This is a genomic window from Okeania hirsuta (assembly GCF_003838195.1).
GTDB classification, from domain to species: Bacteria; Cyanobacteriota; Cyanobacteriia; order Cyanobacteriales; family Microcoleaceae; genus Okeania; species Okeania hirsuta.
In genome coordinates, this window is record NZ_RCBY01000022.1 from 1 (window position 1) to 57,671 (window position 57,671).

Consider the following 57,671-nt stretch of genomic DNA (forward strand, 5'->3'; position numbering starts at 1 on the left):
AAACCAGGCGCTCCTCATTTTCTGATTAGTGAAGCTGTGCGGGGGGAAGGAGCGCCTGCTTTAACTAAACCAGGCGCTCCTCATTTTCTGATTAGTGAAGCTGTGCGGGGGGAAGGAGCGCATCTAATTGACGATCGTGGAAACCGCTTTGCCTTTGAATATCATCCTGCTGGAGAGTTGGCACCAAGAGATGTTGTCAGTAGAGCTATTTTTCATCACTTGCAAAAAACTGCAGATGATCCCACCCAAGCTCATGTTTATTTAGATTTGCGACCTATTGCTCCCGACCGCATTCGTTATCGCTTCCCCAATATTATCAATGTCTGCAAACAATGGGGTATTGATGTTTTTCAAGAACCTATTCCGGTTGCTCCTGCTGCTCATTATTGGATGGGTGGAATTGCTTGTAACTTAATGAGTAAAACCTCAATTCGTGGACTCTATGCCATCGGAGAAACGGCAAGTACGGGAGTTCATGGAGCAAATCTAAATAAACATGAGCTTGGGTGGGATCATCTGCAGTTTTTTGCAAGTGATGAAAAATAGCTCTACTGACAACATCTCTTGGTGCCAACTCTCCAGCAGGATGATATTCAAAGGCAAAGCGGTTTCCACGATCGTCAATTAGATGCGCTCCTTCCCCCCGCACAGCTTCACTAATCAGAAAATGAGGAGCGCCTGGTTTAGTTAAAGCAGTAGGATGAAATTGGAAAAATTCCAAATCTCGTAACACAGCTCCCGCACGCCAAGCTATTGCTACTCCATCCCCTGTACTCACTTCCGGGTTAGTTGTTTGAGCAAATATTTGACCCCCTCCACCCGTTGCCAGCACAACTACAGAAGATTTTAACCACTGAATTTTACTTTGATGGAGAAGACTAATACCTTGGACGCGATTTTTTTGTGGTGTTAGCCATAAATTTAATGCTACTGCCTGAGAAATAACTTGAATGTTTTGACGTTCCAACACTTTTGCTGTCAGTGTATCAATAATAGCTCGACCTGTAGTATCTGCGGAATGAAGTACACGAGGATGTGAGTGGGCAGCTTCTAAAGTCATTGCCAGTTTTTCTCCTTTGCGGTCAAAAGCAACACCCATTTCTACTAGATGAGCGATCGCTTCACCTGCATTCTCAACCATGAATTTTACCGCTTCTTTTTCTAGATGAGCGATCGCTTCACCTGCATTCTCAACCATGAATTTTACCGCTTCTTTTTCACATAAACCCACACCTGCTTTGAGGGTATCTTCTAAGTGTAAGAATGGATGATCTGATGGATCTACAGCAGCAGCAATACCTCCCTGAGCGCAGTTACTCGATCCCATATTTATGACATCCTTAGTAACTAAACCAACTCTAAGATGAGTAGGTAAACAAAGTGCAGCATAAAGTCCTGCTGCACCCGAACCTACTACTATAACATCAAAGTAGGGAGAAATGTTTAGAGATTTTAATCTTGGCATTCGTATAAAGTTATTTATTTGATCTAGAATAAATCAGTGTACAATTTTGTTGAGCAAAGCTTTTCTATAAGGAATTTCAGATACATATTTATAGATAGCAATAGACTATCCCTTGCAATTAAGAGGGGACAAGAAGAATGCTTGCTCATTGTCTGCTCATTGTCTACAGATTAGAAAGATTATAATTGCTTTCTTAAAATTCAGCTACTTTTTTACAATTTCTTCGGTTATGAATCAAAAATTATTTAGAGGAACTTATATTTATATTCAGAAGTTATTATGTTTCGGTTTTACTTTTAATATCAAATCCGGTTAAATAACCTCACAATCATTAGACATCTCCATAAAAGATGGAGTAGGGAGTAGGGGGAAAGAATTGATGAATAAGAGTACGATAATTGATTTGATTTTTGATAATTGGAGGTGTCTATTAGGCTAAAACTGATCGTAAGGTAATTGGAAGCATATGCAATTAGACGGATTTGATATGAGCTTTTAACTTTGAACTCTAACAGTAATTAAATAAATACAGCAAATTTCAGGGTAGTAAGGTATAATTTAAAGTTTATCTTTAATTCTTATTCCCTATTCCCTGTGTTTTAAAAGCATAATTTTTTCTACCTCCAAGACTCGAAAACTTCTGTATTTGCTACAAATATTTGTGATTTTTTACCGAATAATTACGGTATAGTTTATGAATAATCTATAATTTTTATTCATTCCTTGATCCCTGCTACCTATTCCCTAAAAGTATCAAACTTTGTAACTGATCAACTCGAAAACTGCTGTAATTTTTGAAGCTTATCATCAACACAGTATAGGTGTCTAACTTATTTTCAATACCGGAAAATTCTACTTTTAACAGTCGGTCGGCCTCTAAATTTCAATAGTAGAAGCAATAAATGCACCGCGTTCGGCCATTTTATATAATCCGACATGGTGTGATACTTTCTGTGGATGAATAGCAGTTTTTGGTAAACCTTGCTCTGCTGCCATTTCTGCTGTGAGGTCAAAGGTAGCACAACCTTTTTCATATACAGCCACATCTTTTAAAGTAGGCACTAAACCATGATTACGAACCGACAGAATAGTTACAACAAAATCCATCACACAGATATCGGTGCAAATTCCTACCACAACTAAGACTTCCAGTTTGTATTCATTTATCCAGTTTAACAATACATTACGCTGAGTATTAACATCAATAGAACCGATAAATCCATTAATACAATCCTTGGGAACTAATGTTGCGAGGGGATTATCGTGTAACCATTTCAGTTCTGGGACAAGTTCTTCTTCTCCTGTTCCCTTTTCGCAATGAGGTGGATAAGGAGGTTCTGGTTTCCCTGGTTCGTGGGTATCTAAAAATGCTAAAACTGGCCAACCTCGTTCAACAAAAGTTCTCGCTAGGCGATCGCTTTCTGAAATCATTGTAGCAATTTGTTCGTTAGGTTCTTGGGGTGCTAAGGGACCAAACCCAACAGTGCAAAAACCATTAAGTACATCTACTACAATTAATCCGGCAGAGCGATCGGCTATAATATAAGGTCGTGGATCAACAGGTAAAGCAGCTTGAATAGTTGCTAAGGTAGTATCAGGAGTCCCTAGAGTTGTTGTCATTATAATTTACTCAATGAAACAATAGTATAAATAATTTTAGCTAAATTTTATTTATTCAGGACTTACGCAAAGACACTATATATAGCGTATACTAAATATAGTGATCGCCTACAAAATTATAGCTATCGCCCAGCTTTGCTGATTCTATTCCTATTCATAAAAACTTAAACCACCGTCATTTTAATTGTAGGATATTTGAGTTCAGATACTAAATATTTAGATAACAATTGATGTTTCAGTTGATAAATAGTTTTCCCCATTTTTCCAGCTAACTCTTTTAAATGGTTCCAAACCAACATACCACAAGCAATATGGTTTTTCTGAATTCTCGCCCTACGACATTGGCACTGCTCAAGTCCTGTTAATTGCTTAATTTCTCTATGGAACTCTTTTATTTTCCATCTGGTTTGTGACTCAAATTCTACATCATCGCTCTTAAGATTGGCTCAAATCATTAGTAACAATATATTCTGTTCTGTTGGCGGTAACAGTAGCCCAAAATAATTTCACTGTCTTGAGTGCGTCTTACATTCTGAGGAAACCTCAGAATTACGCACTCGCTTTTTTGTCTCGTGGAAAACCTTTTATTTTAATAACTTTTTTTCTGTAAAATAATTGCCCTAGCCTAACATTGTTATTGATATTAGTACCATTTCCGAGAAAAGTCATCATTCAACAATGAATAATGAATAATGAATAATTACCTCTCCATGAATTGAAGAGGATTGACAAATTCATGAAAATTTTTTCTTCACAGGAGTCCATTGGATATGGCGAGGAGACCTCGCCATCCCATCCTAGGTCATGCTGCGCAAACGACCGCTTATTATCCCCTGAAAAGGGGAGGCGCATACCCACAATTTTTCGGTAAAGCAGTTTTCACTCTTTGTGGGGCAATCTTCTTAGAAATATACCTTTCCTTTTATTACCGTCAGTTTCCTTTCCGTGAAATATTTGATCATCAAAAGCTGAACAATTAGCATCTTTTAGTGCAGAGTCTGGTAATTTAGTTAGTGGTTTATATAAGTGATGTTGTTGTCGTTCACGAAAAATAGGCTCATTAGATCGTGCATTAAAAGTTGAATGTATTAAAGAACGAACTTCATGACTATTGTTGCCATCAGAACCATGAAGCGTTTTAGCATGAAAAAATAAAACATCACCAGCGTCCATTTCACAATACACCAATTCATGGTTTTCAAAAGCTTTTTCCATACGAACCGGATCACCAGCCACAGAATTACCTCTAGTCACATCATCTAGCCTAGCCATAACGTGGGAACCACGAAGTATCTGCAAACAACCATTAGAAATATCATTCTTGTCTAGTGCAATAGAACAAGTAATCATATTAGGGTAAAGGCATCCATCCTGATACCATGCAGAGAAATCAGCGTGCCAATCAACTTTACCATCACCAGGTTGCTTGATCACAATTTTTGAGTGCCAGTGGTAACATTCTTCTTCTAATAGTAACTCAATAGCATCAACAATTCTTGCTGTACGAGACATAATGCCCAAAAAAGTTTCCCCTAAGTCTGTCCAAGCTGAAACTTTCCAACTCTTGCCGTCCTCATATATTACGGCTGTTTGTGAATTTCCCATAGTAGGATCTTTTTTCAGGGCTTCTTGAAGAGGTTTAAGCTCTTGTGCAGAGAACATATTTCTGATGATGATAAAACCATCTTTATGAAAACGAGTAACTTCCTCATCAGTGAGAGGACGAATACTTTTAATTTCTTGATTTGTTTTTACTGTTGTTTGAGCCATTGTTTAAAAAGTTAAATTATATTTACCCATAGAACTTTAGGCGTTGCTGATGCGTTGGTATGATTTGTATTTTTTGGCGATTGCTAAACTATATTAATGACAAATATTTGAGATTCTTCAGTTTTGATTTTCATACCTTGATTCAGCAATACCAATTATAAAGTATAACTTTACTGCTTTGCAACATTCCGGCCAGCTATACGACCAAATACAAGGCAGTCTGTTATGGCTAAGGTACTTAATCTACAAGCACCATGAACACCACCTGTTACTTCTCCAGCCGCATATAAACCCTTAATTGGTTTCTCCTTTGAATTAAGCACCTGTGCATCTGCATTAATTTTGAGTCCACCCATTGTATGATGAACCTTTGGGTATAAACGTACGCCATAAAATGGAGGTTTTAATGGTTTGCTACCTTCAAGAATAGGTTTGCCCAATGCCACATCACACTGAGTCTCAACATAAGTATTGTATTCAAGTAGTGTTTCACATAAAGTCTTAACAGGGATGTTATATGCCTCAGCTAAAGTCTCTAAAGTCTCAAATTTTTTCACAACACCACGCCTCAAAGCACTTTTAATACTTTTTCCAGCTAATTCGACTCCTTGGGCATCTGCAATACCAACACTTGGCTGTGAGAGTTCAAACATGGCATCTGTACAGGTTTTTCTATCTGCTAATTCATTAACAAATCGTTTACCTGTGGCTACATCAACCATAAATCCATATTGGAATACAGCGTAACTCGCAAAAATTGGAGCTGTACCATAAGATTTCTCGTCAGGCGAAGTCCAAGGGGCAAGTTGAATATAGTTTAAATTGACTGTTTGAGCATCTAGTGCTACGGCTTGTAACATTCCTTGGGCAGTAGTGTTAGGTATATTCGTATGATCAACTTCAGCATTGAGACGCTGATCATATTTGATTCTGAATGAAATATCCCCCGAAAAACCACCAGTAGCTAAGACAACTCCTTTTCGGGGGATATTTCATTCAGAATCAAATATGATCAACTTCAGCATTGAGACGCTGATCATATTTGATTCTGAATGAAATATCCCCCGAAAAACCACCAGTAGCTAAGACAACTCCTTTTCGGACTTTAATATATTCTAGAGGAAGTGTTGAATTTTTTTGAACAGACTGAATAACCACACCAATGATTTCATTCTTTTCATTGGTAAGGAATTCTCTAAAACTTGTATTAGGCTTAATCTTACCATCTAAGCTTTTGAATTTAGCCAACATGGGTTTAATAATTCCCTTGCCAGAGTCATCACAAGGTGTATAACTACGAGGCATTGAATGCCCACCAAACTGATCTACACGATCTTGAAAACAACATCCAATCTCTTCAACGAGCCATTGAAAAACCTCATTTGCTTGATTAGCCAAGATATTTACTAGCTTTTCATCGCAATAACCACGTCCTGCATTTAACATATCTTGCCTGAGTAAATCAGGAGAATCAATTAATCCATTTTCACCTTGCAAATTTTGATTAACTATTGCTAAAACTCCATCACTAAATAAAGAATTACCACCGCAATGATTTTGCTTTTCTAAAACCATTACGGATGCTCCTACTTCTCTAGCAGAAATGGCGGTGGCTAAACCGGCAAAACCACTACCGATCACAATGACATCTATCTCATTATTCCATCTGTCTCTTTTTAAATTCGTCTGCAACTCTCTTTATTTCAATATACTCACAAACATTTGACGTGGTCCTTCAAAAGACATCCTTCCATGTTGGACTAAGAGATTATCTAAGATTAATACATCTCCTTTTTGCCATTGAATTGAAACAGCACTTAGCCATATTTTTTGGCGGATATGAGCTATTAAATATAGCTCCATACTTATGCAAAACCTCTTCAATCCAAAATTCTGTTTCTTTTACCCATTCTTTTATAGAAATATTTTTAGCAGAAGAATTAGATATTGGTTGTAAAACTAAAGGAAATGTTTCTGTCGGATTTTTGGAAATATGAGATGGCATGGATGGATGATCTGAACCCGGAAGAAAGGAACGATTTGACAATTTTACGGGGACTTGAGAGGATTTAAGTGCGGTAGATGAAACTAAATTTTTCATGTTTATTTTGATTTCCTTTATTAAAGATAATTCTAGATTATTCTTGTCTCAAGAAGGTTGATTCATCAATTCAAGCAGACTGCTTACATTTGATAAACTTATGCAATTCCAAACCATTTCCTCCAAATCAGTTGCTCGTTTTTCTGACAACTCACCTTTGGTTAAAGCTCGAAACTTTTCTTTTAATTCTTCATCCGTGGGTGGCTCAGTTGATGCCCATTTTTCCTCAATATCACCAGAATCATAAGTCATTCCACTGTATGTTTTGATAATTACCCTTGCAAATCGCTGATTGGGATAAATACTGGTAAATTTTTCTTCTTCAATAGTCTCTATACAATCATACAAATGAGCAACAATATCACTTTTAAATGCGGCTTCAAATGTTGTTGCTCTGCCTAATTCACCATAAACGAGTATAGCCGCCACTGCAAATTTGAGGTTAAACTGAGCTTCCTCGGTATTTTTGGGCATAGGCATATTTCTTTCCTTGGTTGCCACAGCAAAAGAATGAACTTTGATAGACGTAATACTTTTAAAATCTTCTTTCAGATTATCTCTAAGTACTAATGCCGCATCCATACCTGCTTGCATCCACCGACAAACGGTATAAGGTTTGTAATAAGATTTAGATAATTGCCAATGTTGTCCTAAATCATCCCAAATATCGGCTACTTCTTTTTCCTCGATATTGAAAGTGGGCGCTCCTGTAAAACCTTGTCTAGCTAACAATGCAGAGGTAACCCCTTCCATTGCTGCCCAACCAGCACCAGTTCTCACCATAGTGGGATAACCAACGGTTTTGGGAATGGGTGCAACAGGGGCTACATATTCAGCTATACCAAGAGCGTGTTCCGTTTCAGAGGGACTCAATGATAACAGACGAGATGCGATCGCCGCACTACCTATAATATTCCAAGTACAAGCGGTATGAGCTTTACTACTATCTCTCTTATTTAAAGCTATTCCTGCTCTGAAAGCTATTTCAAAGCCCATAATCCATGATTTCAAAAGTTCCTTTCCTGTAGCATTGGGGGTAACTGTAGTTAATAAAGTAGCTAATAAAGTAGCCCCAGCTGTACCCCTAGCGAGGGGATGTCCTCCATAAATACCCATAGCATCGGTAGTCATCCCATTAGCAAATACTGCCGCAGGTAGAGATACTTCCCTACCATCAAGCCATAAAAACCCGCCTTTACCACCATAAGTCGCCACTACATATTCATTCACAATGTGGGAAAGTTTGGTGTTGTGACCAATTATTGCCGCTCCCAAAGTATCAATTAAGCTACGAATTCCTTCTCGTTGGATTGCTTCTGGAATATCTTCTAACTTAAGTTGATGAATAAAATTGATTACTTGCATTTTTAATGTCAGAGATTTAAACAGTAACTTCTTGTGGTTGTAAAATTTCTTCTATTGTCTTGTAACGTTTCCAAGGCAATTGTTGTAAAAAATCGATTGTTGTATTCCCATAACGTTCTAACAGAGGGGCTACCCATAATCCTGAAAGATTTTTACTACCTGCGAGGTATTGTAAATATCTTTGTTCAGGTAAAACAGGAACTTGGAGTATATGGAAAAGAGATTTGAGATGTTCATATTGATATAACTTCTCATTGTGAAAATGTTCCACGATAGCTAAAGCTTGATCAATTTTAGTATTACCTGCACCTAAACCATAGCCATTAATAGAACCATCAATTATAGTACATCCTGCTGCCATCGCTGCATGAGAGTTAGCAGAAGCCAAACCTAACATATCATGAGCATGAAAACCTAATACCCCATCCCATTCTTGACGTGCAGATTTGATAAAAGAAAAAACTTCATCGGGTTGTGCTGCACCCCTAGAATCAGCAAAATAAAATATATCAAATACCTCTTTTGCTGTGGCTGCTAATTTAACTGCGGATAATAATTCATCAGGGGTATAGACTGTAAAATTAGCAAAATTCAAGCTAGATGATATACCTAATTTTTTTATTTTTTCAGCTATCTTTATTGCCAAAGGAATTTCTTCTTTTACACTTACTACAATACGAATCAGATCAAGAAATTCACCCCTTGAATCTAATATTTCATCTACTTTTTCTTCGTAACATCTCAACATTCCACCAACAGAGGCGGAGTTAACTTTTTCTTTTAAACTAGCTAATAAGGATGATGGACAAGTAGCAGTAAGCATACTTTCAGGATCTTCACTCAGATAACCAACTTCAATCACATCTACACCAACTTTATCCATTCCAGTAACGACTTGGAAAACCTCACTTTCAGAAAAGTCCCAATTGTTAAGGAAACCTGCATCTCTTAAGGTTACATCTATAGCACTATGTTTTTGTAAAAAATTCATTTTTGATAACAAATAATTATATTGATCGCTTTAGTCAACTGAAGCAACTAATTTTTTCTTGGTAATTTCAACTCTGGATTGATAAAAATCATTCCTTTGAGGATTCAAGTTTTTAAGACTTTCATAATATGCTATTTCTGTATTTAACATCAATCTTACACCTTCAGATAAGTCTTGACACTTATCAATATTCAGTAAAAAATTAATAGTATTCAAATGATCCGCTTGGAACTCATTCTTGATAGAAAGAGCAGTACGAGGATTTACAAAACCTCCCACAGAAACACTTTTCCCTTTTTTATGTACTGCATCAATGATTTTTTTGCATATTTCTTGTACTTCTGGAGCGTCAACATTTTGTATTCCCATTGAATTTGATAAATCCAAGCGTCCTAACACTAGCATTTCTAGTTCATCAAAATAGGGACTATTAAGAATGATGTCAAGATTATTATAAGTCTGAATTGATTCTATCATCATAGCTAGTCTGGGCTTTTTATGATGTTTCTGACAAATTCCTTTAGTAATTGTAACAAACTTTTCCAAGGCAAACTCAGACTCTACCATTGGAGCTAAAAAAGATTCTACTCCAATCTCTAGCAAATTTCTAATTTCTGTTCTTGCTTCAACTCCACCAACTTTCATTAATACGGGTATATCATGGCTTCCTAATTGCTTGAGGTAAGCAATTTCTTCTAAGTCCATATTTTCCCATTCTGAACCAGCTTTAAACATTCTTAAACCGTAAGAGTTATAAAGCTCATCAACCATTATATTTAAAGTTTTAGTCTCTAAATCTAGTGATTTTTTCAGATCCAGTTCAGTTTTTTTCATCGCTTTCATAATTTTAAAAATTTCTCAAATAATTCGTAAGAGTCTCTACAACCATTTTAATTCTTCGTGTAAAGGATTCTTTAGTATACCAACCACGACGAGGTGTAATGATTAGATTAGGAAGTTGAAAATATTTTTCATCTTCACTCAGTAAATCTACTCCAGCATAGGATAATTTGCCATCTTCCAAAGCCCACTTCAAAGCATTAAATTCGATCAATTTATCAGGAGAAATATTAATCAATATAGCTCCTTTTTTGATTTGGGAAATATTCTGAAAATTTATGATATTCTTAGTATCTTGGTTTAAAGGTAGTGTCAGAAAAATCACATCACTTTCTGATAGTAAGGTATTCAAATCTGTCTGTATCCCTAAACTGGTAGTCAGCTGACTTCTATTACTATACTTAACTTTCATTTCAAAACCTTGAAGTATTTTAGCAATTCTTTTCCCAATATCACCCATTCCTATAATGCCTACTTTTTTGCCAGATAATTCCATACCTTGATGTTCAAACAATTGAAAGTCACCCGATCTGACTTTAGTATTAAAATCAACAATTCTTTTAGCTGCCGAAAGCATTAAAGCTACAGCATGTTCAGCAACTGATGCACCTGTATATTTGGGAGTGTTTACAACTTTTATGTTGTTTTGGTGACAATATTCCCGATCTATATAACTGGTTTCCGTTGTTGTTGCCAGTATAAATTCCAGTTGAGGAAGTTTTGATAAATTACTTGCATCTAAATTCATGAAAGTTGTTATCAAAATTTCTGTATCATTATGGGTCTCTAATATTTTTTCTAGGGAAAATGAACCAGAATTATCCTGATACCAAACTACATTCGCATGAGAAAGATGATTGAATATATCTTCTGGATAAGGCTCTCTATTATTTAAAAATAAGCATTTTTTCATTATTTTTTACTTTCAGGAATAGCAAATACCCAGTAATGTGCGTTTGATTCCTCTCCTAAATAAGGTTTATTCATTCTGCAATCTATTAATTTTAATTCTCCAAGTTGCTCTAATTCTTTATAATAACCTTCAAAATTATAAGTCTCACAAAAAACCAATCTTGTACTCATTAAAATTATGCCTCCTGGTTTTGTTACTTCCATCAGCCATCTTAATGCAGTCGGCTTTACTAAGTCAAATGAAAATACGCCACAACAAATAGTTAAATCATATTGATGATGGAAAAAAAAGGGTGGTTTTTTATTCAAATCACACCAACCCATCAAGTATTGATATGCGCCTGTTTCATAGGCTAACTTTACCATCTCATGAGAAAAATCTACCCCATCAATATAAGAAAATCCCTCTTTGCGTAATTTAACTCCAAGCAAACCTGTACCACATCCGGCATCTAAAACCTTAAGCTCAGATTTGTTACTGTAATCTATTACTTGCTGATTTACAACTTCCATGAGATATTCTACGATGTAGCTTGGAGCATAATAATTTCTATTTTTAACATCTACATTGTATGTGGAAGCCCACTTATCATATCGTTCTTGGTGATTGATCATCTATATTATATGTTGTTTAGAAAATACTTTTAGAAAAAATTACTATGATTTAGTATAAACGGCAATGGGTTCACCTAATATTTCCATAATCGGTTCTATGCCTAAACCTGGTGTTTCTGGTGGAATACCTGTACCCTTTTTGTAAGTATAGCCACCTTTGGCAGGAATGACGGTATGTAATCTAGTAGAATCTGAAGTCGCTAAACGATATCTGAGGGGGGTAGCAACGGCTAAATGTATCGCACCTGTGCCTCCTATGACGCTACCGCCTGTTTCTTCTATATTCATACGAAGTCCAGTGGCCAGACAAAAATCTCGCATTTGACGGGCTTTAGTTAACCCTCCAACTCTTCCAATTTTAATATTGATAGCTTGTGCCACACCTTCTCGTTGAGCCCATAATAAATCTTGAAAAGTGTGAATGCACTCATCTAAAATAATGGGGTGTTGAGTTAGGCGACGCACGGTTAAACATTCTTCCAATGTTTCACAGGGTTGCTCAAAATATACTGTTTTATCATTGATAGAATTCATAATTTGAATAGCATGATCTGGCAACCAAGCACGATTAGCATCTATGGTAATCTTTTCCTGTGGCTGTAATTCTGCCATGATTGCTTGAATACGGGCAATATCAAGGGAAACCTCCCCACCAATTTTAGGAGAAAAAATATGATATCCTTGATCTCTTCGTTGTTTGAGATCGGCAACCATTTCTTCTGGTGTACCATTGGCAAAAGCCCCTATTAAATCAGCGTGTTCGCTAAAACGTCCTCCCAACAGTGTATAGAGGGGCAAATTAGCATATTTACCTAATATATCCCAACAAGCTACATCAATAGCAGACTTGACATATAAATGTCCTTTGAGAGTTAAGTCCATAAGATGATTTATGTTCTCTAACTCAAGGGGATTAGCTCCTATAAGTATAGGAGCTAATTGAGCCATTCCTGCCTTTATTCCTCCAGCAAAAGCAGGTAAGTAAGATTGTCCAAAAGGACAGGACTCACCCCAACCTACGATACCATCACTGGTTGTAATAGCGACAATAATGCTGTCCATTTTGTCCACAAATAAACGTCCACCTGAAATTCGATATGGCTTAATTAATGGTAATTCTACTTCGTAAATATTGATCTCACAAATTTTAATTGTCATGTTTGAATTTTGTTGTTAACTCAAAAATAATAGCTTAAATCATTGACTAAAACTTAAGTAAGAAAGTGTTCAACAATTAATAATTAATTATTATTGAAGAAGGAGACAGGAGACAGCTATACTGGAGACAGGAGGAAAATTACATGGGGATTCTAACCCCAAGTAATTTTGAACACCGTGTAGACGGTGGGGTATTAAACCCACAAAGAAAATGATAATTAATTATAATATCATGTCCGGATAATTAGTGATCAAAAAAACTTTCTCCTTTTCCTCCTCTTTATTCTTTCTTCTTCTTTCTTCTTCTTTGTTGACTTCTGACTCCTGACTCCTCTGTCATTTATTTATAACTGGTAAATTCTGTTGAGGTCAATTTGACCACTTCATTGAACCCTTGTCTGTACTTCTTCCCCAAAACGTCGATAATGAATTGGTACATTTTGAGAAAGATCAATAAAATGTAGTTCCTCAAAACCAAACTCTTTTACTGTTTGACTGTAAAACAGATAAGACCCAATATCACTAATTCCCAGACGGTCAAAAGCAGGTTGCAATGCTCCTGGGGGCAAATTTCGCTTTGCATGGGGTCAGTAAAAATTAATTCGCCTCCCGGTTTTAATATTTTTTTAATTTCTGGGAAAACTAGACAGCGATCGCCACTATGCACAATGGCATCCTGAGACCAAACTATATCAAAGGAGTTATCTGCATAGGGGATATCCTCAAAACTTCCTTGAGTAACTTCTACCAAGTGGCTTAAGTTTTGTTCTTGATTAAGTTGACTGTTGCGTTGATTTTGCAACTGGCTTAAATTGAGACAACACACGGAACAGCCATAAGTTTTAGCCAAATACCTAGCTGCCCCTCCATATCCAGCTCCCAGGTCGATGACCCGTGAATTTTGGTCTATTTTTTCTAGAGTTTGGGCAATGGTTTCTAGGGTACGCAGGGACGCATAGTGAATTGCTTCGTCTGGTTGGGTGTAGATGCCATCATGAATATGTTCCCCTCCCCAGATAGCTGCATACATTCTGTCGGTTTCGGTGTCATCATAATATTGTTGGGCAATTTTTACTGCTTCTGTCATTTATCCTCTATCTATAACTTTTGCCTAATTAAATGAAAGTTCTAACATCTTTTGAATAGGTTTTAGTGCTTCTACTCGCGTCTCTTCAGGAATCTCAATTTCTGGTGTTTTATTTTTCATTGCCAGATAAAGTTTTTCCAAAGTATTCAACCTCATGTGAGGACATTCGTTACAAGCACAATTATTCATCGCTGGTGCAGGAATAAAGTTTTTGCTCGGTGCTTTCTTTTGCATTTGATGAATTATTCCTGGTTCCGTTGCCACAATAAATGTTTGGTTTTGGTTTTCCTGACAATACTTCAATAAAGCAGTGGTTGAACCAATATAATTAGCATGACGCAACACACTCGGTTCGCATTCTGGATGAGCGATAATTTCAGCTTCGGGATGCTCTATTTTTAATTGCACCATCTTTTTTTCAGAAAATGTCTCGTGAACAATGCAACTTCCTTCCCACAAAATTAAATCTCGTCCGGTTTGCTCCATGACATAACGACCCAGGTTCCGGTCTGGGGCAAAAATTATCGGTTGGTCTGCTGGTATTTGCTTAACTATTTTGACTGAGTTGGAACTGGTGCAGATAATATCGCTCATTGCTTTAATAGCAGCAGTGCAATTAATATAAGAAACTACTATTGCATCAGGATGGACTGCTTTAAATTTGGCAAATTCTTCCGCTGGGCAACTATCGGCGAGAGAGCAACCTGCATCTAAGTCTGGGAGGAGTACCAGTTTATTTGGGTTGAGAATTTTTGCTGTTTCTGCCATGAAATGAACTCCGGCAAAAATGATGACATCAGCATCTGTTTCTGCTGCTTGTTGAGAAAGACCGAGGGAGTCACCTATATAGTCAGCAATATCTTGAATATCCGGTTCTTGATAATAGTGAGCTAAGATAACAGCATTTAATTCTTGCTTGAGGTAAGCGATCGCTTCAAATATATCGTTAGGTATATTATCTAAAGTTTGGTTAGTTTTAAGTTGAGTAGCAAACATTATTAAATCTTTCTGTAATTTACTTATTGACCAGTGGTAAGTTTAAGACACTTTAATCAGTCTATTTTATGATAGATTTATTAATTATAGTAGAATTCATCAAAAATTGAATTTAGAGTTAGTTATGGGAGAAAAAGTTAACCTTGTTGAGTAAACGAATATAGATTCAAAAAATGGACGAGTTGATATTTGCTGTGTTAAATATTTTATATCAAATACGGTTAATTGCACATAGAATCTAGTTATATGATAGACATCTCCAATAATAAAAAATCAAATCAATTATCGCACTCTTATTTCTTTCCCTTTACTCTCTACTCCCTATGCGTGGAGTAGATGTTTAATATCTGTTTATAATTTCTTAAATTACTTGAATATTTCTTCTCCACTACTCTCCCACTCTCCCACTCCCCTACTCCCAACTATATAATAAGTATTCAACCGGATTTGATATTAGGTGGGAGCTACTCTGCCAGTAATTTTGAATAAAATTTCAGTAACAATATGCAATCTGTTATACCTCCAAACATAATATTAGACAACTTATTAAAAAATTGGCTGCTAGAAGATATTGGCAGGGGTGATCGCACTACTGCAGGGTTATTTTCAACAGACCAAGTAATTACAGGTGCCGGTTATTGGTTGGTCAAGGAATCAGGAGTTATTGCGGGGTTACCAATTGCAGCTAGAGTATTTCAACTTTTGGATGAAAAGGTCAACTTTTTACCTACTGTTACAGAAGGAGAATGGTGCGAGTCGGGTACTGTAATCGCTAAATTAGATGGGCCTTTAGATAGTTTATTGACTGGGGAAAGGGTGGCCTTAAATCTAGGGATGCGTTTGAGTGGGATAGCGACTATGACTCGTAAATATGCAGATAAAATTGCCGATCTGTCGGTGCAACTGGTTGATACTCGCAAAACAACTCCAGGACTGAGAATTTTAGAAAAATATGCGACTCAAGTTGGTGGGGCAAAAAATCATCGCATGGGTTTGGATGATGCGGTGATGATTAAGGATAATCATATTGCTGCTGCTGGAGGTATTGGGAAAGCGATCGCTAAGGTCAGAGAAACAATACCTTATCCTTTAACTATTGAAGTGGAGACAGAAACATTGGCAGAAGTAGAAACTGCTTTGGAGTATCAGGCAGATATTATTATGCTGGATAATATGTCTGTTGAAGTAATGCAGCAAGCAGTTAAAATGATTAGGCAAAACAATAATCGTATCAAAATTGAAGCTTCTGGAAATATTACTTTAGATACTATTAGAAATGTGGCTGAAACAGGTGTCGATTATGTTTCTACTAGCGCTCCTATTACTCGGTCAACTTGGTTAGATTTAAGTATGAAGATAGAAAAAAATATTACCAATATCGCAGGAGGAGGAAGAGGTTTGGAATAGGGAAGAGGATTTTGAGGCAGCTTGGTACTGCTAGAAATATCAGAATCATTTCCATAAGAATCTGTAGTGTTAGCCCAAAAGTCAAAGAAGGCAACACCGATACTATTACTATTAAATAGAGAAATAGAGAAAAATTCGGTTGAACTTAACAATCAGACTTAAAGCTAACCAAAACCTTTAGGTTTATTTTCCTCTGGCTCTGTATCTAGGAAAGATTTGCGAATTATTTGAATATCAGGGTCTACCTCAATCCACAGGCGAGCACCACCAGCTTGACTCTTGTTAGGTTTATGAGGACGATACACGATTTTGCAGTTTCCCAGAATCTCTACTTCGTGACAACGATAATTTCTGTTTCCCTGTTTTACAGATATCGCTGGTAAAGATGTGCCATTGTCTCGGTTATAGTCAATTTCTCTTCGTAGCACATGGATAAAAGTATTGCCTGTACGAAATCCTTTATTCCAAGTTCCTTGAGGACCTCGACGACCTGGAGTAATTTCTGGCATTCCCCGACTATTCAAAGGAATTATCCAGAATCGTTTGACCTTTTTGGCTCCTTTGAGGCGACCTTGCCTGAGAAGTAACCTGAGTCTGGCGGTAGAAATATTGAGAAGAAAAGCTGCTTCTGTTGTACCTACTGTATCTGTCATAAACTATTCCGGAATATATATTTTATCAAGTGAATAACCCTTGATGATTAAACCACAAAAAACTTAGTTTGGCAAAAATTTTTGATTTTCCAGTATTTATCAGTATTCATTCATACTTTAATTTCTGAATTTTCAGTCAATTTTTACTTATTTCTAAAGGCATAACATCATGGAAATGTGAGTAATCAACATAGTTTTGACCACCCGCAGAAGTAAACATTATATCAACAAAACGCTGATGCCACATTATCTGGTCTAATGTATAAATATGACGAGCATGAATAGTCTGAGAAACAGTTTCATCTAATCCCGTAAGCATTATAAAAAATCGCATATCCTGATTATTTAAATTCTTAAAATCATCTTCAGACCAATTATATAAAGGACTATTTTCATCAATTTGGTGCATTACTAACCAGGTAAGAGCAAGCATTGGTGTTTGAGAACGAACCAATTTTAAATCGCATAATCTTCGTAAAGAATGTCCTTCAGCAGAAACCTCTTTATCCATTAATAAAGTTACTCTCACTTGAGTTTCTACTATCCAATTTTGGCGTTGATTGGCAATACGAAACATAAGAGTCGGAATACCATTGTAAGGAGAAATAACTGCTACCTTACTGAAAAGTACCCGCGCAGTTGGCAAAGAAAAACGGGCAAACATTAGTCCTGTAATCATTGCCATGGCAATTAGACCAATAAAAACTTCTATAGTTACTAAAATATGGGTATAAGTATTTGTCGGGTACATCGCGCCATAACCAATAGTGGCCATGGTTTGTACGCTGAAAGAAAAAGCATCACTAAAAGAACCAGGTTGAGCATTAGCAATTCCATTACTACTGGCCAAATATAAAAATGTAAATATAATATTAATTATTAAATAAAAACTAATGATTATTCCCCATAGCTTTTGCCAAGAAATTTGTATTAACCAATGGTAAAAATCACTCCACTCAAAGCGAGTCATTCCTGAAATTATAAAGTCTACAGGACCGATTTTTCTTACAAAAGTTTTTTGAGGTTTTCGTTTAAAATTTTTCATTTTAATTACCGAATAATAGTGCTGATGAAAATTATCAAATTCTCTGACAAATAACCATGGCAAAAAAATTTGAAATGAGTCAAACTAAGTTATGAGCATAAAATAAAGATGACCGATCTGCTAGTCAAAATTTTCAACCGATATAAGCTTTAAAAATTGTAAGTTAACTGATACAGAGCATGGCTAATAGTAACAATAAAGAGTGTAATAATCGCCCTAATATGTCTCATACTGACCCGGATTTAGAAAAACTAACAAAACGCCTTGCTCAAAATGTAGCTCGAAACACTTTTATCCAAGAAACTCTTGATAATATTAGAGGCTATATTCGATCAGAAAGAGTAGTATTATATTATTTTTATCGTGAGTGGAAAGGACAAGTAACATTTGAGTCTTTGAGTGATGAGGAACTATCAATTTATGGTTCAACAGGAGCTGATGAATGTTTTAATGATGAATATGCTGCTATGTATCAAGAGGGAAGAGTCCGAGTGATCGAAGATATTGAATTAGAAGCAATACATCCTTGCCATCGAGATTTTCTCCGTAGTATAAGGGTTAAAGCTAATTTAGTAGTGCCGATTCTTAATTCTAGGAGGTTATGGGGGTTGCTAGTTGCTCATCAATGTCAGGATGCACGCTCCTGGTCAAAGTCAGATATAGAAATTATGCAAAAGGCAGCAGTCAGTTTGGCAACTGCACCAGCTATTAGAGATAGCTAATATTAAGGGAATAGGGAATAGGGAACAGAAAGAAATATTTGAATATTTATGGATAAGAATTGATTTTATTTTTGATTTTTACCAGATGTCTATTATACCAATTTGAACAAAGAATATTACGAATAATAAGCTTAATTAAAATATTTTACAGGAGATGTCCCTTTGACAAAGTGGTGCGACCCCGCGACGACATTCAGTTAAAAGCTACTACTATTTGCCAATAATTTATCTAAATCTGGCACATTGACCCAATTACCTGTCATATTAGATTCATGGGTTAAATCCATTAATAACTGAGAATAAACACCTTCTCTCAGAGATGGAACTACAGATTTTCTGACCTCTATTGCTTTTACCCAATTATCAACTACTCGAATAAAAGGTGCAATTCTACCATCAGGATAAATTTGAGGAAATTCTAATCTGTCAGGAACTTTTATTTCTACTAAAGTCTCCCCATTTTGAGAACCCCAAACTTTGAACCCATGTACATAATCTTTTTGATTATCGCTACCTATAATTAGTGTACCTTTACTACCATAAACTTCTACCCAATGACCACGCCCTTGATAGGTAACAGAACTAATACAAATTTGACAGGGAGTACCGTCCGCCAAATCTAGCATAATATTACAAGTATCATCTGCATCTACTGGTTTTAACTTGTTATCCTCTGTGGGGTCAGGACGAGTTTTAATTGAAGTATTCAGTTGTCCCCAAAGTTTTTTCGTAGGTCCAAATAACCAGTTAATATAATCAAAAGAATGAGAAGCGATCGCTCCTAATGCACCACCTCCTTTATCCTTTTGAGAATACCAATTCCAAGGACGACTTGGGTTAGCGCGACTTGATGCTAACCAATCAATTTTTATTAGGCGTTTATCTCCTACATATCCATCGGCTAAAATTTCTGCAAATAGTTGCCAAGCAGGAACATAACGAAATTCAAAATCCATAGTTGCTACACATCTATTAGTAGCAGCAATTTGATATAATTCTTGGGCTTCTTCTACTTTTAAAGTTGTGGGTTTTTCTAACAATAAATGTTTGCCTGCGGATAAGACTTTTTTTGCCATTTCATAGTGTAAAAATGGTGGAGTAGAAATTGTTACTGCTGCAACTTCAGGTATAGAAATAATTTCCTCTATAGTATTACAACCATGAGGTATATTATGGCTTAATGCAATTGATTTAGCTTTTTCTAAATCAGGGTTATAGACAGCTAATACTTGAGTTTTGTGATGTGCTTGTAAACCTGGTATATGTACTTTTTGACCAAATCCTGTACCGATAACTGCTACGCCAATAGTTTGATTGTTCATTGTTTATAAGAAGTAAGAAGGAAGAAGTAAGAAGGAAGAAGGTAAATTTTTAGTAAGTAGGTAGGTTTCATTAATGGATAATGGATAATGGATAATTACCTCTCCCTTTTAGGGAGAGGATTGACCAAGAAGGAAAAAATTTATTTTTTTCCCCTTTTAAGGGGAAGCTTTTAACCTGAATTATTTAATTATTAATTGTAATTATTAATTATTAGGTAAAAAAAAATAAAATCAATAGGCAAATGCCACGTGAGCTGAGAGAAATTGTTTAATCACTATCCACAGTTCTTATTTTCCGGTTTTCCGTCTCAACAATCATTTTCTATTTAATTTTACCTACCTACTTAGCTAAGTTATAATACCGTAGGTTTGCAAGTGAGACCAAACCCAACAGGTATCTATTATTGTTGGGTTTCCTGCGTCAACCCAATCTACAAAGTTATAAAAATCATCAATTGTTTATTATAAGCATTCAAGGAAACACAATATAAGTTAGGAAAGAATACTTATAGCAGTTCTATTTTATTAACTCCTGTAAAAAAATATTTGTTTTTTTTAGGCAAGAGCTAACAGAGGAATATTTGATAATTTTTATCAAGTTTGGAATTTATAAAAATCATTTAGGATAGTGATACCTTAATTTTTTATAACTATAACTAATCTGAAATTATATTTAAGTATCTAAGCAAAATTAATTAAACATCCTGCCAACCCACTGTTGAATATTGCCAGATGAGCTGTTTACTTTCTCAAAATTGTACTTTATTTTCAAGGTTTGGAGACCAAAACCCTACTAAATTTAATAAGAAATAATTACTTAATTGTGATATTACTTCTTAACTATTATATTTAGACTCTAGGATATTAATTAATAGCTCTGGCAAAATACAAATCCAGATAAATTCAAATACAGGAATTACAAATTATTACTTTTGACTGTCTTGAGTGTGTAATTCTGAGGTACCCTCAGAATTACACACTCGCTTTTGACTTTTGACTTTTAACTCGATCAATTACCCATTCTATTACTTGTTTCCCCAGATTAACATTATCAAATAAATCAATTTCTCTAATTCCTGTTGGACTTGTAACATTAACCTCTGTCAGATAACCACCAATTACATCTATACCAACAAAATATAAACCATCTGCTATTAATTTAGGTGCTAAATACTCACAAATTTCAGATTCTCGTTCCGTAATTTCTGTCTGAGCAACTCGCCCACCTACTGCCATATTTCCTCTAAATTCTTTACCAGTAGGAATCCGATTTACTGCTCCAATAGACTTACCATTAAGCATAATAATTCGCTTATCTCCTTCTTTTGCTGCTGGTAAATAACTCTGAATCATCACAGGTTCTCTACCTTGTTTTGTACTAATTTCTATTAGGGAATTAAAATTTTTATCTGTGGGTTCTAAAAATAAAATTCCTTCCCCAGCTTTTCCTCCCAAAGGTTTCAAAACTGCTGCTCCTTGTGACTCTAAAAATTCTCTAATTACCTCTTTTTCTTGACTAACAATTGTCTCTGGAATTACCTTTTTAAATTGCAAAGCATACATTTTTTCATTAGCAGCGCGTAACCCTTGAGGAGAATTTATGACTAAAGTTTTTTCTGGATTAATATAGTCTAAAATATAAGTAGCATAGAGATAAGGAATTGTTACAGGTGGGTCTTTGCGCATAAATACAGCATCCATTGACTCCAATGGTTGTAGCATCGCTTTTCCCAAATCATACCAAGGGTTACTAGCAACCCAATGATTTTCTACCCTTTCAACTGGCATTAAATGTGCCCGCTTGAGGGTTGCCCAAGCTTTACTTTCAATAGTACTTAATTGGTTAATTTCCGTTATCCAAACTTCGTGACCAAGTTCTTGAGCAGCTTCCATCAGTGCAACGGTACTATCGTGAACTTGGTTGAGTCGTTCTATAGGGTCTATGATGAATGCAAATTTCATCTTTATTTGGTTTATTATTTCAAAATATTTTTAATAGTAGTGCTTTGACACAGCTAAAATGTTGCAATAGTAGGGGCGAATGCCATTCGCCCTCACTACATTTAGTTTCCGTGGGTAAGTCCTGGTTAAATTAATAAGTCTTAACCAATTAGATGAACCAGCCACAAAATAATCAATAACTACAGAAATAGAAAACTATACTAAACTTCTAGTAATTGGTCTAGTTTACCTTGGTCCTCTAGTTCATATAGATCGTCACAACCACCGATATGTTGGTCTTTGATAAAGATTTGAGGCAAAGAGCGACGGCCATTAGCTCTTTTAGCCATTTTTTCTCGTTCTACATCATCACCATCTATAGTATATTCTTGATATTCTGCTTGCTTTTTATCTAACAGAGCTTTAGCGCGGATGCAAAATGGACAAGTTGACCAAGTGTAAATTTCTATGTTAGCTGCCATATTTATAGATTAGATTTTCTATATAAAATATTTCTTTAACAATTTTAATATTAATTTGCTCTGAAAAAAATTATATTTTAGATTTTAAGCCTACTGAAAAATTCTAAATGTTGAGGTTAAGGAATAGGGAAAAGTTTTCGTGCTATTTTAACCTCATTATCTTACCTAAATAACACGGGAGCATGAAAGCCATCGTCTTTTAAGCGATGGATGAAAGGCGAGGAGTCGGATTTTAATCCGATGTATTTTATTTGACCGAAAAGCCACGTTGAAGGCCCCGTGTTTGAACCGTGGGGATGAAAACAAGGGAGTTATTTAGACTAGACAACTAAAGTAGCCCTCTGTTACTATGATCAACAATAAGTTTTCGGTCCGCCTGTTTCAAATGTACTCTTGTCAGCAAGTTTTAGCAGGTAAAAATCCTGAATTAATTGCTATCTTAAAATTCTTGTGCGAACAGTCTCACAAGCTAACTAACATGGGAATATATTATGCCAGGCAACTATATTTTAAGTCTCAAAAAGGCATTGGCAAGTATGACTTAGAAAAGGTATACAAAAAGAACAATCACTATAAAGTTTTACATTCTCAAGCAGCACAACAAATATTGAGAACTGTAGCGGAATCATTTCGCTCTTATTATGGTCTAATAAAAGCCTATAATGAAGGTACAATCGAACACAGACCAAGGATTCCTAACTATAGAAAAAAAGGGGGAATGGCTACAGTTAGCTATCCCAAACAAGCATTAAAACTTAAAGATAATCAAATTAGAATACCACTAGGTAATACCTGTAAGCGCTGGTTTGGTCTAGATTGCTTTTATATTCCTATGCCAAGTAATCTTGAATTTTTATCTCTTAAAGAACTGAGAATATTACCGAGAAACAGATGTTTTTATTGGGAATTTGTTTATGAAAGAGAAGTAATAGTTAAACCTCAATTAAATCAAGAAAATGTATTAGGAATTGACCATGGTTTAAATAATTGGTTGACCTGTGTATCCAATGTAAATACTAGCTTAATTGTAGATGGGAAACAGATTAAATCAATGAATCGTTGGTACAACAAACAAGTATCAACTATTAAAGAAAATCAACCGACTGGATTTTGGTCAAATAAACTAGCTGCCATTACAGAAAAGCGTAACCGCCAAATCCGTGATGGAATTAATAAAGCAGCCAGGATAGTGATTAATCATTGTTTAGAAAATTCTATTGGTACAATTGTTTTTGGTTGGAATAAAGGTCAGAAAAATCAAATAGAATTAGGAAAAAAAAGTAATTCAGAATTTGTACCAATTCCCACAGCTAGACTGAAAGAAAGAATAGCTCAGTTATGCTCTGAATATGGAATAATATTTATAGAAACAGAAGAGAGTTATACAAGTGTCGCTTCATTTTTAGATGGTGACGATCTGCCTATTTATGGTGAGAAACCCAATGATTGGAAACCGTCAGGAAAAAGAATAAAGCGTGGTTTGTATAAAAGTAGTAATAATTGGTTAATTAATGCAGACTGTAATGGGGCTGCAAATATAATCACAAAAGTAAGCAGAAAGCTAAGGTTAAACTTAAGCCAACTGTGTAGGGGCACTTTGACTTGTCCCCAGAGAGTTTATCTTTGGTCAGCTAAGAATAGACGGAGCAACACGGATTTATCCTGTTGCGTAGTATCTGCTTAGAATCCCCTCGACTTTAGCCAGGGGAGTAGTCAATGCTTTATCTTAATTTCTACTTGTTCAAGAAGCAATAACATAATCAATAAGTTGTGCAAGTCGTTGACGCAAAGTTTCCAAACCTAGAGCTTTAGCAGCAGAAATAAATACTGCCATCGGATATTCTTCGTGAGCAAATCTTAAAGTATCTCCATCTACTTCATCGATCTTGTTAAAAGCAACTAAAGCAGGTCCTGGAGTTTCTGGCATTTCCGCCAAAATAGTCATCACAGAACGTATTTGACTTTGCCAAGCAGGATGAGACAGATCGACAACATGAAGTAAAGCATCTGCTTCTGTCACCTCTTCGAGGGTTGCCCGAAAAGCATCAATTAGGGTAGGTGGGAGTTCGTGAATAAATCCCACTGTGTCGGTAATCACAATCGGAATTCGCTTACCCGTAATTGCATCAGGAATAATCAGACGACGAGAAGTAGGGTCTAGAGTTGCAAACAATTGGTCTGCAGCATAAACCTCTGATTTAGTAAGTGTATTCAGTAATGTAGACTTACCAGCATTAGTGTATCCAACTATTGCCACCGTTGGTACTTCTTGACTTTGACGATGTTGACGTAGACGGGAACGATGTGCTTGTAACTGATTTACCTCTTTCTGCAACCGAGATATTCGAGCATTAATTGCCCGACGTTCCGTTTCTAACTTAGTTTCACCAGGTCCTCTAGTACCAATACCACCACCAAGACGAGACATTGCCTCACCTCGACCTGTAAGACGCGGGATAGTATATTCTAGTTGAGCAAGTTCGACCTGTAATTTTCCGGCGCGAGACTGAGCGCGTTGAGCAAAAATATCGAGAATAACTTCAGTACGGTCTACAACTCTCACACCAACCTTAGTTTCTAGGTTACGAACTTGAGCAGGAGAAAGGTCGCGGTCAAATACAACTAAATTAGCTCCCACAGTTTGAACAGTCAGAGCAATTTCTTGGACTTTACCCTCTCCCACCACAGTTTGAGGATGGGGTTGCGATCGCTTCTGTTGCATTGTCTTTAATACCAAACCTCCAGCAGTATTAACAAGTCTAGCTAATTCTGCTAACCCATCTTCAAATTCCCTATCCTTCATTTTGTCTGTTTTTAGTCCCACCAACAGAACCTTATCTTGGTCAGAATCAACTTCTTGAGCAATAAATTCTCTTTCAAATTCTGCTTCTAATCCATCAATCAAGTCAATAAAGTCTTGTTTAGCAAGCATATCCAGACTCAGAGGGGGTGATACCGTCCAAAACGGTAATTCTTGGATATTGGTATCTGTCCGATCTGTTTGAGTAGGTAACAAGTGAGCTAAATAAGCTTGTTTAATGTAACCAGTAGCTCCACCCCCCTTGCGTTTAAATCCTTCACCTGTGAGGGTAAGCACCACCAGAGCATCAAGTCGTTGAATCACCATTGCAGTCAGAGCCGCTTCTGAAGGCACTTCTGGTTTCAGGTTAGTAGCGATGCAACGAATACCACTAAGGCGACTTGCACCGTAACGGGGTAATTCTAGAGGAGGAATTTGGGTTTGGCGGGGTGTGCCAATTCCTACCCGGATAATTTTTCCTCTACGATTGACATAAACACAGACTGGTTGGCCAACTTCTTTGCTGATTGAGGCGACTCTTTGGGCAAATTCTGAGGTAGTTAGGCAATCGCTTGGTAATCGCTGATGGTACAACCTTTGCAGTTGTTTAAGTTGGCTAGATTTTAGACCTTGAAGATTTCCGTAGATGGTTTCGATAGGCATTCCTAGCCACGAAAATGTGGCCCCTCTCTAATACTACTTTAGAATTATAAATATTCTATTATAATCCTAATTTTTGAGTTCAACACAGTCCACTTGATATATTACCTTTGTACAATTTTTGTGGAAATATAAATAATATCATGTCCGTTGGTATCGTTTGTGTAAAAGTTAGCGTGGATATCTACAGGAAATTTAAGTTTTTTTCTTGCTCAATTGCCTTCCTGTTTGTTGCCTGTTGCCTTCCTTTGCTATACAATACCGATGCTACCGGACATAATATAAGTCTTAAGTGGTGGCTTCAAATCAATGGAGTTTTAACTTAATTTATTCCTTGCGATCTACCTTAAAGATAATTTGATAAGACCGATCATTTCAGTTATCAGTTATCAGTTATCAGTACCTCTGCAATAAGGAGGTTTGACATCAGGAATAGTCTCTTTTTTTATCCCTTTAAAAAGGGAGGCGCATACCCACAATTTTTCGGTAATTATGTTGAATTTTTTAATGCCAGACTCTCCTCCACCAAGCATTCAGGAAATTGCTTTTGCGTTTCGTCGTTGGGGACGAATTGGTTTTTGGTTACCGAAAAATTAAAGTATAAAGCCTCTCCATTCATGGAGAAAAAGCGGTCGATCTTTGGAGATTCCCGAAGGGTGGGATGGCATTAGCGTTAGCGTTTGCGCAGCATGACCATAGGAAAGCTCCTCTGTAAGAGGTAGCGGCTCTGTCACTCTTCGGGTCTCCTCGCTGGCCAACCATCGGCCAAGATAAGGAAAAAAAATACTTTTAGCCAATCCTTCTATTACAGAAGAGGTAATAATTAATAATTAATTATTAATTGTTAATTGTTGAACTCACCTTGGACGAATTCTATTTAACTGTTCTAAAGCCCATTTTGCTGTTTTTTCAACTTCAGGGTCTGGGTCATATTCTGCTTGTTGCAATAAGCTAGTTGTTTGAATGATTAACTCATAAATTCGAGTTAAATCTCGGATAGCATTTTTTCTGACTTCTGCATTGTCATTTTGCATTGACATTGCTAAAGCTCTATTCATTGGTTTTAACGTTTTAGTTCCTATTTCTGAGAGAGTCGCTAAAATTAAACTTTGCTGTTTAGAATCAGAATCTATCAGTAAATTAACTAATGGTTGAACAGCTCTAGAATCTCCTCTTTGACCTAATTCCCAGATAGCATTATGCCGTTTTTTCGGGTCAAAATTTTGTAGACCACTAATTAATTCTTCAACAACATTAACTTCTGGTAAAGGATAGTTATTTGGCAGAGTAATATCTCTAGAGTCTTCAACTGTAGAATGTTGATTATTTGCTTGTGATAAATTCACTTTATTTTCTGGTCGCTCATAGTGGTTATTTTCTTCACTCTCAATTGTAGAAAAATTTTCAGCTTTAATATCTAAATTATGGGATTTTAAACTATGTTTTGAAATTTCTACAGAAGTATTTTCTCCAGACTTCTGTAATGGGGGGACAAAAGAATCTAAAGAATTGTTTTTATTGGCCAAATAAGAGGTTTCTGGGAATCTAGGCCATTTAGAGGGGGACTGTTCGGAATCGTTAGCCTTTAAATTTAAATCAGTTGAAGTTGTTTTTGGTATTTGATCTTGAGATTGTAAGTCTTCTGGATCTAAGTCTTTAGGTTGATGATCGTCAAAAAGCTTAAGTAAGATAAATACTGCTGTACCAGTGACAAGAACTGATGTTATGCTTAAAATAAATAGTGCTTTTCGTCCTCCTAGAGCCTTGAGTATGACACGAATAGCTTTCGGAACTTTTGAGTCCGAGGATTTCGATTCTTTTTGATTGTTATTTTGAGATTTATTGGCCTCTGAATCAGTATCTTGAGCAATATACAGAGGAAATGAAGATTTGGTTAATGATACTGGATAATTAATCTGATTGGTTGATTGTAAATTTTCTGCCTCTGTAAAGCTACGATTATTTAATTCTCCTGTACTGTAATCATCTACGATAGCTCTACTCGGGGTCGCAGAAGAGTACAGGAAAGTCAAGGACGTAATGATAGAAAAGATGGATTTGTAATAGGCCATGATGTTCTCTTAGGAGTTTTCAGAGGCAACTTTTACAGAATAGGTAAAACAGAATAGGTAAATAATTGACATACTCCCGGCATCAAATCAGAGATTATGATGCGGGATTCTCATCATTGATGATTCTACGCTCACAGAGATGACTTAGATGGACAATATCACTATTACCAAACCAGAGGTCGGACTCTCCCGTAGCTTTTGGGTCTCCCCCAGATTCCGAGTGCCCCTCGGTACTGTTGACTATTGCTCCTAGCATTTCTAAACCTTTAGCTAAAATGTTCCTTGCTGCATTGTGGTCTCTATCAGCAATATAACTACAATGCGGACATTTGTGAGTCCTAACAGACAAAGATTTTTTAACAGTCTGACCACAATTGGAACAATTTTGAGATGTGAAATGTGGAGGTACTGCTATGCAAGCAATTCCATGCAACTTAGCATAATATTCCAGCCATTCGGTGAACTGATACCAGCTTGCATCAGATATAGATTTAGCTAAGTGATGATTTTTAGCTAGGTTAGCAATGTTCAAATCCTCGTATACTACCAAATCGTGACATTGGATTAACGCCCGTGCAGTCTTTACTGCATGGTCTTTACGCTGTCTACTGATTTTGAGATGCTGCCTGGCTAATTTCTTTCTGGCTTTGTGGTAGTTATTTGATTGTGCCTTTTTTCCTTTCTCGTGGCGGCGCGATACTTTCCGTTGTAGCTTTTTTAGTCGTTTTTCCGACTTCCTTAAATACTTAGGATTATCTACAACATTACCATTACTATCAGTATAAAAAGTATTTAAACCTAAATCTATTCCTACGACATTGCCTTGAAAATTATGAGTTTCTTTTCTCTCTACATTTACTAGAAATTGACAATAATAACCATCAGCTCGTCTCACAACTCTTACACGACTTATTTGTTGCTCTGAATACCAGACTAAATCGCGACTTGTCCACAATTCAAATACACCAGCTTGAAAACCATCTTTAAATTCAATTTTCTTTCTGTCTGGAGATAGCTTATAACCTGTTGATTTGTACTCTATTGAACGAGTGAATTTATTGAATTTTGGATCGCCCTTTTTACCTGGTAATTTCAGTCTACAATTTTTGTAGAATCGTTGTATTGATTGCCATGTTCTATGGGCTGATGCTTGTCTTGCTTGAGAGTTTAACTTTTTCACCCAAGGAAAATTACTATCCTTTGCTAGTACAGAACAAAGCTTTTGTAAGTCATTGCGTTTAACATCTTTATTATCCATCCAGTAGCGCAAACAACTGTTTCTGATGAATTGACCTGTGAGAATCATTTCATCTAAAACTTTGTACTGATTTTGACTGCCTTTTAATTTGGCCTCAATTACTAGCAAAGTTATTGTTAATTCCTTGACTACATTGACTATTATAACTAAATTTACCTAAAATTTATACTGGATAAACTATTAATATTTGTGTCTAATTATGACATCGAATCATAATTATACACGCATCATTCATCCAGACACGCTCATCATAGATTATAGTGCTGGCCTTCTGATGCGTTTAGGTAACTATAGTTTAATTCAATCATATCTGGTGTTAGTTAAGGATGGTCAAATTATTTAAACTTTAGCTATAAAACTACTATTTTACAAATATTATGTTACGCGTAGCATAATGTAGAATGCGCTGAAATGAAACTAACGATTCAATAAAGACTATACTACGATACTATAATAATTTTGAGTTATATCATGTCCGGTTAAACAGTTATAAATAGAGGAGTCAGGAGTCAGGAGTCAGTAGTAGAAGGAGGGAAGAGGAGAAGGAGAAGAAAGTTTTTTTTGATCACTAATTATCTGGACATGATATTAATGCCTAAAGTGGCTGATTGCTTAGGTTAGGTATGATTTTAATTAGAAGTTAGACTATAAGTTGACTATTTAGTTTCTGAGTTGCCACTGAATATGTGACAAAAAATTGATGTAACTCGGCAAAACATTTTGATTACCTGATAAATATTTTATATACATACGAAATATAACGTAGACAAATATTATAGTTAGATAAGTTTAAAGTCTAATCGGCTATTTAGGCTTTAAAAAATTTATCTCTTTATTTTGGTCATTCCCTAAATTATTGTACATTTAAATTGTGAATTATATAGCAATAGACAGGTAGGTGAGGACATAGACTCATAATGCTCCGAATCAGGGGAAATATTTTTCCCACTGTTCTTTCACAGGAGTGCGCGTTCCCTCTCTTGGTCAGCGTTCCCATGGCGAGAATACCTTGCCTCTTACAGAGGACTTAAAGCTTTTTCCTACGGAATTCTGCGCAGCATTTTTGCGCAGCAAAACGCCGACGCGGGGTCGCACCACTGTTCCCTGCTATAGATATTAACTTTAAAAATAGTAATAGTAGCTGGAAATATCTTATTTGTTATTTTTACTATTTTCAAAATAAGTGTATATTAGCTTAACAGAGAATATAAAATCTAAATGCGTCTTAGCTTAATCATTAAGCTTCACTCGATTTTCAAACACCAAAAAAAGCTCTACTGAATTAGACAGCTATTATGAGCTACTGTATTAATCCTAATTGCTTCTACCCAGAAAATCAGAATAATCCTTTATATTGTACAGCTTGTGGCTCCAAATTATTAATTGAAGGACAATATCAAGCTGTCAAAAAACTTAGGGTTCTTGACTGGGGAACTATTTATGAAGTTAAAAGAGAAGAAACCACAGAAATTCTCAAAGTATTACATATAAATAGTCCTGAATCTGTCTCTCAATTTCAACAACAAGCCAAAATATTAGCGCAACTGAATCATCCTGGAATTCCTCAAGTCAAACCTGGTAGTTATTTTACATTTATACCGAGAAACAGTAATCAAAAATTACACTGTTTAGTTAGAGAAAAAGTTCCTGGAGAAAATCTACAAACTTGGTTGGGAAAAAACAATTTACCCATTAATCAAGAATTAGCTGTTGAATGGTTAAATCAACTCATAGAAATCTTAGACTTATTACACGAAAAACAATTTTTCTATCAAAATATTCAACCTAGTAATATTATTCTCCGTCCCAATGGGCAATTAACATTAACTAATTTTTCTCTAGAGCTACAGTCAGCACAATCTGATTTTGTGGCTCTCGGATATATGTTTATTTACTTCCTAACTGGTCAGCCTGCATCTACATTTTTAAATTCTGATACTAAGACCTTAAATTGGCGAGATAAAGTTTCTCAAATATCCCCAAAATTAGTAGATTTTATTGATGACTTAATTTCACAACAACATCCAGAAAATTATCAGACTATTCTACATCAGTGGAGACAGATAAAAGATGATTTATCTCAATCTTTGATACAAAAAAAATATCATCCATTAAAAAGCAAATTCTTATTAGGTAGTGCAATTTTACTTCTGGGGATTGGCGCTACTCAAATTATTAGTCATTTGCCAAAACAATTTAATTCCGGTTTATTTTCTCCAGAGCGGTCAAAGGAAATTAAATCTGATAATCTAGAGAAATTTTTCTCTAAAAATCAAGGCAAATTTCTAGTAGGTGGAATAATTTTCATCCTCGCTATAGGAGGTAGTCATTTTGTTGGTTATTTTCGGATTCATCCCAAATATTTAAAGTTAAGTCTGCCCAATGGAGTTTCCTTAGAAGAAACTTTTAATACAGATTCAGAAAGAGTTTATTCTGTAGTTATTAGTCAAGACGGTCAAATTTTAGCTTGTGGTAATGGTAATGGTACTATTCAAGTTTGGAATTTAGAAACAAGAGAAGAATTAGGTATAATTGAAGGCCATACTAATGATGTAGTAGCGATCGCTCTCAGCCAAGATGGAAATATATTAGCTAGTGGTAGTTATGATGGGACGATAAAAATTTGGCATTTAGCAACTGAAACAGAACTAACTTTGCAAAGTCATTTTATGCGAGTTACTTCTATTGCTATTAGTCCTGATGGAGAAAAATTAGTGAGTGGCAGTAGCGATGATTCCATCAAAATTTGGCATATACCTACAGGTAAAATGCTACATACTTTTCGCGGTCATTCTGACAGTATTTATGCAGTTGATATTAGTTTGAATGGGAAAATATTAGTCACAGGAAGTCAGAATAATATTAAAACTTGGAATCTGGAAACTGGAACAGAAATTTACACATTAGTCGGTCATCATGGCAGAATTTTATCTGTGACTGTCAGTCCTGATGGCGACAAAATAGCAAGTGGTAGTAGCGATAAAAATATTAAAATTTGGCAACTAGAAACAGGAAAAATTTTACGCACTTTACGCGGTCATACTAATGATGTTAATTCTGTAGTTATTAGCCCAGATAATCAAACTTTAGTTAGTGCAAGTAGCGACCATACTATCAAAATTTGGCATCTAGAAACAGGGAAACTTTTACGCACTATAAAAGGGCATTCTCGATGGGTTAATTCCGTTGCATTTAGTTCTGATGGAGAAATTTTAGCTAGTGGTAGTTTCGATCAAACTGTTAAGCTTTGGAAATTGGGATAAGAAGGAAGAAGGAAGAAGGAAGAAAAAATACCGAAGTTGGCTTTAGTTATCTACAATAGAAGCAAAAATAGCCTTGTCTGAGTTTTCAGTTTTTGAGATGTCAAATACAGTTATGACTACTGCTATAAATCAAGAAGTGAGGAGTAGGGAGTATTCAATAATTAATAATTGATAATTACCTCTCCCTAAAAGCAATGAAGATTGACTGAAAGGAAAATTTTTTCTTATTTCTCTTTGAAAGGAGAGGCTTTAAACTTTAATTATTCGGTAAGATTTGCCTTGTATAGTTTTTTCATCAATTGTCCACATTTTATATTAGATATTACCTTCAAAAACTAAGTTTTAAGGATTAACTAAATTATGTTTTGTCCTGATTTATATTGCCAGACCGAAGTTGGAATAAGACTTTAGTTATCTACAATAGAAGGAAAAATAGCGTTGTCTGAGTTTTTAGCTTTTGAGATGTCAAATACAGTTATGGCAACTGCTATAAATCAAGGAGTAAGGAGTGAGGAGTAGGGAGATTTGCCTTGTATAGTTTTTTCATCAATTATCCATATTTGATATTAGCTATTACCTTCAAAAACTAAGTTTTAAGGATTAACTAAATTATGTTTTGTCCTGATTTATATTGCCAGACCGAAGTTGGAATAAGACTTTAGTTATCTACAATAGAAGGAAAAATAGCGTTGTCTGAGTTTTTAGCTTTTGAGATGTCAAATACAGTTATGGCAACTGCTATAAATCAAGGAGTAAGGAGTGAGGAGTAGGGAGATTTGCCTTGTATAGTTTTTTCATCAATTATCCATATTTGATATTAGCTATTACCTTCAAAAACTAAGTTTTAAGGATTAACTAAATTATGTTTTGTCCTGATTTATATTGCCAGACCGAAGTTGGAATAAGACTTTAGTTATCTACAATAGAAGGAAAAATAGTATTGTCTGAGTTTTCCGCTTTTGAGATGTCAAATATCAAATACAGTATATAACTTAATTTAGACAAGTTCCAGAAAAAATAAAATAGTTGAAAGCGTATTGTTAGAAAATAAAATTAGTAAAACTATTATGAATTGGCTGCAATCATTCTTACATTGATGTCTCAATCGCAATAAACACCGTGTCCCGCATATAGAAAATCTATAGTTTCTATAGAACCCCTAACCGTATCTTTTTCAAGCTAAATTAGCTTCTGAAGTAGCTAATATCTTGAGCAATTTAGGTCTAGGTAATAGCCTTTAGTAACTATTTATGCCAATAATGATTAAACCAAGAAACTGTAAGGCTTATGATTAGGTCAGGAGATCCCAAATGGGTTCTATATACAAAATTCTGTAAACAAGGAGCTTGATTTGCATTGATAATACAGCGGTGCTAAATGGAACTAAATCAACTTTTTTCTAAGGTTTAGATTCAAGTTTTTGAGCTACTTTAACTAGGATTTAATACTTGTTTCATCCAACTTACGAAAAATGGACTTAAAACTCCACTCAAAAATGCTAAGGAGTAATAATTTTTTTTCTGTCGTAACCAATAATTGTGTATTCGTGCATATCTATAATTTTATAAATCAAAATAACTAAACCGATGGTAGCTTCTAATCTATAATTTGTCCTGGCAGCCAATCTTCATCAAGTATTTGTTCGAGAGTATAAGGGTTAATTTCTGGTAATTTCAGTTCCGATTTAACTTGAGCAATTTTTCTGGCTTTACCATAAAGATAATCTAATCTATTAACTAAATAATTCCGTAAATTTGTTGTGAGTTTTAGTTCCAACTGAGTTCGAAATGTTAAAATTTCTGTCTGCCAATGTCTAGAATTATCATCTCTTTCCTTTTCCCAATATTGATAAAATAGAAGATGTTGAATAATTAAAATCACGAAACTTTCAACCGTGCTTTTTTAACTTCTACCCAAGGCTTCTAACTCTGCAATTAAATTATCATAATCTATGCTCTCTAATTGACAATTATTTAGCAGTTTAATTATCTTTTCTAAGCACTCAAAATAATCATCCTCATAAAATAATTTTAAATCAGTAACTTGATTTTCATATTTGATTTTTGTATCTTATAAACTCCCGCTAAACTATTAAAAAACGTCTAACGGGAGAACTCATAAAATGTAAGTATTTCCTGCGGAATGCTGCGGAAACAGCTATTAGATCTCAGCTCTCATAAGGAGGTTTCAATTAATATAGCCAGCTTTTGTAGTAAGATTTAATTCCGACTCAATTATTAAAGCTTTTATCTAAAACTAAAACCAATAGCTGATAGCTGATGGCTGACTACTGAATGCTTAACATAAAATTCTAGATTAACTTAACAGCACGCAAGCCAAACATTAAAACTGTAGCTACACCTAAACCACCAACAAACAATACAACGAAAGCAATAATTCCATCAACAGTCATTAACTTTTCTCCAAAATGGCGAATAATATAAAATTAAGTCTAATATTTAATGTTCAAAATAGCAAAGTCTGAAATTATCCATGGCATCCATCACCGTTCAACTACCCTCCAAATCTTATGAAATAGCGATCGCCCCTGGCAACCTCGACAAACTTGGCCAAAAAATGCAACCCCTCAACTTGGGCAAAAAGGTCTTGCTGGTCTCCAACCCAGAAATATTTGGTCATTATGGCTCAAGAGCGATCGCTTCTCTCCAACAAGCGGGTTTTGATGTTTCTCACTGCACCCTCCCTGCTGGAGAACAATACAAAAACTTTCAAACCCTAAATAATATTTACGATGCAGCTTTAGCACACCGTATGGAACGGTCTTCGACAATGGTCGCCCTGGGTGGTGGGGTAGTTGGGGATATGACTGGGTTTGCAGCAGCGACTTGGTTGCGAGGTTTGAATGTAGTGCAGGTTCCCACCTCTCTATTAGCAATGGTGGATGCTGCTATTGGGGGAAAAACGGGAGTCAATCATCCCCAAGGTAAAAATCTCATCGGCGCTTTCCACCAACCACGTCTCGTATTAATTGACCCGGAAGTATTGAAAACTTTACCTGTGCGTGAGTTTCGGGGTGGAATGGCAGAAGTTATTAAATATGGAACTATCTGGGATGCGGAATTATTTGCCAAAATGGAGAATAGTCAGGAGCTTGATGAAATTAATCATCTCACGCCAGGGTTATTAGAGGAAATCTTGATTAGGTCTTGCCAAAGTAAAGCTGATGTGGTAGAGAAAGATGAAAAAGAATCGGGATTAAGGGCAATTTTGAATTACGGTCATACTATTGGTCATGCTGTGGAAAGTTTGACTGGTTATACTATGGTGACTCATGGTGAAGCAGTAGCTATTGGGATGGTGGCTGCGAGTCGGTTGGCGGTGGAGTTGGGGATGTGGGATGAACAGAGCGATCGCCGTCAGTTAGCTTTGATTGAAAAAGCTAGTTTACCGACGAGGTTGCCGAGTGGGTTGGATATTGAGGAAATTTTGGTTTCTTTACAGACGGATAAAAAGGTAAAAGCGGGTAAAGTTAGGTTTGTCTTACCGACTGGGGTGGGTGTGGTCAAGATTACAGACCGGGTAAGTGCAGATGTATTAAGGGGAGTCTTGACAGGGATGGGTTAAAGAAAAAGTTAGAATTCATAATAGTTTGATGAAATTTACTTGCTGTAGTTATTTTACGTTTAGTTTTACCGAATAATTAAGGTAAAATGCCTCTCCTTTCAAGGATAAACAAGAAAAATTTTTCCTTTGAGTCAATCCTATCCGTTTTCAAAGAGAGGTAATAATTAATTATTAATTATTAATTATTAATTGTTTAACTACCTACTTAATCATCACTTTCATTATGAGTAAGTTTTGGTTTTTACCATTAAATAAAATCATAGGATTTTAACTCTAAATCGTACAGATATAAAATCACATTATCAAAATAATATGGGTCGCGCAACCCCGCCTTTTAAGGCGAAATATTTTTGGAGCTTTGCTCAGATTCCCGTTACAAAAATGACTTCTGAGTTCTGAGTTCTGACTTCTGACTTTGTTAAGTCTATCCCAATTATGCTGGAATTATTATTTGTCTATACGAGCATTATTGGGAAAATTTTGCTCATTGTATTCATAAAGTTATTAGCGGATTTGAGATATTCAAAGGAGAGTTAATTCGTGTCATATCATGTATCGTAAGCATTCAGCCGTCAGCTATCAGCCATCAGCTATTGCTTATTTTTAGTTATAGATAAAAGCTTTACTCATTGAATGAGAATTAAATTTTACGCCTAAAAGCTGCCTTTAAATCTATATATTAAAATCCCCTCATAAGAGCTAAGAGCTGACAGCTAATAGCTGTTTGCGCAGCATTCCGCAGGAAATGCTTACCATGTATCTTTGAATACCCACCATAAAAATTTTAAGCAGCAGGGAACAGGGAACAGGGAGCAGTGGAGAAATTTATCAGAGAAAATATTTTATTATGGCTAATTAATAATACTTGCTCGATATCAATAATATTTTTTCATAGATTAAAATTACAGTAAATTATCCCCACAGCAAAACTTTATTCTATGATTAGTGGTTGACGAACTTTTCAGTTCGGAAAATGCTACCTATATTTGCTTTTATTTATTATAAACAAATGTTATTTTACAAATTAAGTAAATTATTTAAAAAAGGATAAATTAGAATGCACTACATTGAACACTCTGTTGGGGAATTAGTAGTAACTCAACGCCATTCTGACGGCTATATCAACGCAACTAAATTAGCGAGAGCATACAAAAATAAAACAGGAAAGTATAAAAACCCCAATAGCTGGTTTGAAAAGGATAGAACAAATGAATACATAGAGCTTTTGTCTGATAAAACAAGAGTTGAGGTTTATCATCTTGTGGAAAAAAAGGAGAAGGTAAAAATCAACAAGTTTGGATTCATCCTAAGCTTGCTGTTTCTTTTGCGATGTGGCTTTCACCTGAATTTGAAATGATGGTGTCTGAATGGGTCGAGCAATGGCTTTTCACAAATCAAAAACCTGCTATTCAGGAACCTATAAAATTGCACCCTTACCAACGTGTTTGGTACGAACGCTTAAGGTTGTTTGAAGAGAAAACTAAACTACCAAAAGGTAGATGGTGTGTTTTTGAAGAAGTTGGTAAATTAATGAGGAATTTGGAATCTAACAATGTCTCTTTACATGATAGAGCAACTATTGACATTTCGGTTGGTAGAACTTGGTGTCATTGGCTAAAACAGAACGGATATGAAACAGATTTTGAACAGTATATTCACCATTATCCAGATAAAAGAGGTGAACAGCTTGCTAATATTTATCCCTATAAATTACTGGGAGAATTTCATCAGTGGCTAGAAGAAGCTTACATCCCTGAAAAATTTCCTGAATATGTCAGAAAATTTGTTACTTCAGAAGAATGCAAGTTAATTTCAGAAGCTATTGGTTATGAAATTAAACCAGTTTTCAAAAGACTTAAAGCAAAGATTTAATCTCACAAATAGTGAATGTTTATGTTTGCTTAATTTGCGCTCAGGTGGAATAGATATTTTGGTGTTATCTTAATTATAAAATTATTTTGAGATTAGGATTTACAAGTTCTACAGACTTAAATAATTCTACTTATTACTATAGTAATTTTGCCTGCTAGCAGTGTACTTGACTGAAATGAAACTCGCTATAATACCCCCTATTTTACGAAACAATTAATGAGAACAACTATTTTCAATGATATAAATTAAAATGCCAAACAGATATTCCAAATTCCCAATAAAATGCTCACCCGCTTCAATTTCCACTTGATTTTCTGTAAACCTTAAAAACTTCCAATTACTCCCTGTTGTAACGATTCCATAAATACAATAAATTTGATTATTTTTCTATCGATTAAACAATTGAGCAGCCACCATTTCCGCAATACACTGAGCTAATCCAGATTTAATATTATCGTTTTTTGCCTCAACAATTTTCACCACAGGAGCAGTTACTTCTAACTGTTTGGGTGAATAACTAATTATAAAATCACATCTTCCCGTTAATCCCTTACTTTTATCCACATTAAATTCTGTGCCAGAAAATAAACTAATTTGGCGGTTAAAGTATTTTCTGAGTTCCACAATAATTGGAGAAATAATCAATTCTGTTTGCGGAGCATTCCGTCAGGAAACGAGCTTTTTCTGTATCAATTTCTAATGCCAAAGGAATATTTTCAGCCAAAATTTATCTCAATAAGGCACTAGGATTTACAGATTTTATAGACTTGAATAATTCAACTCGTTCCTGAAGTATCAAATTAAATTAAAACTCTAATTGTGAGAGAGTAAATTCCCTGTAATACATATTATAAGAGGGAAGGAAGAATTCATTAATTGATAATTGATAATGGATAATTGATAATTACTTCTGGTTAAAACCGTTCTTGATTGAATATAAGGAAATATCCTAGCACTTTTTTTCCCCTTAAAAGAGGAGGCTTTAAACCAGAATTATTTAATTATTAATTATTTGGTAATACCAAATTGATAAATTTTTGCTACAAATAGCTAGGATATTTCTGATGATTTTAATAGTTTTGTGGAATGGGCATCTTGCCCGTTCCTGTTCTTTATATTTTCCCGTTCTTTATATTTTCGGATGGGCAGGATACCCACCCCACTTATATTCATCCCTTAATTCAGCAACACCTATTATTTTTGACAACTGATAACTGACAACTGAAATGACAATTCCTGAAATATTCGGTTTTGAATCACTACTTTCCTACCTTATAAAAATTAATCCGTCAATGGCTATGATTACTTAAGCACTTCTACTTATCTAAAATTTGTTTTTTTCAAGTTATCCAACCAGACAAACAATGTGAATATTGGAGGTGATATTAACGTAAATACTAAGTTGTAGCTTGATTAAATAGAGGATTTTTTACTTTTAGCTACAAGAATAACATCATATACTATGTACAAATTATGATACCAAATCGCTGAAAAAACGCAAGTGCGTGAAATATTTTGTAATAATTTGGGGAAAATCGTATCTTGTTTGATTAAAATAAATAATTTTAATTACTGACGCGATAAGTTAAATCTATAGTTTATCCCTCTTGTCTAATTTTTAATTTGAAACTACTTTTGGATAATTAGCGATCGCATTCCTGACAAAAAAGAGAATATTGCCTGAAATTCTTGTAGAGATGTTCCATGGAGCATCCCTACATTATTACTTATATAGAACCCCTGAGTGGGAGCTTTGCACGCGGTATATGCTTTTGGTTGCAGTCCTCAGTCATCATAAGTTGTGGAAATTCAGGAACGAGAATAGGGGAAAAAGCTAATGCGACCCCGCGCCACCCGATAACGTAAGTAGGTAGAAAAATTCTCTCATCTCCCCATCTCCCCATCTCCCCATCCCCCCATCTCCTCCTCTATTTTTAAATAGATACCAAATGGGTTCTATATATTGCCTATTGACAATTTCAACAATCACTGGCTTCCTGACTCACTGATGCATTTGCCTCAGTCGCTTGCCACAACTTAAAAAGTAACAATTCAATCCGATCGCTCAACGCAGTAATAAAAATCCCATTCTCATATTCTGGATCTACTGTTATCCAAGTTCCTCCTAAACTAACTTCCACAAACTCATCATCAGCAACACAAAAGGCAATATCTTCTCCACCCTCCTTTTGCATAGCCATCTCCAACATCGACAACTCAGGTAAATTTACAGGTAGCAAAAAAGCTGCAGAACTTGGTTCAACTACAATTTTTTGACCAACTCGCATAGCCAAGATTACCCGCAGTGCTATCAACTGTTCGGGAGATTGAGCCAAACGCTCCATATAAAAGCCAGATTCAGTATAAGTTAACTTTAGCATTCCCGGTGGTCTCTCCTTTTTTAATTGGAAGAGCTTCGGATGTTATTGAGTAATTACAGCAGTTTTCTAGTGCATGAGGTACAAAGTTTTATTGCTCTAGGCAACAAGCAACAGGCAACAGGCAACAGGGAATATAGGAATAAATAAATCTTATAACTGTACCTCACTACCCTCAAAAGTACTGTAATCTATAACTCAAAACTCAAAACTCTTTGCAGTTATTGAAATTAGTTTTGTTAGGAACATCTGGCGCAAATACCGTTTCACGGAAGTTAAAAGTCAAAAGTCAAAATACCGTTTCACGGAAGTCAAAAGTCAAAAGTCAAAAGTTAGATTTTATAGACTCCAAACTTTGCTGCCACAGTAATTTCAGGAAATTATTTCACTTATGTAATTTGAAACTATTTTTGACATCTTTAAAGTGAAAGTGAACTGATATAGGATATTATTTTGACTATTTTCTGCTCAAAATAACGACATCAAAATTTAGCTCTAGTTACTTCCTAGAACTAACGAAACTTATAGACAACTTTTTAGGTCTGCTTCAGTAAAAAAATAAGAGCTTCTAAACCTCGTGTTGTCGTTCGCGCCAGAACTGTTCAGCAAATGCAATAGTCGGATGTATTGGTGTTTTCGGTTGGTGTGATAATTTCATCCCTGCTTCAGCAGGAGTACGATTACCTTTCATTGCATTGCACCTTTCGCAAGCCGTAACTACATTATCCCAACTATGTTTACCACCCCTAGACCGAGGAATAACATGATCTAAGGTGAGACGTTTAGTAGCCCCGCAATATTGGCAACGATGATGATCCCTCTTTAACACTTCCCTGCGGTTGACTGGAGGAACTTTCCACACCCGTTCTTGGGAGGCCATCGTTAGGCGAATTTGTTCCGGCACATATAAGACCAAACTAGGAGAACGCACAGCCCAGCCACTACCATTATCAAAATTTAGAGGTTCAGCTTTGCCAGTCACCAGCAGAGCGATCGCCCGCTTGATATTTACGCGGGTCATGGGTAAGTAGTTCTGAGAAAATACGACTACAGATTGGTTTAATACTTGAGTCATGCTGGTCACTGCTTTACCTCCTAAATTTAAAATTTTAGATTTTTTATAGCAACTGGTTTTTCAATTAATTAGCTATTAGCACTTCAGCACTTCAGTACTTCAGCCTAAAAATTTGTGAATATAATTAGGTATCTGTTTACGGAGCAGTCTGCGCCAAGCTGACCGCTGATTGCTGAACTACTGAAATGCTTAATGCTTTTTAATTGTCCGAATTCAAAAATTAATTTTATTTTTATATTTCCCGGTCCTATTTAAAACTAACAACCCCTGCTTCTACTTATTCGGAAGCGGGGGCTAGAAAAAAGATTTTTATACCTTTTAGTCTGACTTATGTACAGATTTTTTTGGTCTGTACCTCCCGCTTCTGAGAAATTGATTTGACCTAATGTTTGGCCCTTCAATCTGAAAAATATGATTAAATTTTTCGAGTAGCTCCAAACCTCCATAATCAATGCCAAAGTCATTTCCATTACATAATATTTCTCCCAACATCAGCCATGAAATAGTCCTACAACCTTCAAATAGGTTGTTTTCTGACAGAGGGATGGCTTGAATAAATGAATAGTTCACAGGAAGGCTCTCAAAAAGTTGGGTTTCAAATCTAACCTTTTTTATACTACACTAATATTACAGAGATGTCTACCTAAAAATTAAGGAGAAAAAAAATCATGTACACAATTCCTAGAACTTCAACTACTGATATGGAAGTTACTAGCATCCGTTTGGAAAGGGAGTTAAAGGATAGGTTGAAAAGACTGGCTAATAATAAGGGCTATCAAGCTTTGATTCGAGATATCCTCTGGAACTATGTCCAGCAAAAGTCTGGAGATTATCGGCCACAGTTTTCCCATTCGGATATTCGAGCTAGTCTTCCTGCAACGGCCCAACAGGAGGAACGATGTGTGCTTACTGGCAAAGTGATACGAGCAAATGAATCGATGTTATTAGGACTTACGAATAATGGTGATATGGTGCCCCTCAGTATAGATAGTATGGATGATTAACTAAATTTTATATTGGTGATGGGCGATGGGCAATTGAGAAGTATAAAAGATGACGATGCCCAAATTTATTTATTTGTCTGTTTGCCCATCACCTCTGTAAGTTGGGAGTGGGGAAGTAGGGGAGTAGGGGAGTGAGGGAGTGAGGGAGTAGGGGAGTGAGGAGAAAGATAGGGAGTAGGGAGTAGGGAGTAGGGAGTAGGGAGAAAGAATTAATTTGTCAATAGCTACAATTACTCAAGTACTTATCACGAATTATTTAGGATTGCTAGATCGCCAATCTATTAAGAAGTAAGCATTTCCTGCGGACTGCTGCGCAAACAGCTATTAGCTGTCAGCTTTCAGCAATGAGATCCCAATCTTAAAGAGGGAGTAGAAATTAATATAGACTTTAAAGTCAGCTTTTGTAGTCAGATTTAATTCTGACTTAATTAATAAAGCTTTGATCTAAAACTAAAAAATAGCTGATAGCTGATAGCTGATAGCTGATAGCTTACATTAAGAAAATATAGATTTTTTTTGAAACATTACTTACTTATCCCAGTAAGTTTTTGGCTAAAGATAATTGCCAAAAACTTTTTTATCTTAGTTTATCAAAAATTATATATCAAACAAATAAGTTAAAAATAGTTATATGCAAATAATCATAAAATCAATTAATAAATACCATGATTTATAAATGATTAAATGAAATTGTAGTTATAAGTTTTAGCTATGTATAAAAATATCAAGTTTTAAGTTGTGTTACTGACCTAAATCAACCAAATAAATTTGAACCCATATTTTTCCAAAATTTTCATATTTTTCATCTACCATCGACTGTGTAATACTTAATACCTACACTAAGAGAAAATTTTACTACTTCAACTAAGTTCATCAACAGGAACTTCTGGCCAAAACACTCAACATAGAGTCAGGTAGAAAACTGGTCATCATAAAATCTAGTAGCCAAAATCAACTGAAATCTTAATTAATTTTTTTACTTTCTTCTTTCTTCTGTAGTTAAGCTATTATAAAATTTAAGAAGTAAATTGCTATTCTATAGTTTATTTCAAGTGCCAATCAAAGTCGAAAAATTAAGGCACAGTTAATGTTAACTATAAAAATATGGAAGCTTAAAAAAATCTTTAAAATCAAACTATTATAGAAAAAATGAGCAGAAATAAACAACTCTTAAATCAACGTAAACAATGCCATGAATCTCAACCAGATGATTTTTTGAAGATATTTAGTCAGTCTCCAGTAGGTACGTCAACTTGGAATTGGATTTTAACTAGTTCTCGTTCTGGAACAAATCAAATTTTTTTACCTCTGTCTACAGGAAAAGGGTTAACAACAGATTATGAACCATTATTTTTATTAAAAGTGTCTCCTGGGAAAAGTTGGAGTTTAGAAAGTTCTGTAAAGGTTACTGCTAAAGCAGGAGTTTTCATCACAAAAGTAGGTTCTGTATTTGTTGCACCACTATATGTACTTTTCAGGTTATCTGGAAATGATTATATTTATCACATCTGGATTAATCATTATGGTGGAGATATTTTACCTTCTCCTCTATATAAACTGCAAAAAATGCCATATTTAACTCTACTGTTAATAGAAGATAAACCTCAGCCCGAAAGAGCCATAAAAATTGAGAATCAAATAAATTGGTCAAGTTTAATAACAAAAATTGAATCAGTTTCATGTTGGGATAGAAGTGTCTTTGAGAAATTCAATTCTTTAGTATATTCTGCTCAAGAATTGTGGAATAGAACTACAGAAGAACAAGTTAAAAAAACAACAATAGCTAAGTTAAACGATCGCTTTAGAAATGGGGATAAAAGTTTAGGAGATTACAAAATGAGTAGGCAAGTATTAGCATTACCCAGAAAAAAGCAAAAACAACTATTTAAAGAAATTCAAGATTTTTCTAATTTTACGTCAGAAAACGATCCTAAAGGTGAACATAATGGGGGTAAAGTTATCATGGATGATGTAGAATACGTTTGGAAAATTGACTATCTAGATACAAGTATGATTATGCTGTCAGATGCACCAGAAGATATCAATAAAACTACCAGAGTATTATTGGTAATACGAGCTGATGAATATTAGACATCTCTAGAAAAGAGGGAGTAGGCAGTAGGCAGTAGGCAGTAGGCAGTAGGGAGAAAAAATTGATAATTTCTGTGTGATAATTGATTTGATTTTTGATTTTTGGAGATGTCTATTAGACATCAGTCAGAAGTCATAAGTCAGGAGGGAAGAAAGAATAAGAAATGAGGAATAGAAGGAGAAAGTTTTTTTGTTTAGCTGGCGCACAACGCACGTTAGACACACTTGGTAGCGAACTCGGTGTGAGGCAACAGTGGGAAATATTTTTCCCTGTCTCAGGTTCATTATTCAGTTTATTTCCTCACCAATTATTTCCCGTGCCATCAATAAATTTAGGGGCTTATTTTTGCGTTTAATTGATGGATAACATAGATTTTTTAATAAATGCAAAACAGTATTCAAGATATTAATAACTGAAAAAAAATCAAGGAATAAAATAGTGATTTCAGGAAAAGCAACAATAGCAGCAACTAAGTCTTATGCTCAACTCCATCAAACAGAATGTCCTCAAAAACACTTCCGAGAAATTAATAGCTTAATAATGAGTTCAATAGGTATCGGCACATATCTTGGAACATCAGATGCCACAACAGATAATTTAGTCACAGAAGCAATTATTAAATCGGTAGAAAGCGGAATAAATTTAATAGATACTGCTATTAATTATCGGTCTCAACATGGAGAAATGAGTGTTAAAGCAGCTCTTGTTCATTTAATAGAATCACAAACAGTATCGAGAGCAGAATTAATTATTTGTTCCAAGGGCGGTTTTATTCCTAACCGAGAAAGAGAAAAATGGTTTAAACAAGAGTATGTAGATAACTCCAAATTTAATGTTCAAATGACAGATATGGTGGCAGGAATTCACTGTATGCACCCAGAATATATTCAAGACCAACTAGAGCGCAGCTTAATAAACTTGGGAGTGGAAACCATTGATATTTATTATTTACATAATCCAGAAACTCAACTGGGAATTATTCCTCCGGATGAATTTTATCGTCGTCTGAAAGCTGTTTTTGCAGTGTTAGAAAAAGCTGCTGATGCTGGCAAAATAACTGCTTATGGAATAGCTACTTGGCAAGGTTTTCGAGTGCCACCAACAGATGCAAAACACATAGACTTAGCTAAAGCAAAATCTATTGCGCAAGAAGTAGCAGGTGGAAAAAGCGATCGCTTTCAATTTATTCAACTGCCAGTAAATTTGACAATGCCAGAAGCATTTATCACTCCTACTCAACCTGTAGACGGCAAAATTTTACCTGCCATTACCGCAGCAAACCAATTGGGTATTAATGCGATCGCTAGTGCGTCCATCGCCCAAGCTAAAAACCTCATGCAACTTCCCCAAAACATTATTCATTACCTTGGCGAAAATCTGAAAACAGATGCAGTACGCGCTCTCCAATTTACTCGCAGTGTGCCTGGTTTATCTTCGGCCTTAGTTGGCATGAAATCTCCTAACCATGTAGCAGAAAATCTGGCTTTAACTAGCATTCCTCCATTAGATGCTGAGGACTTTGCCCAGTTAGGAGTAAGGGAGTAAGGGAGTGGGGGCAGGGCTGTTTTAAAGTATTGTATATTAAAGATGCGCGGGAGAACAGGAGATTATGGGATAGTGGAACCTTCAAGAATTTAGAATTTAGAATTTAGAATTACCTCTTCTTTTCAAGGAGAGGATTGACGAACAGGAAAATTTTCATTTATTATCCCCGATCAAGGGGAGGCTTTAAACCAAAATATTTCGGTAAAATTTGCCAAAATTTGCTGATTTTTGAGCCAATAAGCGTCTTTAAGCTCTGAGAGAATATTTGGTTCAACGCCGCTTAAAAGCCTCCATCCCCGTGTCTGGTGTGTCTCCGCGTCCCCGTGTCTATCGAGAATGAAACAGCCCTGCTGGGGGAGTGGGGGGAGATGGGGAGATGAGGTACACCTCGAAGCGAGCAAGATGCTCGCACTAGGAACATTTAATTTTTCATATCTGTACTTCCTTCATATACTTGGAATGTGCTTTATATCATGTCCGGATAATTAGTAGACATCTTATTCGTAACATTCTTTTTTCAAAATGGTATAATTCTAAATTCTAAATTCTAAATTCTAAATTCTAAATTCTAAATTCTAAATTATTAATACTTGACTAATCATTCCAGAATTGCTATCTTAAAAATATGAGCAGTTAAAATCAAAGGTAATGGGCAGGCAGAAAGAGTTCAATAGGGATGAAGTATTAATGAAGGCAATGCAAACCTTCTGGTGTTATGGCTATGAGGGGACTTCCATACAAACCTTAGTTGATAAGATGGGTATCAACCGAGGCAGTCTTTATGATACTTTTGGCGATAAGCAATCTCTGTTTCAAGAAGCGATCGCCTATTACGACTCTAGACTTGTAGCACCTATGATTACTAAGCTAGAGGCCTATGATGCTTCTAAACAAACCATTGTAGATATCTTTTATGGTATGATTGATTCTGCAGTAACAGATGAAGATCATAAAGGCTGCTTAATTACAAACACTGCTGTTGAACTTGGTGGCAATAACCCAGACAGTGCTAAACAAATTGCTGCCAAGATCCAACAGATTGAAAATGCACTTACAAAAGCTTTAACTACAGCTCAAGAGAAAGGTGAAATTAGTCAGAAACATAACTGCACTACCGTAGCCAGATTTCTTACTTGTTGCTTACAAGGTTTACGGGTAATTTCTAAAGTTAATCCTGACCGAAAAGCATTACAAGATATAGCTAGAATGGCTCTTTCTGTTTTATAACAGGCAACAGGCAACAGGCAACAGCTCATCTGGGGGAAAACATTTCCCTGTCTGAGGTTCATTATCACTCTATATCCTAAGTAACTTGTTCGTTGCTATAGATTAATTTACCGACTTTTAATTTTTTGGCATTGGTGATTTGAGGTATGATATCATGTCCGGGTAAGAGGTCGATAGAACTCCTTTCTGCGCTCCGTGTTAAAGTTTGCGCCCTTCATTCCGATAGGATGCGTTGTGCGCCAGCAAACAAAAAACTTTCTCCTTCTATTCCTCTTTCTTCTTTCTTTCCTCCTGACTCCTGATTCCTGTACCTCGCCAATCCGACGGCTCCCCTTACCTGACGTAAGGATTCAGGTATAATGGCGATCGCAGTGTGAATTCTCAGAAGAAAAATTCAAGACTCACGGTTCCCTTGACAAAAAAACAAACCTTGGTAAAGTAAAAGCATGAGTCAATCACAGCGCCCAGTAAATCGTAAACGCCTCAACCAGTTGTCAAAGGAAGAACTGGTAGAAATGTTGTTGACTCAACAAAAACTGATAGAGAAACTGCAAAAACAAATTGATAAATTAGAACAGAATCAAAACCTAGACAGTAAGAACTCCTCCAAACCCCCATCAACCGATCTACTGAAAAAATCGGAAAAAACCAAACCAAAAGAAGAGTCTCTAAGTTCCTCAGAAAAGAAGAGGCGACCAGGAGGACAAATAGGCCATGAGGGTAAGACTCGCAAAGGGTTTTCTAGAATAGACAGAATAGAAATATTGCAACACTCTGTTTGTAGTCATTGTGGTCAAGCAGAATTTTTAGATGAGAGTGTGGAAGTAGAAACTCAACAAGTAGCCCAACTGGTGGACAAACCTATTGAAATCATAGAGTACCATCGCCACAAGTGTCAATGTCTGAGGTGTGGTACAGTCACATCAGCACCTTGGTCTGAAGATATGATACCAGGGCAAGATTTGGGGGTAAAGTTACAAGCTTTCCTAGGATGGTTGGGAAACTATGGACATTTACCCTATGAAAAACAACAAGAAATGTTATGGGAATTAGGGAAAATTGAGATTGGCTTAGGGACTTTAGTGAACACCAATCAAAGGTTAGAGCAAGCAATTAAACCTCATGTAGAAGAACTCTCAGAATGGGTGAAAATAGAACAACCTTCAATTCATGTAGATGAAACACCTTGGCCAGTAAAAGGAGTGAAGGAATGGTTGTGGGTGTTTACCAATCAAGATTTTTGTTTATTCCGGGCTTCCGATACCAGAGGACGTGCCGAACTGGAATCTCAGTTGGGGCATAAATATGCTGGTGTTCTCAGTAGTGATGATCTGAGTGTTTATAATGGCTATCCAGTGCAAGCCCAACAGAAGTGTTTAGCTCATCTACGATGTCATTTTCAACGATTAATTCAACTACCAGGTAAGTTGAATCAAGAGATAGGAAAAACTTTTAAAGAGTTAATTGATGAAGGATTTGAACATTATAGTATCTGGCAAAAGAACCAAGAACGGGCTATTTATGATGAGTGGGCGATTGGATTTAAAAACAAAGTAGAATTAGCTCTCAAACAATGGAGTCATAAAGCAGGCTATGAAGCAGGGAAACTGTTACGAACTTTGAAATTGAAAGCAGACCAATGGTGGTATTTTCTACTTCACCCAGAGATTCCTCCTGATAATAATCTAGCAGAACGTTCATGACGGTTGGCAATCACCAAACGAAAAGTTAGTGGTGGTTCCAGAAGTATGGAAAGATTTCAACACACAGCTAATTTATTAACTGTGGTACAAACCTGTCGTCGCCAGGGGCGTTCTGTGATTGAATTCTTTGAACAGTCTCTAGTGGACAGCGTTGTAGGCGATCCCTCATCAACTCTTTCTCTTATTCCTATTTTGCATACCTGAATCCTTACTACCTGACTCCTCAGTAATTAAGATTAATATCATACCCTAATTTACCAACGCCAATTTTTTTTGCCTTAATTGGAACAATCATTCTAAATAATAGGAGAAAATCCCATGGAATTAACCAAAAACTTACAACAACTCCAAGCTGAAATACAAGCCCAACTACCAGAAGATGCAAAGGAAAAAATGAATAAAGCGGTAGTTGATTTAGCTAACTCCGATATTGTTGACAATAGCTTAAAAGTAGGGGAAAAAGTTCCTAACTTTAGCTTGCCAAATGCAGTAGGTAAAATAGTAGAATTAAATTCATTACTTGTAGAAAGTCCTGTAGTAATTTCCTTTTATCGTGGCGGATGGTGTCCTTATTGCAATATGGAATTAAGAGGTTTACAAAAGTATTTGCCACAAATCACAGAATTAGGAGCAAAATTAATCGCAATTTCTCCAGAAACGCCAGACAACTCTCTTTCCACAACAGAGAAAAACGAATTAACTTTTGAAGTCTTAAGCGATAGGGGAAATCAAGTTGCTAAAGAATTTGGTTTAGTATTTCAACTTCCCGAAGAATTACGCCCAATATATCAAAGTTTTGGCATTGACTTACCAGCTTACAACGGTGATGAAAGTTTTGAATTACCAATTCCTGCCACTTATGTAGTTGCCTCAGATGGTACAATTATTCATGCTTTTGTTAACCCAGATTATACACAACGTCTCGACCCAGAAGAGATTATTAATGTGCTAAATAATTAGGAGTCAGGAGTCAGGAGTCAGGAGTCAGGAAAGAAGAAGGAAGAAGGAAGAAGGAAGAAGGAAGAGGGGATAAATATTGAAAAAAAGGGAAAAACGATAGATATAAATATCTAATACCAATTTGATAAATGTTTGCTACAAATAGCTAGGGTATTTCGTAAGAATTTCCTACGGAATGCTCCGCAAACAGAATTGCCGACGGAATGCTCCGCAAACAGGAGTCAGAATTAGAGGTACAGTTTTAAGATTAATCTTTTTTTCCCTACTCCCCCGCTACCTCACTCCCCCGCTCCCCCGCTCCCCTACTCCCCTAATCCCTACTCCCTAAAGTCTCAAAATTAGCCATCAATAAATACGAACAGGGAACAAGGTAGAGAGCAACGAGCGTTGCACCACCAACACCACCGGCGATCGCTATCGCCAAAGGAGGCCAAAAGTCACCACCTTGTACTAACAAAGGAACAAACCCGATCATTGTGGTTAAAGTTGTCGCAACCACATGACGAGTGGAACACATAACAACTTGACGCATAGCTCGACGGTTGCCTGTAGATGCTTTGGGATCTTCCAGGATAGCAGCTAAAACTACTACTGAATCATTAATGGCAACTCCCACTAAACCAAATGTTCCGATCAGACTCATAAAACCAAAGGGATAACCAAATAACCATAAACTGAAAAATCCTAAACCAATGGCACAAATGGCGACTCCCCCAATAATGGCAGTTGCTCGGAAGGAATTTAAGGATAAAACTAAAATTGAAGTTGCTAACAACAACACTAAAGGTACTGTAGCAAACAAATTTGCTTCAGTTTCGCCTTGTTTTTCTGACTCTCCAGCAACTTGCAACCAATACCCGGATGGTAACTCAAAGTTTGAATCATTCAACTTTTGTTGCCACTCCTGCAAAACTTGAGAAGGTAAAACCCCGGCAGCAACAAAACCTTGAATTGAATTTATCCGTCTGCCATTATGTCTTTTAATAAGAGAAAATTCTGGCTTTAATTCTACTTTTGCTAAAGCTGAAAGGGGTATTGTATCAGTTGCACTAAATCGGTTTTTATTGAGACTGGAACCAGTCGGTTGTAAGTCTAGAGATGTAATTTGACTAATGTTTCCCCGTTGAGCATTCGATACTCGCACCCGCACTGGTAATTCTTCGGTATCTTCAATAATTGAACCTCCTAACTTTCCCTCTAACAAGGTCTCCAACTGTTGTGAAACAGTAGCATGATCTAATCCTGCTAAACGAACTTCTTCCTCATTCACTTGTAGTTGTAGTTGGGGTCGAATTTCGCTTAAAGTGTCGCGGGTGTGAGTTACGTTAGGAATTTGAACTAAGATATTTCTTGCTTGTTCTCCTAATTCTTGTAGACGATTTAAGTTAGGACCATAAATTCTCATTTCTACTGGTGCGTCAAAAGGAGGTCCTTGTTCTAATTGTCGAATCAAAACTTGAGCTTCAGGAAATGCGGTATCAACTTCTGCTTGGAGTGCATTAACAAATTCTGGTTTAGCAATTAAATTTAACTGTAAAATTCCTTGAGCATAATTTGGGTCTTGTCTACCTGATGCTAAGTTATAGTAATACCGAGGAGAACTACGTCCTAAAAACCACTGTATTTCTTCAATTTCTGGATGTTTTAACATTATGTTTCTGACTTCTATAGCTGTATTTTTAGTTTTTTCAATGGAGCTTAGACCAGGTAGTTCTAATTCTATTTGTAGTTGATTTCTTTCTGCTAGAGGAAAGAATTGTCGGGGGAGACTGCTAACTTGAATGAAACCAGTTATCGGTAAAATTAAACTTAATAATATTCCTAACCATGGACTGCTAAATACACTTCTTAGACTGACTTTGTAAAGTTGATTTAAAGATGAATTTACAAACCCAGTTTGCCACCATTTTCGTTGAATATAATGCGAATAATAATGATATAGTTTGCCTGCTAAACCAGAACCTATAGTTAGAGAAAATATTAAAGAAGAAATAACAGCTAAAATCACACTAATGCCAAGACCACCAACAAATTCTCCACCGTAACCAGGCATTAAAACAATTGGTAAAAATGCTATAGCTGTAGTTAAAGTTGATGCAGTTAATGGCAGGAATAAATGATTAACTGCATTATTTATAGCAGTTTCAGCGCTCAATCCAGAAACCATATTTTTAGTAATTCTATCAACAACAATAATTGCTGTATCAATCAATAATCCTAAAGCTACAATTAATCCAACTATTGAGATTTGATTTACAGAAACATTCAGAAGCTTCATTATCCCTAAAACCATACAACTTGATAAGGGTAATGCTAAACTCACAACAGTTGCAGATTTCCAACCCATTAAAAATAATGTAATTCCAAATATCAGTATCCCACTCATTAACAGATTTAACATCAGACTTTTGAAACGAGCTTGAATATAATTATTTTGATTAAAAATTATCTCAAGTTTTAGACCTTGACCAAGCTCTTGCCGGAATTTTTCTATGGCTGCTTCTGCCGATTTTGCCCAAAGGTCTATTTGATAATTTGATTCTACAAATATAGCTAAAGTAGAAGCCGGAAGACCATTAATTAATGCTAGTTCATTTGCTGGTTCAGCAATTGTTTTTCTGACTTCAGCAATGTCGCCAAGTAGAGTGAATTGCCCTTGTTTACTAAAGCTAATTGGAATATTTATAATCCGCTCTAGGGAATCTAAATCTGCATCAACTTCTAGAAGTAAATCATTATTTTTGCTACGAAATTGACCGGAAGAAACTTTAGCATCACTTTGTTTAATTTGGGCTGATAATTGTTGGGGTGTGAGACCAATACTAGCTAACTGAGCTGCATCAATCTCTACTAATATTTCTTCTTGAGGATTACCAATTGTGGCGATTTTTTCTGTTCCTGGTAATGCTAATAATTTATCTTTTAATAATTCAGATAAACGACTAAGAAGTGCATAATTTGGCTTTGTATCTTGTTCCCAAGTTAAAGCAGCAATCATGGCATAAGCTTTAATTTTAAGTTCTTCTAATTGTGGTTTACTTGCACCAATAGGTAGTTGAGTTGTAACTTGATTTAATCGGTCTCTAATTCTTAACCAAACTGTATCGGCGTTTGTTTTTTTAACTGAATCTAATAATTCAATACTAATAGTTGAAGTTCCTACCTTAGAAGTTGAAATTGTCATTCTAATTTCTTCAATTTCAGATAGTTCTGTTTCTATTTTTTCTGTGATTAATGTTTCTATTTGTTCTGCATCTGCTCCCGGCCAAAAAGTTGTAATGACTGCAACGCGGGAAGTTAATTGTGGGTCTTCAAGTCGTGGCAATGTTAAAAAAGATGATACTCCCCAGACCACAATAATTAGTATGGTTAGTATTAATAATCGCAAGTTCCGATAAAATAAGGTAGCCATTTCAGTTATAAGTTATCAGTGATCGGTTTTTCTGCTCTCAACAAAATCTATGGAGCATCTTGCACCCGCTATTTCCCAAAAATTCCCAATGTCCCCACATTTTCTACACTTCCCACAGTACTCCTTATTATAGCAAATCTAAAAATTATTGCTACATATCCTTGAAAGTACGGAGTAGTGAGTATGGTTCAAAGACATAAGATATCTTGTTTTAGTGCCGAGAATCGTTGCAAAAATCACTGAACCATTATTATTACTTAATAATACCAAATCCGCCTAATTGCACATAGATCCAATAACGTCATAATCAGGATTTTAAACTATTAGACAATAATAAAAAATAAAATCAATTGTTCTACATAAATTATCAATTATTTATCCTTAACCCCTGCTTCCTACTCTCTACTCTCTCTTTTCTAGGTCTATTGATTGTGAGGTTATTTAACCGGATTTTATATAACTAGACATCTCCAAAAATTAAAAATAAAATCAATTCTTATCCAGAAATTATTAATTATTCTTCTCTGTTCCCTGTTCCCTCTTTTCTGGAGATGTCTACTGAAGTTTTTATGAAGTATAGCATTATTTTGGGGAATTGGTATTACTTCTACCAAAATTCGCCAGAAGTAAATACGAACAGGGAACAAGATAAAGAGCTACCAACGTTGAACCGCCAACACCACCAGCGATCGCTATAGCTAGAGGAGGCCAAAAACTACCGCCTCCTAACAATAAGGGCACAAACCCAATCATTGTAGTTAAGGTTGTAGCAATTACATGACGAGTGGAACGTAGGACTACTTTTCGGGTAGCTCGACGGTTGCCTTGAGATGCTTCTGGGTCTTCCAGGATGGCAGCCATAACTACAACTGAGTCGTTAATGGCAATTCCCACTAAACCAAATGTGCCGATCAGACTCATAAACCCAAAGGGATAGCCAAATAACCATAAACTAAAAAATCCTAATCCTACAGCACAAATAGCAACTAAACCAATTATGGAAGCTGCTCGGAATGAATTTAAGGATAACACCAAAATTGAGGCTGACAATACTAATATAACTGGGAGAGTTGAGAAAAGATTTCCTTGAGCATTGCCTTGTTGTTCTGCCTCTCCAGCAATTTCAGACCAGTACCCAGATGGTATTTCAAAATCTGCATCATTTAACTTTTGCTGCCATTTTGTGAAAATTTCTGAAGGTAAAACCCCAGCAGCGAGAAAACCTTGAATTGAGTTTACTCTTCTACCGTTACGCCTTTTAATGACTGAAAATTGTGGTTCTAATTCTACTTCTGCTAAAGCTGATAGAGGTATTGTGTCAGTTGCATTCAGGCGATTTTGATTGAGACTGGAACCAGTCGGTTGTAAATCTAGGGATTTAATTTGGTTAAAGTCTCCTCTTTGAGTATTTGATACTCGCACCCGCACTGGTAATTCTTCAACACCTTCGAGGATAGAACCTCCTAAATTTCCCTCTAGTAAAGTATCTAACTGTTCCGAAACAGTAGCGCGATCTAGTCCTGCTAAACGAATCTCTTCTTCATCCACTAACAGTTTTAGTTGAGGTCGAACATCGTTTAAGGTGCTGCGGGTATGAGTTACTTTCGGAGTTTGAGCTAATAGCGCTCTTGCTTGTTCTCCTATTTGTTGTAGACGGTTTAAGTTGGGACCATAAATTCGTAGTTCCACTGGTGCATCAAAAGGAGGTCCCTGTTCCAATAGTCGCACTAAAATTTGAGCTTTAGGAAATGCGCTATCAACTTCTGCTTGAATTCTGTTAACTAATTCTGGTTTAGCGATCGTATTTAGCTGCAAAAATCCTTGAGCATAATTGAGATACCGTTCTTTACCTGCTTTTAAGTTGTAGTAATACCTGGGCGAACTACGGGCTAAAAACCACTGTAATTCATCAATTTCTGGGTGCTTTAAAATTAGCTCTCGGACTTGTAGAGCAGTATTTCTTGTTTTTTCAATTGAGGTGAGAGCCGGCAATTCTAATTCAATTTGTACTTGGTCTCTATCTACTTGAGGAAAGAATTGTTGGGGCAGAGTTCCTAGCTGAACTATACCAGTTATTGGCAAAATTAAACCTAATAATATTCCTAACAAAGGAGAACTATATACACTGCGTAAACTTAGTTGATAAATTTGAGTTAAATAAGAATTTGAAAATCCCGTTTTCCACCATGGCTGTTTAGTTTTTTGCCAGGAATTACGGTCTGGATTGTGGTATAATTTTGCTGTTATTGCTGAACTGATTGTAATTGATATTAATAGTGAATAAAGAACAGCTAAAATCACACTAATACCAATACTACCAACAAATTCTCCAGAAGGACCAGGCATAATTGCAATTGGTAAAAACGCCAGAGCTGTAGTTAAAGTTGATGCCATTAAAGGCATAAATAAATGATGAATTGCTTTAGTAATTGCTACTTCTGATTTTAGACCTGAAGCTATACCTTGACTAACTTCATCAACCACAATAATTGCTGTATCAATTAATAGCCCTAAAGCTACAATTATTCCAGTTATTGACATTTGATGTAGAGGTATATCTAACAATCCCATCGAACCTAACACCATACAAGTTGATAGAGGTAGGGCTAAACCAACAACAATTGCAGATTTCCAACCCATTAAAAAGACTGTAATTGCAAATACTAGAAAGCCACTAATAAACAAATTTAAAATCAGACTATCTAGACGATTTTCAATATAATTACTTTGATTAAAAATCATCTCTAGTTTCAGACCTTTGCCTAGTTGTTCGCGGAATTTATCAATTTCTGTTTCTGCTGTTTTTGCCCAAAGGTCTATTTGATAATCTGATTCGACAAATACCCCTAATGCAGCAGCAGGACGACCATTAATTAATGTTAATTCTCTGGGCGGTTTAATAATAGTTTTCCTCACCTCAGCAATGTCGCCAAGGAGAGCAAATTGTCCTTGTTCGCTAAAATTAATTGGAATACTCCGAATCCTTTCTAAAGAATCTAAATCTGATTCTATTTCTAATAGTAAATCATTATTTTGACTGCGCATTATACCTGCTGAAACCTTAGCATCGCTCTGTTGAATTTGCGTTGATAATTGTTGAGGTGTTAACCCAATACTAGCTAACTGAACCTGGTCAATTTCTACGATAATTTCTTCATTTTGCTTGCCAAAAATATCAACCTTTTCTGTACCCGATAATCCCAAAAATTCATCTTTCAACAGTTCAGATAAACGGTTAATAATTGCATAATTCGGTTCGCTATCTTGTTCCCAAATTAAAGCTGCAATCAAAGCATAAGCCTTAACTTCTACCTCCTCTAGTCGTGGTGGACTCGCACCCACAGGTAATTCAGGAGCAGCTCTATTTAATCGCTCTCTAATTCTTAACCAAACCGCATCAGCATCTGCCTCTTCAACGGAGTCTAACAGTTCAATATCGATAATCGAACTACCCGCTCTAGAGTCTGATTCGTAGGTTTTAATTTCCTCAATTTCAGATAATTCTTCCTCTATTTTTTCCGTAACTAACGCCTCTACTCGTTCAGCATCAGCTCCAGGTAAAAAAGTTGTGACAAACGCTTGACGAGAAACTAATTCAGGGTCTTCAAGTCGTGGCAATGTGAAAAAAGCTGAAATTCCCCAGGTGAGAATTACCAATATTGCCAGGATTAATAATCTAAAGTTTCGATAAAATAAAGTAGTCATTTTCAGTTATCAGTTATAAATAGGGAGGAGTCAGGAGACAGGAGACAGGAGTCAGGAGACAGGAGACAGGAGACAGGAGACAGGAGACAGGAGACAGGAGACAGGAGACAGGAGACAGGAGAAAGAAGTATTTTCATCACTTAGGGAGGAGTCAGGAGACAGGAGACAGGAGACAGGAGACAGAAGTATTTTCATCACTAATTATCTGGAGATGATATTACAGCTAGGGAGGAGTGGCGTACCTCTCGCCTGATGGAATTTGCTGTATCAGTTCTAAACTATCTTGAATCATATTCCCCCTGCAACGTAAATGCTCCCCAATAATAAGGACTTATCTCAGTCTCTAACATCTGCAATTGAGCTGCCCGCAATGCCTCCACAGGTGATAATCTCTGGTCTAACATTCCTTGATAAAACTGCGACATTAAATCTGCTGTTCTAGAATCATCAACAACCCACAACGAACCTACTACCCGTTTTGCCCCTGCATACATGAATATCTTTGTCAAACCTACCAAACCTTCTCCTTTAATATCCTTCCCTAAAGCTGTTTGACACGCACTCAATA

Annotated in this window: 44 protein-coding genes and 5 pseudogenes (1 of these 49 running past the window's edge); 16 read left to right on the plus strand and 33 right to left on the minus strand. The window is 35.9% G+C overall.

Annotated features, from left to right (window positions below; translation table 11 throughout):
* Positions 1-546: FAD-binding protein (locus D5R40_RS06025; protein WP_240041550.1), on the plus strand; the 546-nt coding region annotated here is incomplete at its 5' end.
* Here D5R40_RS06025 and D5R40_RS06030 read toward each other — a convergent pair.
* The 16 genes and pseudogenes from D5R40_RS06030 to nadA all read right to left on the minus strand — a co-directional run.
* Positions 482-1,465 (minus strand): annotated as a pseudogene (locus D5R40_RS06030) (FAD-dependent oxidoreductase); the annotation flags it as partial. The gene D5R40_RS06025 and the pseudogene D5R40_RS06030 overlap by 65 nt on opposite strands.
* An 876-nt stretch (positions 1,466-2,341) precedes the next feature.
* The gene (locus D5R40_RS06035) at positions 2,342-3,085 is read right to left on the minus strand and encodes an isochorismatase family protein (protein ID WP_124154359.1); all 744 of its coding nucleotides are present in this window, start codon (positions 3,083-3,085) and stop codon (positions 2,342-2,344) included.
* A gap of 164 nt (positions 3,086-3,249) precedes the next feature.
* Positions 3,250-3,595, minus strand: a pseudogene (locus D5R40_RS39190) (IS701 family transposase); the annotation flags it as partial.
* 369 nt (positions 3,596-3,964) lie between these two features.
* Positions 3,965-4,855 carry a phytanoyl-CoA dioxygenase family protein gene (locus tag D5R40_RS06040; protein WP_124154360.1) on the minus strand — a complete coding sequence of 297 codons (891 nt, stop codon included), beginning with the start codon at positions 4,853-4,855 and terminating at the stop codon, positions 3,965-3,967.
* A gap of 170 nt (positions 4,856-5,025) precedes the next feature.
* Positions 5,026-5,844 carry an FAD-binding protein gene (locus D5R40_RS06045; protein ID WP_124154361.1) on the minus strand — a complete coding sequence of 273 codons (819 nt, stop codon included), beginning with the start codon at positions 5,842-5,844 and terminating at the stop codon, positions 5,026-5,028.
* A 13-nt stretch (positions 5,845-5,857) separates the two neighbouring features.
* Positions 5,858-6,547 (minus strand): FAD-dependent oxidoreductase, encoded by a 690-nt coding sequence (locus D5R40_RS06050; protein ID WP_124154362.1) that lies wholly within the window; start codon positions 6,545-6,547, stop codon positions 5,858-5,860.
* 6 nt (positions 6,548-6,553) lie between these two features.
* On the minus strand, positions 6,554-6,682 hold the full coding sequence (locus D5R40_RS42455; RefSeq protein WP_375339371.1) for a TauD/TfdA family dioxygenase: 129 nt from the start codon (positions 6,680-6,682) through the stop codon (positions 6,554-6,556).
* Complete coding sequence (locus tag D5R40_RS39195; protein ID WP_240041551.1) at positions 6,624-6,956, minus strand: hypothetical protein; 333 nt, start codon at positions 6,954-6,956, stop codon at positions 6,624-6,626. The genes D5R40_RS42455 and D5R40_RS39195 overlap by 59 nt, the downstream gene beginning before the upstream one ends.
* A gap of 48 nt (positions 6,957-7,004) precedes the next feature.
* Positions 7,005-8,321 (minus strand): MmgE/PrpD family protein, encoded by a 1,317-nt coding sequence (locus tag D5R40_RS06060; protein WP_124154364.1) that lies wholly within the window; start codon positions 8,319-8,321, stop codon positions 7,005-7,007.
* Positions 8,322-8,337: 16 nt separating this feature from the next.
* A complete protein-coding gene (locus tag D5R40_RS06065; protein ID WP_124144729.1) occupies positions 8,338-9,312 on the minus strand; it encodes a hydroxymethylglutaryl-CoA lyase-like TIM-barrel protein in 975 nt (324 codons plus the stop codon).
* A 30-nt stretch (positions 9,313-9,342) separates the two neighbouring features.
* The gene (locus tag D5R40_RS06070) at positions 9,343-10,146 is read right to left on the minus strand and encodes an aldolase/citrate lyase family protein (RefSeq protein ID WP_161564939.1); all 804 of its coding nucleotides are present in this window, start codon (positions 10,144-10,146) and stop codon (positions 9,343-9,345) included.
* Between the two features lie 13 nt (positions 10,147-10,159).
* Entirely contained in the window at positions 10,160-11,065 is a 906-nt protein-coding gene (locus D5R40_RS06075; RefSeq protein ID WP_124144727.1) for a 2-hydroxyacid dehydrogenase, read from the minus strand.
* On the minus strand, positions 11,065-11,679 hold the full coding sequence (locus tag D5R40_RS06080; protein WP_124154366.1) for a class I SAM-dependent DNA methyltransferase: 615 nt from the start codon (positions 11,677-11,679) through the stop codon (positions 11,065-11,067). Before D5R40_RS06080 ends, D5R40_RS06075 begins: the two co-directional genes overlap by 1 nt.
* 42 nt (positions 11,680-11,721) lie before the next feature.
* Positions 11,722-12,837 carry a mandelate racemase/muconate lactonizing enzyme family protein gene (locus tag D5R40_RS06085; protein ID WP_124154367.1) on the minus strand — a complete coding sequence of 372 codons (1,116 nt, stop codon included), beginning with the start codon at positions 12,835-12,837 and terminating at the stop codon, positions 11,722-11,724.
* A gap of 484 nt (positions 12,838-13,321) precedes the next feature.
* The gene (locus D5R40_RS06090; RefSeq protein WP_240038928.1) at positions 13,322-13,924 is read right to left on the minus strand and encodes an SAM-dependent methyltransferase; all 603 of its coding nucleotides are present in this window, start codon (positions 13,922-13,924) and stop codon (positions 13,322-13,324) included.
* Positions 13,925-13,948: 24 nt separating this feature from the next.
* Positions 13,949-14,920, minus strand: a complete 972-nt coding sequence (nadA, locus tag D5R40_RS06095; RefSeq protein WP_124144725.1) for a quinolinate synthase NadA — start codon at positions 14,918-14,920, stop codon at positions 13,949-13,951.
* 504 nt (positions 14,921-15,424) lie between these two features.
* Here nadA and nadC point away from each other — a divergent pair.
* Positions 15,425-16,327: a carboxylating nicotinate-nucleotide diphosphorylase gene (nadC, locus tag D5R40_RS06100; RefSeq protein ID WP_124144724.1), complete on the plus strand. Its 903-nt coding sequence runs from the start codon at positions 15,425-15,427 to the stop codon at positions 16,325-16,327.
* A gap of 164 nt (positions 16,328-16,491) precedes the next feature.
* Here the strand turns inward: nadC and D5R40_RS06105 are convergent, their stop codons facing one another.
* Both D5R40_RS06105 and D5R40_RS06110 read right to left on the minus strand, forming a co-directional pair.
* Positions 16,492-16,980, minus strand: coding sequence for a DNA-binding protein (locus tag D5R40_RS06105; protein ID WP_124144723.1), 489 nt, complete (start codon positions 16,978-16,980; stop codon positions 16,492-16,494).
* Positions 16,981-17,116: 136 nt separating this feature from the next.
* The gene (locus tag D5R40_RS06110; protein ID WP_124144722.1) at positions 17,117-18,025 is read right to left on the minus strand and encodes an ion channel; all 909 of its coding nucleotides are present in this window, start codon (positions 18,023-18,025) and stop codon (positions 17,117-17,119) included.
* 179 nt (positions 18,026-18,204) lie between these two features.
* On the opposite strand from D5R40_RS06110, the gene D5R40_RS06115 reads away from it, so the two are divergent.
* The gene (locus D5R40_RS06115) at positions 18,205-18,747 is read left to right on the plus strand and encodes a GAF domain-containing protein (protein WP_124144721.1); all 543 of its coding nucleotides are present in this window, start codon (positions 18,205-18,207) and stop codon (positions 18,745-18,747) included.
* A gap of 197 nt (positions 18,748-18,944) precedes the next feature.
* Here the strand turns inward: D5R40_RS06115 and D5R40_RS06120 are convergent, their stop codons facing one another.
* The 3 genes from D5R40_RS06120 to grxC form a co-directional block, all read right to left on the minus strand.
* Positions 18,945-20,069: a Gfo/Idh/MocA family protein gene (locus tag D5R40_RS06120; RefSeq protein ID WP_124144720.1), complete on the minus strand. Its 1,125-nt coding sequence runs from the start codon at positions 20,067-20,069 to the stop codon at positions 18,945-18,947.
* 972 nt (positions 20,070-21,041) lie between these two features.
* Positions 21,042-22,031 (minus strand): glutathione synthase, encoded by a 990-nt coding sequence (gshB, locus tag D5R40_RS06125; RefSeq protein WP_124144719.1) that lies wholly within the window; start codon positions 22,029-22,031, stop codon positions 21,042-21,044.
* Between the two features lie 200 nt (positions 22,032-22,231).
* Complete coding sequence (gene grxC, locus D5R40_RS06130; protein WP_124144718.1) at positions 22,232-22,492, minus strand: glutaredoxin 3; 261 nt, start codon at positions 22,490-22,492, stop codon at positions 22,232-22,234.
* 385 nt (positions 22,493-22,877) lie between these two features.
* Here grxC and D5R40_RS06135 point away from each other — a divergent pair, with 385 nt between their 5' ends.
* Positions 22,878-24,176 (plus strand): RNA-guided endonuclease InsQ/TnpB family protein, encoded by a 1,299-nt coding sequence (locus D5R40_RS06135; protein ID WP_192901269.1) that lies wholly within the window; start codon positions 22,878-22,880, stop codon positions 24,174-24,176.
* A 57-nt stretch (positions 24,177-24,233) separates the two neighbouring features.
* Here the strand turns inward: D5R40_RS06135 and hflX are convergent, their stop codons facing one another.
* Positions 24,234-25,955: a GTPase HflX gene (gene hflX / locus D5R40_RS06140; protein ID WP_124144717.1), complete on the minus strand. Its 1,722-nt coding sequence runs from the start codon at positions 25,953-25,955 to the stop codon at positions 24,234-24,236.
* Between the two features lie 489 nt (positions 25,956-26,444).
* Between hflX and D5R40_RS39200 the strand changes: the two genes are divergently transcribed.
* The gene (locus D5R40_RS39200; protein ID WP_240038927.1) at positions 26,445-26,549 is read left to right on the plus strand and encodes a DUF3611 family protein; all 105 of its coding nucleotides are present in this window, start codon (positions 26,445-26,447) and stop codon (positions 26,547-26,549) included.
* A 260-nt stretch (positions 26,550-26,809) separates the two neighbouring features.
* Here D5R40_RS39200 and D5R40_RS06145 read toward each other — a convergent pair whose 3' ends face one another.
* Both D5R40_RS06145 and D5R40_RS06150 read right to left on the minus strand, forming a co-directional pair.
* Positions 26,810-28,024, minus strand: a complete 1,215-nt coding sequence (locus tag D5R40_RS06145; RefSeq protein ID WP_124154368.1) for a HEAT repeat domain-containing protein — start codon at positions 28,022-28,024, stop codon at positions 26,810-26,812.
* A gap of 94 nt (positions 28,025-28,118) precedes the next feature.
* Positions 28,119-29,390, minus strand: coding sequence for an RNA-guided endonuclease InsQ/TnpB family protein (locus D5R40_RS06150; RefSeq protein ID WP_124154369.1), 1,272 nt, complete (start codon positions 29,388-29,390; stop codon positions 28,119-28,121).
* A 91-nt stretch (positions 29,391-29,481) separates the two neighbouring features.
* Between D5R40_RS06150 and D5R40_RS34705 the strand changes: the two genes are divergently transcribed.
* Both D5R40_RS34705 and D5R40_RS06155 read left to right on the plus strand, forming a co-directional pair.
* Complete coding sequence (locus D5R40_RS34705; protein WP_161564940.1) at positions 29,482-29,625, plus strand: hypothetical protein; 144 nt, start codon at positions 29,482-29,484, stop codon at positions 29,623-29,625.
* Between the two features lie 952 nt (positions 29,626-30,577).
* On the plus strand, positions 30,578-32,545 hold the full coding sequence (locus D5R40_RS06155; RefSeq protein ID WP_124154370.1) for a WD40 domain-containing protein: 1,968 nt from the start codon (positions 30,578-30,580) through the stop codon (positions 32,543-32,545).
* A gap of 1,596 nt (positions 32,546-34,141) precedes the next feature.
* Here the strand turns inward: D5R40_RS06155 and D5R40_RS06160 are convergent.
* A pseudogene (locus D5R40_RS06160) lies at positions 34,142-34,606 on the minus strand (DUF29 domain-containing protein).
* Between the two features lie 250 nt (positions 34,607-34,856).
* Entirely contained in the window at positions 34,857-34,958 is a 102-nt protein-coding gene (gene petL, locus D5R40_RS06165) for a cytochrome b6-f complex subunit PetL (RefSeq protein WP_124144714.1), read from the minus strand.
* An 80-nt stretch (positions 34,959-35,038) separates the two neighbouring features.
* Here petL and aroB point away from each other — a divergent pair, with 80 nt between their 5' ends.
* The 3 genes and pseudogenes from aroB (at position 35,039) to D5R40_RS06180 (ending at position 38,002) form a co-directional block, all read left to right on the plus strand.
* A complete protein-coding gene (gene aroB / locus D5R40_RS06170; protein ID WP_124144713.1) occupies positions 35,039-36,130 on the plus strand; it encodes a 3-dehydroquinate synthase in 1,092 nt (363 codons plus the stop codon).
* A 1,057-nt stretch (positions 36,131-37,187) separates the two neighbouring features.
* Positions 37,188-37,453 (plus strand): annotated as a pseudogene (locus D5R40_RS06175) (KilA-N domain-containing protein); the annotation flags it as partial.
* A gap of 6 nt (positions 37,454-37,459) precedes the next feature.
* Positions 37,460-38,002, plus strand: coding sequence for a BstA C-terminal domain-containing protein (locus D5R40_RS06180; protein ID WP_124154371.1), 543 nt, complete (start codon positions 37,460-37,462; stop codon positions 38,000-38,002).
* Between the two features lie 387 nt (positions 38,003-38,389).
* Here D5R40_RS06180 and D5R40_RS41875 read toward each other — a convergent pair whose 3' ends face one another.
* The 4 genes from D5R40_RS41875 to D5R40_RS06200 all read right to left on the minus strand — a co-directional run bounded on the left by D5R40_RS41875 (position 38,390) and on the right by D5R40_RS06200 (position 42,025).
* On the minus strand, positions 38,390-38,647 hold the full coding sequence (locus tag D5R40_RS41875; RefSeq protein WP_338043173.1) for a hypothetical protein: 258 nt from the start codon (positions 38,645-38,647) through the stop codon (positions 38,390-38,392).
* A gap of 1,334 nt (positions 38,648-39,981) precedes the next feature.
* Positions 39,982-40,383, minus strand: coding sequence for an alr0857 family protein (locus tag D5R40_RS06190; protein WP_124144711.1), 402 nt, complete (start codon positions 40,381-40,383; stop codon positions 39,982-39,984).
* A 565-nt stretch (positions 40,384-40,948) separates the two neighbouring features.
* Positions 40,949-41,464 (minus strand): HNH endonuclease, encoded by a 516-nt coding sequence (locus tag D5R40_RS06195; RefSeq protein ID WP_124144710.1) that lies wholly within the window; start codon positions 41,462-41,464, stop codon positions 40,949-40,951.
* A gap of 309 nt (positions 41,465-41,773) precedes the next feature.
* The gene (locus tag D5R40_RS06200) at positions 41,774-42,025 is read right to left on the minus strand and encodes a hypothetical protein (protein WP_124144709.1); all 252 of its coding nucleotides are present in this window, start codon (positions 42,023-42,025) and stop codon (positions 41,774-41,776) included.
* Between the two features lie 98 nt (positions 42,026-42,123).
* Here D5R40_RS06200 and D5R40_RS06205 point away from each other — a divergent pair, with 98 nt between their 5' ends.
* The 6 genes and pseudogenes from D5R40_RS06205 to D5R40_RS06230 all read left to right on the plus strand — a co-directional run bounded on the left by D5R40_RS06205 (position 42,124) and on the right by D5R40_RS06230 (position 49,986).
* On the plus strand, positions 42,124-42,459 hold the full coding sequence (locus D5R40_RS06205) for a ribbon-helix-helix domain-containing protein (protein WP_124144708.1): 336 nt from the start codon (positions 42,124-42,126) through the stop codon (positions 42,457-42,459).
* Between the two features lie 1,149 nt (positions 42,460-43,608).
* On the plus strand, positions 43,609-44,550 hold the full coding sequence (locus D5R40_RS06210; protein ID WP_124144707.1) for a DUF3768 domain-containing protein: 942 nt from the start codon (positions 43,609-43,611) through the stop codon (positions 44,548-44,550).
* Positions 44,551-44,989: 439 nt separating this feature from the next.
* A complete protein-coding gene (locus D5R40_RS06215) occupies positions 44,990-46,096 on the plus strand; it encodes an aldo/keto reductase (RefSeq protein ID WP_124144706.1) in 1,107 nt (368 codons plus the stop codon).
* A 648-nt stretch (positions 46,097-46,744) separates the two neighbouring features.
* Positions 46,745-47,323 carry a TetR/AcrR family transcriptional regulator gene (locus D5R40_RS06220; protein WP_124144705.1) on the plus strand — a complete coding sequence of 193 codons (579 nt, stop codon included), beginning with the start codon at positions 46,745-46,747 and terminating at the stop codon, positions 47,321-47,323.
* 446 nt (positions 47,324-47,769) lie between these two features.
* Positions 47,770-49,230: pseudogene (tnpC, locus tag D5R40_RS06225) on the plus strand (IS66 family transposase).
* Positions 49,231-49,344: 114 nt separating this feature from the next.
* On the plus strand, positions 49,345-49,986 hold the full coding sequence (locus D5R40_RS06230) for a peroxiredoxin-like family protein (RefSeq protein WP_124144704.1): 642 nt from the start codon (positions 49,345-49,347) through the stop codon (positions 49,984-49,986).
* A gap of 310 nt (positions 49,987-50,296) precedes the next feature.
* On the opposite strand, the gene D5R40_RS06235 is transcribed toward D5R40_RS06230, so the two are convergent.
* The 3 genes from D5R40_RS06235 to D5R40_RS06245 form a co-directional block, all read right to left on the minus strand.
* Positions 50,297-53,398 (minus strand): efflux RND transporter permease subunit, encoded by a 3,102-nt coding sequence (locus D5R40_RS06235; protein ID WP_124144703.1) that lies wholly within the window; start codon positions 53,396-53,398, stop codon positions 50,297-50,299.
* A gap of 582 nt (positions 53,399-53,980) precedes the next feature.
* Positions 53,981-57,103, minus strand: a complete 3,123-nt coding sequence (locus tag D5R40_RS06240; RefSeq protein WP_124144702.1) for an efflux RND transporter permease subunit — start codon at positions 57,101-57,103, stop codon at positions 53,981-53,983.
* 278 nt (positions 57,104-57,381) lie between these two features.
* Positions 57,382-57,671 carry the 3' end of a CHAT domain-containing tetratricopeptide repeat protein gene (locus D5R40_RS06245; protein WP_124154372.1) on the minus strand. Its footprint extends 2,665 nt past the window's final position, so the window shows 290 of its 2,955 coding nt (coding positions 2,666-2,955); its start codon lies beyond the right edge, outside the window; it ends in the stop codon at positions 57,382-57,384.

Excerpts from the sequence above, each read along its gene's own strand:
- D5R40_RS06035 (WP_124154359.1), bottom strand. The coding sequence starts at position 3,085 with ATGACAACAACTCTAGGGACTCCTGATACTACCTTAGCAACTATTCAA.
- D5R40_RS06040 (WP_124154360.1), bottom strand. The coding sequence starts at position 4,855 with ATGGCTCAAACAACAGTAAAAACAAATCAAGAAATTAAAAGTATTCGT.
- D5R40_RS39195 (WP_240041551.1), bottom strand. The coding sequence starts at position 6,956 with ATGAAAAATTTAGTTTCATCTACCGCACTTAAATCCTCTCAAGTCCCC.
- D5R40_RS06060 (WP_124154364.1), bottom strand. The coding sequence starts at position 8,321 with ATGCAAGTAATCAATTTTATTCATCAACTTAAGTTAGAAGATATTCCA.
- D5R40_RS06065 (WP_124144729.1), bottom strand. The coding sequence starts at position 9,312 with ATGAATTTTTTACAAAAACATAGTGCTATAGATGTAACCTTAAGAGAT.
- D5R40_RS06070 (WP_161564939.1), bottom strand. The coding sequence starts at position 10,146 with ATGAAAAAAACTGAACTGGATCTGAAAAAATCACTAGATTTAGAGACT.
- D5R40_RS06075 (WP_124144727.1), bottom strand. The coding sequence starts at position 11,065 with ATGAAAAAATGCTTATTTTTAAATAATAGAGAGCCTTATCCAGAAGAT.
- D5R40_RS06080 (WP_124154366.1), bottom strand. The coding sequence starts at position 11,679 with ATGATCAATCACCAAGAACGATATGATAAGTGGGCTTCCACATACAAT.
- D5R40_RS06085 (WP_124154367.1), bottom strand. The coding sequence starts at position 12,837 with ATGACAATTAAAATTTGTGAGATCAATATTTACGAAGTAGAATTACCA.
- D5R40_RS06090 (WP_240038928.1), bottom strand. The coding sequence starts at position 13,924 with ATGACAGAAGCAGTAAAAATTGCCCAACAATATTATGATGACACCGAA.
- nadA (WP_124144725.1), bottom strand. The coding sequence starts at position 14,920 with ATGTTTGCTACTCAACTTAAAACTAACCAAACTTTAGATAATATACCT.
- nadC (WP_124144724.1), top strand. The coding sequence starts at position 15,425 with ATGCAATCTGTTATACCTCCAAACATAATATTAGACAACTTATTAAAA.
- D5R40_RS06105 (WP_124144723.1), bottom strand. The coding sequence starts at position 16,980 with ATGACAGATACAGTAGGTACAACAGAAGCAGCTTTTCTTCTCAATATT.
- D5R40_RS06110 (WP_124144722.1), bottom strand. The coding sequence starts at position 18,025 with ATGAAAAATTTTAAACGAAAACCTCAAAAAACTTTTGTAAGAAAAATC.
- D5R40_RS06115 (WP_124144721.1), top strand. The coding sequence starts at position 18,205 with ATGGCTAATAGTAACAATAAAGAGTGTAATAATCGCCCTAATATGTCT.
- D5R40_RS06120 (WP_124144720.1), bottom strand. The coding sequence starts at position 20,069 with ATGAACAATCAAACTATTGGCGTAGCAGTTATCGGTACAGGATTTGGT.
- gshB (WP_124144719.1), bottom strand. The coding sequence starts at position 22,031 with ATGAAATTTGCATTCATCATAGACCCTATAGAACGACTCAACCAAGTT.
- grxC (WP_124144718.1), bottom strand. The coding sequence starts at position 22,492 with ATGGCAGCTAACATAGAAATTTACACTTGGTCAACTTGTCCATTTTGC.
- D5R40_RS06135 (WP_192901269.1), top strand. The coding sequence starts at position 22,878 with ATGTACTCTTGTCAGCAAGTTTTAGCAGGTAAAAATCCTGAATTAATT.
- hflX (WP_124144717.1), bottom strand. The coding sequence starts at position 25,955 with ATGCCTATCGAAACCATCTACGGAAATCTTCAAGGTCTAAAATCTAGC.
- D5R40_RS39200 (WP_240038927.1), top strand. The coding sequence starts at position 26,445 with ATGTTGAATTTTTTAATGCCAGACTCTCCTCCACCAAGCATTCAGGAA.
- D5R40_RS06145 (WP_124154368.1), bottom strand. The coding sequence starts at position 28,024 with ATGGCCTATTACAAATCCATCTTTTCTATCATTACGTCCTTGACTTTC.
- D5R40_RS34705 (WP_161564940.1), top strand. The coding sequence starts at position 29,482 with ATGACATCGAATCATAATTATACACGCATCATTCATCCAGACACGCTC.
- D5R40_RS06155 (WP_124154370.1), top strand. The coding sequence starts at position 30,578 with ATGAGCTACTGTATTAATCCTAATTGCTTCTACCCAGAAAATCAGAAT.
- petL (WP_124144714.1), bottom strand. The coding sequence starts at position 34,958 with ATGACTGTTGATGGAATTATTGCTTTCGTTGTATTGTTTGTTGGTGGT.
- aroB (WP_124144713.1), top strand. The coding sequence starts at position 35,039 with ATGGCATCCATCACCGTTCAACTACCCTCCAAATCTTATGAAATAGCG.
- D5R40_RS06180 (WP_124154371.1), top strand. The coding sequence starts at position 37,460 with ATGTGGCTTTCACCTGAATTTGAAATGATGGTGTCTGAATGGGTCGAG.
- D5R40_RS06190 (WP_124144711.1), bottom strand. The coding sequence starts at position 40,383 with ATGCTAAAGTTAACTTATACTGAATCTGGCTTTTATATGGAGCGTTTG.
- D5R40_RS06205 (WP_124144708.1), top strand. The coding sequence starts at position 42,124 with ATGTACACAATTCCTAGAACTTCAACTACTGATATGGAAGTTACTAGC.
- D5R40_RS06210 (WP_124144707.1), top strand. The coding sequence starts at position 43,609 with ATGAGCAGAAATAAACAACTCTTAAATCAACGTAAACAATGCCATGAA.
- D5R40_RS06220 (WP_124144705.1), top strand. The coding sequence starts at position 46,745 with ATGGGCAGGCAGAAAGAGTTCAATAGGGATGAAGTATTAATGAAGGCA.
- D5R40_RS06230 (WP_124144704.1), top strand. The coding sequence starts at position 49,345 with ATGGAATTAACCAAAAACTTACAACAACTCCAAGCTGAAATACAAGCC.
- D5R40_RS06235 (WP_124144703.1), bottom strand. The coding sequence starts at position 53,398 with ATGGCTACCTTATTTTATCGGAACTTGCGATTATTAATACTAACCATA.
- D5R40_RS06240 (WP_124144702.1), bottom strand. The coding sequence starts at position 57,103 with ATGACTACTTTATTTTATCGAAACTTTAGATTATTAATCCTGGCAATA.